This is a genomic window from Actinokineospora enzanensis DSM 44649 (genome assembly GCF_000374445.1).
In the GTDB taxonomy this organism is placed as follows: Bacteria; Actinomycetota; Actinomycetes; order Mycobacteriales; family Pseudonocardiaceae; genus Actinokineospora; species Actinokineospora enzanensis.
This window is the reverse complement of sequence record NZ_KB894404.1, coordinates 519,043-572,116: the sequence shown is the minus strand read 5'-3', so window position 1 is coordinate 572,116 and position 53,074 is coordinate 519,043. Positions and strand designations below refer to the sequence as shown.

Below are 53,074 nucleotides of genomic sequence, written 5' to 3'. Positions count from 1 at the left end.
AGGCCGGCCTCGCCGAAGCGGCGATGGCGGTTGACCCACTTGGAGGCGCACTGGCGCGAGATGCCCATCTCGGCCGCGACGTGGGCGATCGGACGGGTGCGGCAACGTTGGACGAGGCGGTGGCGGCCTTCGACGGACAGCGGGGCGTTACGGTGGAGCACGGACGGGTCTTTCTGTTCGGCGGATGCGTTGGTCGCACTTCCATCCTGCCGCCGAAAGACCCGTCCCCTCGTCTCAGCCCCTGCCGGCTGTCACCAACGTCATGACCCGCAACAGCTAGTGGTGCGACTCAGAACGTCGGCCGTGTATCGGCGGGTCCACGGCGTGGCCGGCGGTGCCGCCGGGACGGCCTCGTACTGGATGTACTCGGTCGTTTCGGCGGTGCCGTCAGGCACGTCGTGGGCGGGTCGAGACATGGTCGACGTTCTGGGTCGCACCACTAATGGTGGATGTCGACGAGGAGTTTCTCCGTGGCCTTGATGGCCGCGTCCTGATGCGGCTGAAGCTCCTGCTGCCCCAACCGATCAAAGTGGAACGGATCAGGGAACGGCTTCTCCACCCCCACCAACTCCTCCACCACCGCATGCAGACAGAACGGCACGTAAGCCTCCGCGTACCCGCCCTCCTGCACAGCCACGATCCGCCCACCGCACAACGTGTTCGCGGCGTCCACAAGGGCCTTCGTGATGTCCCGATACCCACCAGGCGTCAACATCATGCGCCCCAACGGGTCCAGCGCGCTGGCATCATACCCCGCCGCGACCACGATCAGATCCGGACGGAAGCGCCGCAGGGCGGGGAGTACGACCCGGCGGATGGATTCCTGGTAGCCGCCCTTGCCGGTGCCCGGCGGCAGCGGGAGGTTGAGGGTGTAACCGAATCCCGGACCCGCGCCGCGTTCGGTGACGTGGCCGGAGTCGGGCGGGAACATGCGGTCCTGGTGCAGGGAGATCGCCAGGACGGTCGGGTCTTCCCAGAACACCGTCTGGGTGCCGTTGCCGTGGTGCACGTCGATGTCCACCACCGCGACGCGCTTGCAGTCGTGGGTGCGGCGGACCGAGCGGATGGCGATGGCGATGTTGGCGAGCAGGCAGAAGCCCATGCCGGAGTCCGGGATGGCGTGGTGCCCGGGTGGTCGGACCAGCGCGTACGCGTTGCGCACGGAGCCGTCCAGGACGGCATCGAAGGCGCGGATCACGCCGCCCGCGGCGAGGCGGGCGATGTCCAGGCCGCCCGGCCCGAACTTGGTTCCGCCGTCGCCCGCGTCGCCGCCGGTGGGGTTGGCGGTGACCAGGCGGTCGAGGTGGTGGGGGGTGTGGACGAGCAGGATCTCCTCGTCGGTGGCCGGGCGCGGGGCGATCCGGGTGAGGTGGTCGACCAGGCCGGTCACCACGACCAGCTCGTGCGCGCGGCGCTTGGGTTCGGCGTACTCGTAATGGTGGAAGGGTTGCAGGCCCTGCGCCACGTTGGCGGGCAGCAGCTGCGCCTGCGTTCCGGTGTCATGCCAGCCGAACAGCTCGTGGTAGACGTAACCGGTGGCCATGTCGTCGATCCTGGCCCGGTCCCGTCCCGGCTCACCAGGGTCGCAGGACCATCACGCCGCCCCGGCGACATATGGGACGAAATGGGACAGTCGGAACAGTGGCGCGCGGGTTGCGCGGGAACGAACAGTGGGAACGCCCCGGCGTCCACGTCGCCCGCGCCCGCACACCCGGTCACCAGGCAAAGCAGGCCGACCGCGGCCCCCGACGCATGTCGGGATTTCCGTTAACTGGCAACGGTTCCCAGATCTCCGCCGATCGTTAGCATGGGCGAACCGACAAATCGGAGGTGGCATGTCCCTCACGCGGGTTCGTCACAAACGTCCCCTGCTCCTGATCACCGCGCTGTTATCGGCCGCCGCGCTCGCCGCGGGCAACGGCAGCGCGCTCGCGGCTCCCCCCGACGAGCCCGAGAACCAATGGCAGTACGACCACTGGCCGCAGCGGCAGCCGTGGCAGGAAGGCCCGGACGGCGCGCGGGTCATGGCGGCGGCGGGTCTGCCCGGCCCCATCGACCCGCAGAACTGGGTCAACCCGGACCACATGACGTGGGAACGGGACTACCGGAAGGTGCCCGGGACCAACTGGTCGGATCCCGCGGTCAAGGGGTCGAAGCGCAACTTCAAGGGCGCGCTGGTCCTTCTGGACTACCCGAACCAGCCGTTCGTCGTGACGCAACCGGCGCACTCGACGGTGTTCGGCAACCCCAGCACCGAGGCGCACGACGTCCCGCGCCCCCAGGTCGCACAGTTCTATCAGGACTTGCTCAACAAGCCGAGCACCATCAACCACGGCCACACCGTCAACGAGTACTGGATGGAGGACTCCGGCGGCCGCTACGGCGTCGACCTCAAGGCGTTCGGGCCCTACACCATGCCGGGCAAGGACCACGAGTACGGCATGGAGTTCCAGGCGGGCACCGCGTGCCCGGCCGGTGACAACTGCGACCGCGACCTGCGCGTGGACGGCCGCGCCGCCTGGACCGCCGATGTCGGCACCCAGGTCCCGGCTGGCTACGACTTCGTCTACTTCCTGTCCGCGGGCCAGGACGAGTCCGGTACCTGGCAGGAGTTCGGGAAGATCAAGTTCGAGCAGAAGGAGGACGTCACCGACGCCTTCGGTCCGCCGGACGAAGCCCTGCCGAACTGGGCGCGCACCCGCTACGTGGACTGGACCTCCTGGGCGTCGGCGTCGGCCATGTGGCCCAACGCCGAGGAGGGGTCGTCCACCCAGGCGGAGAGCTCGGGCCAGGGCGTGTACGCGCACGAGCTGAGCCACCTGCTCGGCATCGGCGACAACTACAACAACCCGTTCTCCAACCCGCCGCGCCGCGACTACAACGGCATCTGGGACATGCTCTCCCGCGGCTCGTTCAACGGCCCCGGCGGCCCGCACTCGCGCTGGGTCATCCCGGCGACCGGCGGCGGCTCGATGGGCGCGCAGCACATGTTGCGGAACAAGATGAAACTCGGCATCGTCGACGAGCGCAATGTGCTGCGGCTGTCCCGGGAGGCGCTGGCCGACTCCGGCGTGGTGATCGCCCAGATCACCGCGCGCGAGGTGCAGCCGGGATCGCGCGGGCTGACCGGGATCAACCTCCAGCTCGGCACCGGCGACCTCGACCCCAAGTGCGACGTCGCGACCGACCCGTACTGCGACGGCGGCGGCTACCAGAACTACACCGTCGAGGTCGTCGACCGGATGGGCTCGGACTCGTTCACCCCGGACGCAGGCGTGCTGCTCGCCAAGACGAAGGACGAGGACGACGCGCCGTTCGCCTGGGTGATCGACGCCAACCCGCAGGACATCGGCATGACCGACTACGTCCTGCCCGACGGCCGCAAGATCCCCATCACCATCGGCGACTACCGCCAACTGTCGGACGCCCTGTTCCACGCGGGCACGAACTCCGGCAGCGAGTACGAGTACGTGGACCAGGCCAACCGCCTGCACTTCTACGTACTCGACATCAAACGCGACAACAAGGGCGTCCTGTCCTACAAGGTCGCGATCAGCTCCCTGGACGGCGCAGGCCCGCAGAAGCGCGGCGTCCGGGTGCTGCCCACCACCGGCCACCTCGGCCACGACGGCGTCGCGACCTGCCGCTTCCCGCTGTTCAACACCGGCCACGGCGCCCGCCCGACCGGCAAGCAGCACCCGGAGGACGTCAGCCAGTACGTCGACGGCGACGTCTACCGCGTCTCGGCCAAGGCCGACCGCGGCTGGACGGCCCAGGTCCCGAACGCGCTGGCCACGGCCGAGTTCGGCCACCAGGTCAGCGTGCCGGTCCACGTCAAGCAGGACGGCCGCGGCGGCCCGTTCGGCAAGGTGACCTTGACGGCCACCTCGGAGAGCAACCCCACCGCGACCGCGACCGCCACCTGCGTGGTCGGCCGCTGAAAGCCGGGGCGGGCACGGTTAACCCGTGCCCGCCCCTTTCCGCGTCGCGAGCCCGCCCTCCACAAAAGGAAATGCCCACGGCGCAGACTGTCCAGTCCGGACCTCCGAGGCCCGGGGTGCCCGGCTTGCGAACGGCGTCGGATCGAAAACTCGGATCGAAAACGACGTCCTGGCGCGTCGGTGTAGCGGTCGCGCGGGTCGGGACGATCTCCCCGGCAGCCGCTGGCTGGGCGTCGAGCGCACGCCCCCCGGTCGTTTGGGAGGTTGTCGCGCATGGGTGGTCATTCGGCCGACGGGCATCGCCGGGCGGCGGTGTTCGTGGACTTCGAGAATGTGCACATCGGGCTGTCGAATTCGAGCAAGGACGCCGGGAACCGGTTCGCCACGCAGCCGGGGCGGTGGATCGAGTGGATGGAGCAGACGCTCGGGCCGTTCGTGGTGGACGCGGAGGAGAAGCCCCGGAAAGTGTTGCGGCGCATCTGCTATCTCGATCCGGCGCAGTCCGGGAGGTTCCGGCCCTACTTCACGCGTGCCGGTTTCCGCGTGGTGGACTGTCCCGCGCTCACCACCAGGGGCAAGAACAGCGCGGACATCCACATGGTGCTGGACATCCTCGACACGCTCGCGCATCCCGAACGCTATGACGAGTTCATCGTGCTGTCCGTCGACGCCGATTTCACCCCGGTGCTGTTGCGGCTGCGCGAGCACGACCGCCGCACCGCGATGTTGGTGAGCGGTCCCGCCGCCGCCGCGCTCCAGGCCGCCTGCGACTTCCCGATCCCGGACTCCCTGTTCTTCGACGAGGCCCTCGGCCTGGACGAGGACGCCCTCGCGCCACCCGCGCCCGCGGACAACGGACTACGCGAGCGGATGGCCGTCGTGGTGCGCCGTTTGGTGGCCGAGGCCGATGAGCCGCTGACGATGGCCCGGGTCGCGCAGGAGGTCCGCCGCCAGCTCGGGACCAGGGTGGACACCACCTCGTGGGGCGGTACCGGCGGTTTCGGCAAGTTCGCGCAGAGCCTGGTCGACGACCGCCTGCACATCGAGACCAGCAAGTCGCCTGGTTGGCTCTACGACCCGACCAGGCACGACGCCCCGGTCAACGGGATGCCCTCGACGCCGGTCGTGCCGGAGGTGGCCGAGCGGGTGCACCAGGTGGTCGGGGTGCCGTTGCTCTCGTCCGCCGCGTACTCCGTCCTGTTCGAGGTGCTCACCACCGAGGCCCGCGGCGCGGCGGCGCACGGGCAGGCCATCGCCGAGCGGGCGGCGCGGGACGCCTGCACCGAGCGGGGCCAGCCGGTCGCCCGGAACGCGGTGCATTTCGTGCTCCTGGGGTATCACTACAGCGGTTTCGACTGGACGGACATCGAGGCGCACGCCCACCAGCTCGCCACCGCGTTCACCGACAACGTCCTCAAGCTGGCGAGCGACGCCCAGATGGCGCTCACCCCGGACGAGCAGGCGCAGATCCGCGCCTGGATCGAGTACCGACCGTGCACCGAGACCGCGCACGCGACGCCGTACCTCGACTCGGTCGTGCCCTGACAGTCACGCCTTTCAGCGGACCGCCGAGGAGTCGCCGCGGTCCGGTTTGCCGAAACCGGCGAAGCTGCCGCGGCGGCGGAGTTCCTCGATGTCCTGCCGGTCGACCGGCCTGCCGGGCAGCGGGACACCGGAGGTGGCGCGGAGGCCGTCCATCATCAGCGCGAAGAGGCGCCGGGAGACCATCTCGCCCAGGTCGTCGGTGCTCGGTGGGACGAAACGGGACATCAGCAACAGGGCCATCAGCGTGTCGCCGATGTCGATGTCCGGGCGGATGGCGCCGCTTTCCTGGGCGCGGCCCAGCAGACGGCGGGCCACCGCGATCACCAGGTCGCGTTGTTCGACGACGGCGATCGCGTCCGTCACCGCCTCCCGGGCGCGCGCGGAGACGGCGTTCATGGTGGTACCGAGCCGGAGTTCGAAGGCCGAGCGCAACAGGCTGACCAACGCGGCCGCCGCGTCGGGCTCGGACTCCTCGGCGTGCCGCGCGAGGTCGGCCAGGCGGGTGAAGTTGTCCAGGCTGACGGCCATGATCAGTTCGTCGCGGTCGGGGAAGCGCCGGTAGAGCGTGCCGACCCCGACACCCGCGGCGCGCGCGATCTCGTCCATCGGGACGTCCGGCCCGACCTGGGCGAACAGCCTGCGCGCGGCGTCGATGATCTGTTCGCGGTTGCGCCGCGCGTCGGCGCGGAGTGGCTCGTGGCTGCCAGGCACCCTGACCGTCCTCCTCAGCAGTGTCGGCTGGCGGGGATTGTCGCATTCCACCGCCCGGTGCGCCGTCACCCACACGGCAGATGTGGAAGAAAAGCTTCCGGTTGGCTACGCTGGGTTCAAGCGGAAGCTTTTCCTCCAGATACACCCGGGGTGATGTGCCATGACGAAAGCTGTCGCCGAGGTCGAGTTCCCGGTCGAGCGCGGATGCCCGTTCGCCGCGCCCGACGAGTACGGCGAGCTGCGGGAACAGGCGCCGATCAGCAGGGTCCGCCTGCTCGGGGGCGCCGAGGTGTGGTGGGTGTCCGGTCACGAGCAGGGCCGGGCGATCCTGGCCGACCGCCGGTTCTCCTCCGACCGCAGGCACGAGAACTTCCCGGTCGCCACCGCCGACCTGGCGACCCTGAGCAGGCTGCGCGCCCAGCCGCCGTCCATGATCAGCATGGACGGCCCCAAGCACGCCGCTGCCCGCCGCGCCCTGATCAGCGAGTTCACCGTGAAGCGGCTGGGCGCGCTGCGCCCGCGGATCCAGGAGATCGTCGACCACTTCATCGACGCGATGCTGGCCGCCGACGAGCACCCGGTCGACCTGGTCCAGGCCCTGTCCCTGCCGGTCCCCTCACTGGTGATCTGCGAGCTGCTCGGCGTCCCCTACGCGGACCACGACTTCTTCCAGGAACGCACCTCCGCCCTGATCGCACGAAGCGCGGCGTCGGAGATCCGGCAACGCTCCTTCGACGAGCTGCGCGGTTACCTCGCCGACCTGATCGACCGCAAGGCGGCCGACCCGGGCGACGACCTGTTCAGCCGCCAGATCGCCAAGCAGCGCGCGGAGGGCAGCTACGACCGGGCCACTATGGTCAGCACAGCGTTCCTGCTGCTGGTCGCGGGGCACGAGACGACCGCGAACATGATCTCCCTCGGGGTGGTCGCGCTGCTCGAACACCCGGACCAGCTGGCGGTGATCAAGGCCGACCCGGACAAGACCCCGGCGGCGGTGGAGGAGCTGCTGCGCTACTTCACCATCGTCGAGGTCGCCACCAGCCGCGTCGCCACCGCGGACGTGGAGATCGGCGGAGTCACCATCCGCGCCGGGGACGGCGTGGTCGTGTCCGGCATGTCCGCCGACCGGGACCCGGCGGTATTCGAGGACCCGGACCGGCTCGATGTCCAACGAGGGGCGCGCCACCACATCGCGTTCGGGTTCGGGCCGCATCAGTGCCTGGGACAGAACCTGGCTCGGCTGGAGCTGCAGATCGTGTTCGACACGTTGTTCCGCCGCATCCCGACGCTCCGGCTGGCCGCGCCCCTGGACGAGATCCCGTTCAAGACCGACGCAGGCATCTTCGGCGCCTATCGACTGCCGGTGACGTGGTGACCGGTTGGGCGGGTCTTGGGCCTGGCCTGCGGACCGATCGTCCTTAATGGACCACTCGCGCCCGGTCGCCGGTTCCGGCGGCTGGGCGCGGGTCAGGTTTCGCTGATCACGCTCGCCCCCAGCGTCCGTTACGTCTGTCCGTCGAAGCGGGCCAACGGTGCGCCCGGTCGTGCTCGCCAAGAGTGGCGACTAGCCTGGTGATGCCTCCTCGCCGAGGTACGACGTCCTTGGCCGACGGGCCAAGGGCCCTGGCGAAGAGCACTGGGCGAAGGCAGGGCGACATGGCGAACGAGAGCGTCGGCGCGCGTATTCGGCAACTTCGCGGCCGCCACATCACACAACGCGAACTGGCAGACGCGGCGGAAGTCAGCATCGACTTGATCCGCAAGCTTGAGCAAGGTCAGCGGCACACCGCATCCGTGCCCTACCTGCACCGGATCGCCCGCGCACTGGGGACCGATCTCGGCGGCCTGCTCGGACAACCGCAGTCCGTGGCAGAAGACGACGTCGACACCGTGGGTGCGATTCGGGAAGCCCTGACATCGATCGATGACCTTCTTGACGAGGTCGACGACGTGGACGCTCCCTCGCTGCCCGACATCCAACGTGGCGCGGAGTACGCGTGGGGCGCGTTCAGCGGTGGCCGCTACGACCTCCTTGGACAGGTACTGCCCAGGCTGCTCGCGGAGACCCGGGCGGCAGCACACGGCAGCCCAGCCGAAGAGGCAGGCATCGCAGCCGACCTCGCGGCGCAGATGCGACAGATCGCCATTGGCACCCTCATGCAACACGGCGCCCTCGACCTCGCGCACATCGCCGCGCGCGAGGCCATCACAGACGCCGAGCGAGGCCACGACCCGCTTCGCGCCATCGCGGTCCGACACGCCTTCTCCCACGTGCTCGTGCGGCAGGGACGGCAGGACAAGGCGCGGCAACTCGTGCTCGGCGCGGTGCGCGCGGTGGACCGCCTCGACGGAGTCTCCGCCGAAGCAGTGCGCGGCGCCCTGCTGCTGCGAGCTGCCGGAGCAGCCAGCCGGGCCGGAGACGGCAACCTCGCCCTGAATCTGGTCGGTGAGGCCGACGACATCGCACAACGAATCGGTGACGCGCGCACCGACCACGGCAGCCACTACGGTCTCAGCTTCGGCCAGTCGCAAGTGGTCGTGATCGGCACCGACATCGCCGTCGTCGCCGGAGACTTCGACACCGCGTTCACCAGATCACGCGAGATGCCCGCCCGCGGCGAGCACCTACCGCTGATGTCGCGCACGCGGCACCTCGCCGACGTCGCCCTCACCCACGCCCAACTCGGCGACGATGCGCGAGCGACCAGCGCCCTGCTCGCCATGGAGGCAATGGCACCCCACTTGCTCCCGTTCCATCGGCTTGCCAAGTCGGTCGCTCGCGAACTTCTCGGCCGACGTCCCACCAAGCCCCTGCGGGAGTTCGCCAAGCGCGCCAAGATCGCGGCTTGACCCATCCCGGTAGTAGGACAGAGCGTCCTACCTCATGTTCCGCTCGCCGTCATACGGTCTGATCATCGGTCAAGCCGGTACCCCTTAACCAGCGGCGCAGCACCACGGTCCGGCAAAGTTCACTGGTCAGGGGCAGACTCCTGGAGGTTGTGAGTGTGTTCGCCCAGCCAGTGGTGCGACGACGCGCACCCGGAACCATCGCCTGACCGCCATGGAGTGCACCGGTCGGCGGTCCGCCAACGCGCGCGCCGACGACGGCGACATGGGCTGACACCGGCGCCTTCGTCCGGCCCTCGAATGACGGTGTCGTCGCGTCGTGGTCTGGACTGCCGTCCCCGATACATGATCCCTGTGCCGCACAGGACATCGCTCACTCAGCCTCATCCGCCGAACTCACCGCGATATCAAGGGAAACGCATGTCTTCCACGCCCCGCGCCGTCGCGCTCGGTCGCACCCTCCGGCAACTCCGCCAGAGCAGTGGCATCTCCCCTGCGCGGGCTCGCCGAGCAGATCGAACGAGACTGCCCAACCCTGTCCCGCTGGGAGACCGGCGAGCGCACCCCCAAGCCCCAGCACGTCGCCCAGATCCTCGCCCTGCTCGACATCCACGGCATCCGCTTCCGCCAGGTGATGCGGTTGGGCGAGGACCTCGACCACCTGCACTGGGTCGCCTCCACGGGCGAGGAGCAGCACATCCAGCGTGAGGCCTACCTCGCGCTCACCACCGCCGCCACCCACATCACCAAGACGGCGACTCACGTCATCCCGCCTCTACTGCGCACCCGCGAGATGGCCACTGCCATCGCCACAGCCGGGGAAGTCCCCGCCGATCAGGTCGACGCCCACGTCACCGCACTACTGGAACGCCAGCGGCTCGTCCTCGCCCAGACCGATACCCGGCTGACCGCCTTCGTCGGGACCGCTGCACTCACTCCGCCGGCCGACCACGCCGGCATGTTCGTCACCCAGCTCGAACGGCTCCTGCGACTCACCCGACATCCCCGCGTCGAGCTGCGCGTGACATCCACAACGCCCGGCTGGGGTCCCAACCAGCCCTTCACTCTGACCCACACCCCGCAGGCAACCCTCGCCGTCCTGTCCGCCCGAAACACCACCATCTGGCTGCACCGGACCGAAGAACTCAACCGTTACGCCCACGACATCCACCACGCGCACACGAACGCGCTCAGCCCCACGGATTCCGCCGCCCACATCACGACAGCCCTGCAACGACTCCACATACACAGCGACCTCACCCGGGCAAGCTGAGCATCGGCCATGAACCCACCCGAGACACTCGCACTCCCCGCGTTCCCGACCTGCGACGCCTGATCGACCTTCGCGACGCGGGCTGGACATTCCACGCCACGTCTGACGACAGGCAAGTGATCCAGGTGCACGACTACCGGATCTAGTGGTGCGACTCAGGACGTTGGCCGTGTATCGGCGGGGCCACGGTGTGGCTGGTGGTGCCGCCGGGACAGCCTCGTACTGGACGTACTCGGTCGTTTCGGCGGGCGGTGGCTGCCCGGGAGTATCGGCCGTCGGAAAGATCTTGGAAGAAAGTTCGGGAAGGATGTCGGATCGGGGTGGTGGTGTTCGTAGCCGGGGTGAGGTCACCCGAAGGGGGTGGCGCAGAGGTGAGGATCCGCGATGAGGCTGACGACCATGACCCAGGTCACCGTTGACGGAGTGATGCAGGGCAATGGGGGCGCGTCGGAGGAGGACCGTCGCAACGGGTTCGATCGGGGTGGGTGGGCGCTCGGGCGGGCCGATGACGAGACGCATGCGTTGATCAACGAGACCTATCATCGCGCGGACGGGTTCCTGTTCGGCAGGCGGACCTACGAGCTGTTCGCGGGCGCGTGGGGGTCCTGGGCGGTTGCGGATGTCCCCGGTTGGGAGCCGGTCCTGCGGGCGTTGAACTCCCGACCCAAGTACGTCGCGTCGACCACGCTCACGGATCCGGCGTGGTCGGGCACCACCGTGCTGTCCGATGACCTCGCGGCCGCGATCGCGGACTTGAAGGCCAAGCCGGGCGGCGAGTTGCAGGTGCACGGCAGCGGCACCCTGACCCGCTGGCTGCTGGAGCACGGCCTGGTCGACGAGATGACCCTGCTCGTGATCCCGGTGATCCTCGGCCAGGGCGCCCGTCTGTTCCCCGAGAACGGCCCCGACCTCGCGCTGGACCTGGTCGAGTCGCGAACCGACTCCAAGGGCGTCACGGTCCAGGTCTACCGACCGGCTGGACGTCCGCAGTACCCGACCGCGGTACCGCAGCCGACCAGCACATCGTCCTGACACGGCGGGAAGCCCCGGGCCCACCCCGAAGAGTGGGCCCGGGTGACGGATCCTCGCCGCTCTCGACAGCACGGACGACACGTCGGTGCGATGCGCCTGCGGGGTTGTCCACAGGCAAGATCGAATCACCGCCGCGATGTCAGTCCAGGTCGATAGGATCGGACCGGGCCGGAGGCAAGCCTCGGGCAGCCTTGCCGTCGGCGAGTACCAGTTCGGCGCCGTCCCAGGTTCGACGTAGCCAGCGGTCGTGGGTGGCCACGACCACCGCGCCAGGGGCCGACTGCAGTGCCTGTTCGAGTTCCTCCGCCAACGCGAGCGAGAGATGGTTCGTCGGCTCGTCGAGCAGCAGCACCTCCGGTGGCCGCCCGATCAGCATCGCCAGCGCCAACCGGCGGCGCTGTCCTACCGACAGTCGGCCCACCGGCTTGTCCAGGTCACGGCCCGACAACAGGCCCAACTCCACCAACGGGACCTCTCCCGCGTACAACTGCCGAGCGGTCTTCTCCGGCGAGGCGAACACGACGTCCTGTTCCAGCAGGGCGACCCGGACGCCGTGGGCGCGTCGGACCGTGCCCGTGTCCGGCGTCAGGATCCCCGCGAGCACCTTCAACAGCGTCGACTTGCCCGCGCCGTTCTCACCCTGAACCATCAGCCGAGACGACGTGCTCACATCCAGTTCGTCGAGGTCGAGACGGCCGCACAGGCGCACCTGCCGCAACGACACGACGAGCTTGTCCGGCGGCGGGTTTCCGGTCAGCACTCCGTAGAACCGCAACGGCGCGGGTGGTCTGCGGACCTGGGTGCGGGTCAGCTCGTCGAGCCGTAGCTGGGCGTTGCGGACCCGGCGCGAGATCTGTCTCTGCACGCGGCCGCCGTGTCGGTCGTAGGCGATCTTGTTGTTGTCCTTCATCACCCGGTTGTGGCTGATCTCCCGAGCGGTGACATCAACCGACACCCGCAACCCGGCCAACTCGTCCTGTTCCCGCGCCCATTGCTGCTCCCACCGAGCACGTTCGGCACGTTTCGCGGCCAGGTAGGCCGTGTACGTGCCGCCGAATCGGGTGAGGCCGCCGCGTGTGGGGTCAAGGTCGACGATGTCGGTGCATACCTCGTCCAGGAAGACGCGGTCGTGTGAGGCCACGACAACGGTCCCGGGCAGCCTGCCGAGTTGCCGCTCCAAGAACGCCACCGCGGCGTCGTCGAGGTGGTTTGTGGGTTCGTCGAGCAGCATCGTCATCGGTTGGCGGATCAGCAAAGCGGCCAGGCCCAGGCGGGACCGTTGACCGCCGGAGAACGTCGACAGTGGACGGTCTCTGTCCACAAAGGCCAGGCCGAGGCCGGTCAGCACCAACTCGGCGCGGCGGTCCGCGTCCCAGAGGTCGTGGTCCTGGGCCCAGTCCAACACCTCCCCATAGGCCGCGAGCAGGTCCGGGTTGTCCGGATCCCGCGCCAAACAGCTGCCGAGTTCATCGAGTCGACGGCGGGCCGCCCGGATCTCGGACAGTGCGTCGTCGATGACGTCGCCGACCACGGCGTCCTCGCCGAAAGGCAGTTCCTGCAACAGGAATCCGCAGTCCGCGGGCCGGACTACGAACCCCGAGTCGGGTTCCTCGACACCCGCGAGCAAGCGCAGCAGCGTCGACTTGCCGACGCCGTTCTCGCCGACCAGGCCCAGGCGTTGGCCGGGGCCCGCCGTGATCGAGACGCCGTGGAGCACGCGGCGGTCACCATAGGCTTTGCCCAGGTCACGGGCGTGAATAGAGATATCTGACATGCGACACGGTCCCCTGCGGAGAAAGGGCCCGCCGGGCATGGCTCACCGACTCATCGGGCGGGAGCTCGCCTCGGACGCGGGCGGGGCGCGGTGTCAGGAGATCATAGTGCGGTCGATTATGCGGACGCCCCGCACACCCGTCAAGCGCTTAAAGCCCGGCCGTGCCGGAGGGCGGCAGGGCCGGGCCTTGGGTGATCAGGCGGGCAGACAGCGGGTTTCGGCGGTGGTCTTGAGCGCGGTCAACCACGCCTCCAAGCCCTGCCCGAGGAACTCGGTGGCCAACGGCACGTCGGTCTCGATCTGCTTGCCCGCGTGGGTTTCCTCGGTGCGCACGAGCACACCGCCCGGTACCTTGGTGAATGTCCACACGTGCACTCCGCGGTCGATGCGCAGACCATCACCGATCGCCGGGCCGGTCCACCGAATGCACTTGTCCCGCTGCAACTGCTGGACCGTGGACGTGATCACCAGCGTGGTCGCCGGGGTCACGGGGGTCTCCGGCACCGGCGTGGTCCACCGGAACCGCGACCCCGCCCGCAGCGGACCATGGTCCAGGCGCCTCGCCGAGCTGACCGGCTCCTGCCACGCGGGCCACCGCGCGACATCGGTCTGCACTCTCCAGACGACATCCAGCGGTGCCTTGATCAGCCTCTCGGTGCGGTAGCGGATCTTGGCCGTGCTGTCGACGCTCTGGCCCCCGCAGGTCAGGGACGCCGTCGTGGTCACGGAAGTCGCGGCCCGCGCGGGCGCGGCGGTGCCAAGGAGACCGGCGATCAGCGGGACCGCGAGAAGGGCGACGCGACGGGCAGTGCGAGCGAACATTGTTGTCTCTCCTTGTATTGATTGATTGATCTCAGGCGCCGAGCTGGGCGAGCAGGACGTGCACGTCGGAGTTGATCCAGCACTCCGCGAGCTTGCCGCCCGCCACGCGCAGCACGTCCGTGCCGGTGAAGCGGACCGCCGTGCCCGCCGGTGCGGTGGCGCCCGGGAAACCGCCCGCGTAGGTGCCGGTGGCGACCCAGCGCAGGGCGATGAAGTCGGCGTCGGAGATCGGGCCGACCTCCACCTCGAACACCAGCTCGGTGAACACCGCGCGGGTCTGCGTGATCCACCCGACCAGGGCATCCGGGCCGCGCACCGCGCTGCCGTCGCCGCCGTCGAGCAGCGCGGCGTGCACGGTGAAGTCGGCGGCGACATCGCGGTAGGCGAGGATGTAGTCGCCGTTCCAGATGGCGATCCAGTCGGCGGCGAGTCGGCGGTGGGTGGTGCCGATGTCGGTCGTCATGGCGGCTCCTCGGTGTTTTCGTCGGTGCACTCACGATGCCGGTGCGCGAACACCGCTCGCGTCGGTGAAAATCGCCTATCCTCGGGTCGCGGGAGTGCGTAGGCAATGGGGAAAGACGCAGGTGGGGGGCTTGTTGCGGGACGGGTTGCTTGGACGGCGGGACGAGACGACGCGGCTGCGGGAGTTGCTGGACGAGGCACGGGAGTCCCGGGGCGGGGCCGTGGTGGTGCGCGGCGAGGCAGGCATCGGCAAGAGCGCGCTGCTGGGGCAGGTGGCCGAGGCCGCGACGGGGTTCGAGGTCATGCGGGCCTCGGGTGTGGAGTTCGAGACCGAGCTGCCGTATTCGGCGCTGCACCAGTTGTGCATCCCGGTGCTGGGGCATCTGGCAGACCTACCCGCGCCCCATCGCGCGGCGTTGCGGATCGCGTTCGGCATGGCGACCGGCACGCCCGATCCGTTCCTGGCGGGCGCGGCGACGCTGGGGCTGTTGACCGAGCACGACCGGCCGTTGCTGTGTGTGATCGACGATGCCCAGTGGTTGGATCACGCGTCGGCACGGGCGCTGGCGTTCGTGTCGCGCAGGGTCACGGCGGAGCGGGTGGCGATGGTGTTCGCCGCGCGGTCGGCGCCGGACGTGCTGGGGCATCTGCCGGTGGTGGACGTGCGGCCGTTGAGCGAGCAGGAGGCGCGGGCGTTGCTGGCGCGCGAGATCCCGGCGCCGTTGGACGAACGAGTGCGTGACCGCGTGTTGGCCGAGGCTCGGGGCAATCCGCTGGCTCTGCTGGAATTGACCCGGACCGCCGGGCTGACCGGTCTGGCCGGTGGCTTCGACCTGCCTGCGGCCGAGCGGAGCTTCCTGGCCCGGTTGGACGAGCTGTCGTCGCAGGTCAGGATGTTGCTGACGGTCGCGGCCGCGGAGCCGGTGGGTGACCCGGACCTGCTGTGGCGTGCCGCGGAGGTGCTGGGCATCGACGTGTCGGCGGCGCACGACGTGCCGCTGGTCGAGTTCGGGTCCCGGGTGCGGTTCGTACACCCGCTGGCGCGCTCGGCGGTCTACCACTCGGCGACCGATCCGCAGCGGCGCCGCGCACATCGGGCGTTGGCGCAGGTCAGCGACCCGCTCGCGGACCCGGACCGGGTCGCGTGGCACCGCGCGCAGGCCTGTTCCGGGCCGGACGAGGACGTGGCCACCGCACTGACCGACTCGGCCGCCCGCGCGCGGGCCCGGGGCGGGGTGGCGGCCGCGGCGGCGTTCCTGGAACGCGCGGCCGCGCTGACGCTGGAGCCGGACCTGCGGGCGACGCGGGTGCTGGCGGCGGTCGAGGCCAAGCTGTCGGCCGGGGACTTCGACGTGGCCGCCGACCTGCTGTCCACGCTCCAACCCGACGACGCCCGCGTCGACCTGCTGCGCGGCCGGATCTCGTTCGCCCGGTTCCGCGGCGAGGACATACCGACCGCGCACCTGCTGCGCGCCGCCGCCAAGCTGTCCGAGAAGGAGCCCGAGGACGCGCGGACGATCTACGTGGACGCCATCGAGATGGGCATCCTGACCGGCGGCCTGGCCACGGTGATCGACGCCGCGCGCACCGCGCCGCCGGTCCCGGGTCTCCCCCGTGGCGTGGACGTCCTGCTCGACGGCATGATCGTCAAGTCCGACCACGGCCACCAGGCCGCGGCCGAGATGCTGCGCCCGGTGCTGACGGACAGCGAGGTCCGGGACCGGTGGCCCACGCTGGCGTTCCTGCTCGGTCTGGAACTCATGCACGGCGACGCCGCGCGGGACATCGCCGACCGCACGACGACGTCCGGCCGCTCGTCCGGCTCGTTCCACCTGCTGCCGATCGGTTTGGCCATGCGCGCCACCGTCACCGCCCAGACCGGCGACTTCGGCACCGCCAAGGAACTGATCTCCGAGGCCGAGGCGATCGCCGAGGCCACCGGCGCGGCCCCGCTGGTCTATCCGCGCCTGCACCTGGCCGCCCTGCAAGGTCGTCGGGAGCAGGCGCTGGAGCTGTTCGCCCAGGTCGGACCGCATATGACCTTGAGCGTGCAGTACGCGACGGCGGTGCTGAACAACGGGCTGGCGGACTATCCGGCGGCTTTGCCTGCGGCCGAGCGGACGGTGGCCACCGGGGATCTCGGACTGACCAGCCTCGCCCTGCCCGAACTGATCGAGGCCGCTGCGCGCTGCGGTCGCCGGGACGCGGCCTTGCCCGCGCTGGCCGCCTTGACCGAACGGGCGATCGGCGGCGGACAACCCTGGGGCCTGGGCATGGCGGCTTACGCCCGTGGTCTGGTCCATGACGACGAAACCGCCTACCTCCAGGCGATCACCATCCTGGACGCCTCGCCCATGGCCGTCTACGCGGCGCGCGCCCATCTCGTCTATGGGGAATGGCTCCGGCGTGCGGGGCGCCGTAAGGAAGCGCGAATCGAACTCCGCCACGCGCATTCGGCTTTGTCGGCCCTGGGTGCCGAAGCGTTTGCCGGACGAGCCGCGCAGGAACTCCGGGCCACCGGGGAGCAGGCCCGTCGTCGGTCTTCGTCGGCTGCGGACAGCCTTACCGTGCAGGAAGTGCACATCGCTCGGCTGGTGGCGGACGGGGCTACGTCGAAGGAGGTTGCGGCGAAGCTGTTCCTGAGCCCACGGACGGTGGATGCCCACTTACGCAACATCTTCCGGAAACTCTCGATCACCTCCCGCCGCCAACTCCGCGACCTCCCTGCCATCCGTTGATGTCTCCCTCTTCTGCCCGCTCAAAGGAGTCCTGCTCGGGTGGCGGTCGGCTTCCTCGACAACGGTGACGAGTCGTTACGAAGGATGGCCGCCGAGGTGGCGGTATTGCACGTCAAGACGGTGGTGTTGGCAGGTCGGCGACCTGCTCTCGACACACTCTTCCGGGCCTGGACCGAGCGGACTCCTGACCACCGGACGTTCGTCGGAAATCGAAGGTGGGATGCGACCACGGCGTGGTCGGCGCCTACGATGTCCGGCGTGATCGACATCGCGGGGTTGGCGGCCGACGGTTCTTGGCAGTTCGGGTGGGTCGGGGATCGGTTGGAGAAGGCCGTGTTCCGGTTGGTCCCGGGAACGGCCGTCGAGCGTGGGGCGCTGGTGGCCCGGCTGGGTGGGAACGCGAGTGATCCGGAGCAGTGGGAGGGTGCGCTGATCGAGGCGGTGCTTGGCGACCCGGTCTCGGCGGATCTGCGCACACTGGAGTTGCACCTCACCGACTTCCACCACTCCGCGCGCCGGGCCGCTCGTGCGTTGGCCGCTCATCGACGTGGGCAGTTGGCCGAGCTGTACTTCGGGCATGACTTCCGGTTGCTGTTCGAGCACGCCACCAGCTCGACCGGTGGTCGGATCGACCCGACGTCGTGGTTGAACGAAGGTGTCGTGGATGACGGCGCGTGCGGGCTGTGGAACGCGTTGCCCGCACTGCGTGAACTCACCATCGAGGGCGGGCTGCTGTTCGACGACATCGACAGCGACGCGCTGCCCGCGCTGACCGAGCTGCGTCTGCGCGGCGCGGTGCTCTCCGACGGCGCCGTCTTCCCGCGCAAGGCGCCCGGTGTCGTCACCCTGGCGCTGGAGATCGGGACTGACGTCTTCGGCACCGTCTGTCCCGTCGAGCAGCTGGAACAACTCGACCCGGCGGGCTACCCCGCGTTGCGGCACCTCGATCTGGGTGACGCGGAGTTCGACGGCGGCGACTACGCCACCCTCGTCACGCTGGCCGAGTCCCCGATCCTGCGCCAACTGGAGACCCTCACACTGCGCAGCCTCTACATCGAAGACCACGAGATCGAGGACGACCGACAGGCCGCACTCGCCGCGCTGGCCCCGGCCTTCGCCCATCTCACCCTCGACGTCACCGACGGGGCCGATGAGGACGTGGCCGCCGTCCTCGACATCACCGACTAGGGCGGCCTGCACCAAGGAGCCGCATCGTCATCAACACGTCACCCAGAGCGACCAGGACTGCCGCCTCAGGACGGGAGCCGTCGGGACTGGTCAGGAATGGAGAAGCGCTGGCGGCGGGGGCGCGCTTAGCGTTATCGGCATGACGAAGATTGAGAACATCACCCTTGAGGTCGCCGATGTCGCGGCCGCCGCGCGCTTCTACTCCGCCGCCTTCGGGCTGGGCCCCGAGCTGCGGTTGCGGGCCACGCAGGACGCGACTTCGGGCTTCCGTGGGTTCACGCTGTCGCTGACGGTGTCGCAGCCTGCCAATGTGCACGCGCTGGTGGAGGCCGCCGTCGAGGCCGGGGCGACGGTGATCAAGCCGGTGACGAAGTCGATGTGGGGCTACGGCGGTGTGGTGCAGGCGCCGGACGGGACGATCTGGAAGGTGGCCACGTCGTCCAAGAAGGACACCAAGCCTGCCAGTCGGGAGATCGACAGCATCGTGTTGCTGTTCGGTGTGGCCGATATCCCGGCCAGCAAGCGGTTCTATGTGGAGCGTGGGCTGCCGGTGGGCAAGAGTTTCGCCCGCATGTACGTGGAGTTCGACACCGGGTCCAGCCCGATCAAGCTGGGGCTGTACCGGCGGCGGGCGCTCGCGAAGGACGCGGGGGTGGCGCCGGAGGGTAGTGGCTCGCACCGGATCGCGGTCGGCGGGGCGGATGAGGCGTTCTCGGACCCGGACGGGTTCGCGTGGGAGACGGCGGCGATGGCGGCGCAGTCCTGATGTGCCTCTACCACTCCCCCGGGCTCGCCGCCGCTGCTGTGGACAGCGACGGTGATGGCGAGTGTCAGTGTGGTGCGCACGCGCGGAGCCCGGAGGTCGTGGCGCCTCGGGTACCGGGCGAACCTGGGCAGCCCGAATCGGACATGGCCGCGTCGCGATCGCTGGGGACGCCTGCCGACTAGTGGTGCGGCCGGGACAGTGTCAGTGGCGTTCCTTGGCGAGGTAGCGGCCGGTCAGGCTGTCCTCATGGGTGGCCAGCTCGGCGGGCGTGCCCTCGAAGATGACCCGGCCGCCCTCGGTGCCCGCGCCGGGCCCCAGGTCGATGACCCAGTCGGCGACCTGCACGACATCCAGGTCATGTTCGATGACGATCACCGTGTTGCCCGCCTCGATGATCCGGTCGAACAGGTCGACCAGGTGGCGGACGTCGGCCATGTGCAGCCCGGACGTGGGCTCGTCGAACACGAACACCCGGCCGTGGTCGGTGAGCCTGCTGGCCAGCTTCACGCGTTGACGCTCTCCGCCGGAGAGTTCCGACAACGAACGGCCGAGGGTGAGATAGCCGAGGCCGACATCGAGGAATGCCTTCAACCGGTCCGTGACGGTCTCGTCGGAGAACGTGTCGACGGCCTCCTCGATGGTGGTCTCCAGGACGTCCGCTATCGACTGACCGTTCACCAGGTACTTCAACACCTCGGGGTCGTAGCGGCGGCCCGCGCAGGTCTCGCAGGTGACCGTGACCGGGTCCAGGTAGGCCATGTCGTTGGTGATCGTGCCCCGCCCCTTGCAGGTGGGGCAGGCACCCTCGGCGTTGAAGCTGAACAGGCCGGGTTTGACGTCGTGTGCACGGGCGAAGCGCTGGCGGATGTGGTCCCAGATCTTGGCGTAGGTCGCCGGGGTGGAACGCGGGTTGAGGCCCACGGCGCTCTGGTCAATGACGACCGTGCCCGGATGCTGGCGCGGCAGGACCCGGGTGGCCAGCGAGCTCTTGCCCGAGCCCGCCACGCCCGTGACCACCGTCAGCACACCCACCGGGAAGTCGACGTTCACGTTGCGCAGGTTGTGCAGGTTGGCCTTGCGCACCACCAGATGTTCGGTGAACGAGCGCGGTGTGCGTTCCGGGATCGGCCGACGCAGCTCCGTACCGGTGGCCGTGTCGCTCTTGGTCAGCGCGGCCGGGGTGCCCTCGAACGTGACCCGGCCGCCGCGCGCACCCGCGCCAGGGCCGATGTCGATGACGTGGTCGGCCGCCTCGATGACAGCACGGTTGTGCTCCACCACGAGGACGATGTTTCCCTTGTCCCGCAACTGATACAGCAGGGTGATCAGCCGTTCCACATCGCGCGGGTGCAGGCCGACGCTGGGCTCGTCGAACACATAGGTCATACCGGTGAGGCTGGACCCGAGGTGCCGCACGGTCTTGAGCCGCTGCCCCTCGCCGCCGGAGAGGCTCACCGACGTACGGTCGAGCGACAGGTAGCCCAACCCGACCTCGTCCATTCGTCGCAGCGCGGCCAGCGGCGGTTGGAGCACCGAGGTCTCGCCGATCGTCTTCTCCAGACCGGTGAGCGTGTCGATCAGGTCGGTGACCTGCAGCGCGGACAGGTCGGCGATGTTGCGACCGTCTATCTTGGACTTCAGTACCGCCTTCGCCAGCCGGGTGCCACCGCACGCGCGGCACGGGCGCTGGTCCACCAGTCGCTCGACGTGCTTGCGCTCGTTGGGTTTCAGCGACTCCAGGCCGGGCTTGAGGAAGCGTCGGGTGAAGCGGTCGGCCACGCCCTCGTAGTCGTTCACCGCGATGTTGCCCATGTCGCCGGGCCGGTCGGTCTGGAAACCACCGCCGTACAGCAGGAGGTCGAGCTCGTCCTTCGTGTACTCGCCGACAGGCCGATCCGCGTCGAACAACGGCTCGCCGAGCTTCTTGTCCGGTCGCTCGACGTGGTAGTGCGCGGTCGCGTACCGCTTCCAGTAGTTCGTGCCCACCGCGAAGTTCGGATGCTGGATCGCGCCCTCGTTGAGCGACTTCGACCGGTCCAGCAACCGCTCGACGTCCACGCTGAGCACCTCGCCCAGGCCCTCGCAGTCCGGGCACATGCCGTCCGGGGCGTTGAACGAGTACGCGGTCGACTCCCCCGCGCTGGGCTTTCCGTGCCGGGAGAACAACACGCGCAGCATCGGCTGTACCTCGGTGAGCGTGCCCACCGTGGATCGGGCACTGCGGCCGAGGTTGCGCTGGTCGACCACGATCGCCGGGGCGAGGTTCTCCATCCGCTCGAAGTCGGGGCGCTCGAACTTGGGCAGCCGGTTGCGGATGAACAGCGGGAACACCTCGTTGAGCTGCCGCTGCGACTCCTTGGCGATGGTCTCGAACACCAGTGAGGACTTGCCCGAACCGGACACCCCGGTCACCACGGTCAACGCGGGCGACGGGATGCGTACCGTCACACCGGTCAGGTTGTTGGTGCGCGCGTCGTGCACGACCAGCGGCGGTCGGGCGCTGCTCACGAATGTTCCTTCCTGCCGACGGAGGACGGACCATCCCGATCATACGATCGCCTCGCGCGGGTCGCCGATCCACGGCCCCCGACCTGCTGACGTACGACATCACGGCCCGATGGCCCGAATTTCGGAGTTCCCACTCTGCACGGCGATAAACCTCTGTCAACAAGTTGCTCCGAACGAGTGACTTCACGGTTGACACGACCGGGCGACGGGCACGAAGATCACAGAAAAGCTCGGGTATTCCACGCCCAGTCCGCATGCCGGGCGGGAAGGGTGGCGCACGGGCACACCGGTGATCGACTCCGGCATCCGACCAGGCGGAGGGAGCGCGGCGATGGGCCTACCCGGCAGGACATCCGACGCGAACGCGACAGCGCACACCCTCCCGGACGAGGCGGTCAACCATCCGATCCAGCCTCGTTCTCCCGAAAACGCACGATCCTGGAAATGCGCCGCGATCAATCAGGATTCGCCCCGACAATGGCTCGATATACGGTCCACGCGCGCATTTCGCCGCCCAAGCGAAATGCCGTGCGATCACCGGTGAAAACGATACCCCGCCCGCGCCTCTCGACCTGTCCGACCGACCTACGAACAAGCAAGAAACGGAAGAGCAGGCACCGGAAGGGGACGACAGTGCTCAGCTTACGGCCCAACCTCTTAGTCGTGGCGGACTGCGAGGGGCTCGACGACACGGTCAAGGACCTGCGCAGGCACGGGTTCGCGTCCGACTCGGTGTCGACGGGGTCCGCGACCATGGCCGCCTACCGCGATTTCGACGTGGTGCTCATCGACCTCGACCTCACCGACTACGACGGTCTGACGCTGTGCCGGGAGATCCGCCTGGCCAGCGACATCCCGATGATCGGCTTCGCCTCGCTGCACGAGCTGGACCGGGTGCTGGCCCTGGAGGCGGGCTGCGACGACTGCGTGGTCAAGCCGTACCACAGCCGGGAGCTGATGGCCCGGCTCGGCGCCCTGCTGCGCCGCACGCACATGATGTCCCCGCCCGCGCTCGTGCTCGGCGCGCTGGGCATCCACCCGTCGCTGCGCGAGGTCCGGATCGGCGACCGGCCGGTGGACGTGACCCGCAAGGAGTTCGAGCTGCTGCACCTGCTGGCCAGCGAGCCCGCCAAGGTCTTCTCCCGGGCCGAGCTGCTGCGCCGGGTGTGGGAGTACGACCACGTGGACGCCGACGTGACCGCGCTGGCCAGCCGCACGATCGACACGCACGTGAGCAGCCTGCGCAAGAAGCTCGGCAGTCCGCATTGGATCGTCACGGTCCGCAGCGTCGGCTTCCGCCTGGACGACGAGGCCGTGCGCGCCGAGTCGGCGTAGCGGCCGACAACCGTCAACCCGCCCAGCGGCCGGACGCGCGGTGGCCGTGCCGGGCCGCGAACTCGGTGATGATGGCGTCCTGCTCCCGCCGGATGTCCCGCCCCCGGCACAGCGCGTCCAGCTCCGCGCCCAGCTCCCGGTGTCGATCCTGCGCCGCGTCGTACGGCGTGTCGGTGAACGCGACCATCTGGTACAGCGGCGTGTACAGCTCCGGGTGCAGCTCGTGCAGCCGCCGTTCCATGGCCCGACGCGCCAGGAAGGCGGTGCTGTTCACCTTGTCCGACAACTCCTCCAGGTTCCGCAGCGACAGGTCCGCCAGGGCGTGTCCTGATCGGACCCGCGCCTCGCTGTAGGCGGCGGCTGCCTCGATCGGCGACCCGGACCGTTCCAACAGGCCCGCGAGCGCGGCGGTGTCCTCGAAGCTGCAGTTGATGCCCTGGCCGAAGAACGGCACGACGGCGTGCGCGGCATCGCCTACCAGCACCGCGCGGCGGTGGTGGTAGGGGGCGCAGGTGACGATCCGCAGCCTGCCGGGGCAGCGGGTGGTGAGATCCGGCCCGACCCCGGCCATCCGGTCGTAGACGTCCGGGAACTCGGTGGCGCAGTAGTCGCGGGCAGCGGTGGCGGAGGGCAACTCGGAGAAGTGCCGGTCGTCCCCGGCCAGCGGTTTGAACAGGCTGGTGGTGAAGGTCCGGTCGCGGTTGGGCTGGGCCTGGAGGAAGTGGTCGCCGCGCGGCCACAGGTGCATGCCTGCCGGGTCGGCGTCGCCGTAGTCCATGGTGATCTCGGCGTGGCCGTGCTCGATCACGTCCCGGGCGACCCACAGGTCCGACGGGTGCGCCGCCGCGATGGCGCCGCGCACCGCGCTGTTCGCGCCGTCGCAGCCGACCACCAGGTCCCCGTCCACCCAGCGCGTCTCGCCCCGATCGTCGCGCAGCATGGCGGCGGGCCGAGCGGTGTCCACATCCACGCACGCGAGTCCGTAGTGGATCCGGGCGCCCGCGCGCATGGCTTGGTCACGCAGGATGTCCTGCAGGACCCGACGCGGGATGGACAGCAGGTGGTGGGCGTCCGCCGTGCCGTACGGCTGGGTGGAGATGGCACCGTCGCGGTGGTGGATGATCCGCTTCACCAGCACCGATCCCTGCAGGTAAAGGCGGCGTTTGACGGACCTGGGCAGGCAGTCCAGGCCACGCGAGGTGAGCGTGAGGTTGAACGACAGGCCGGACCCCGTGGTGCCGGACTCCGCGCCCCGCTCGAACAGGTCGACCGTCCGCCCCTGCCGCCGCAGCAGCGTGGCCAGGGCGCAGCCGACCGGGCCTGCGCCGATGATCACCACCGAGCGGACCGCCGTGCCCGGTTCAGCCATCGTGACCTCCCTGTGTCGCCCGGCCCGGCGGGACGCTGCCGAGCGCGGTGAAGTACGCGAACACGCGCCTGATCCAGTCGGTGTCCGCGTGTGGGTGCGGGCAGCCGACATCGGCCAGCGCGCGCCTGGTCTTCTCGTTGTCGAAGGTGTACGTGCCCAGCCGCAGCACGCCCTCACGCATCAGCGGCACCAGCGAGCCGAGCCCCTGACCTCGGTCTTCGGTCTCGACGCGGGCCTCAAGCGCGGCCATCCACTCGGCCTGGTCGACCGCGTGCACGTCGTGGCCGACGGACTGGATCGTGTCGATGATCGTGGGCCAGTCGAGACCGGTCGCGTGGTGCAGGTGCCAGGTCTCGTCGTCCGGTCCGCCCCGGGACAGCGCGACGATGGCGCGGGCCACGTAGTCGACCGGCAGCAGGTCGACGGCCTGGGCGTGCGCGATGTCCCTCGGGTAGCTGCCGAGCAGGGCGAAACCCTTGAGCTGGAGCCAGAAGAAGTCGTCGTGCCTGCACGCACCGGTACGGCTGTGGCCGCCGATCCGGCCGACGCGGTGCACGGTGACCGGCAGCCCGGCCCGGCGCGCGCGGGCGGCGAGCTGTTCGGCGACCCACTTGCTCTGCGAGTAGCCGATTCCCAGGGATTCCGGGTCGCCGAGGACGGTGTGCTCGGACACCAGGTCCGGTGTGGAGTCCGGCGGGAAGACGCCCAGGGTGGAGATCAGGCGCAGCGGGGTGCGGTTGACGCCGCAGAAGTCGAGCACGCGCCGCAGTCCGTCCACATTGGTGCGTTTGACTGTGTGGTAGGGAACGACGAAGTTGATGTGCGCGGCGGCGTGGTAGACCTCGCGCACGTCCCGCGCCCAGGTGTCGAACGCGTCGCCCAGGCCCAGTCGCGGGCGGGCGAGGTCGCCGAGGCAGATCTCCACCTCATCGAGCCGGTCGGGGTCGATCGCGAACTTCTCGAACGCCGCGCGGAGCCTGCCACGCGCGTCCTCGACGCTGTCGGCCCGCACCAGGCAGGCGACGCGGCTTCCGCCTGCCAGCAGTTCATCGAGGAGGTGGCTGCCGAGGAACCCGGTGGCGCCGGTCAGCAGTACCTTGTCGCCGGTCGGTTCCCGGTGTTCGGCCACGGTCAGGTCGTGCAGGTGGGCTTCGGCATAGAGGTCGGGAGCGGTGGGGTCGCGGTCGGCGAGGCTGTCGGCCATGCCGCGCACGGTGGGGGTGTTCAGCAGCGCGGACAGCGGGATGTCGGTGTCCAGGCGCTGTCTGACCAGGCGGTGCAGGCGGGCGGCCAGCAGGGAATGCCCGCCCACCAGGAAGAAGTCGTCCTCGGGGGTGGCGGGTGCCGCGCCGAGCACCTCGGTCCACAGGTCGGCGATCCGGCGTTCCGCGTCGGTCCAGTCGGCGGCCTCGATCTCCGGCTCGTCGTCGGTGAGCAGGGACTCCAACGCGCGGCGGTCGGTCTTGCCGTTCGGGGTCACCGGGAAGGTGTCGACGCGGGTGATCCGGCGCGGGATCATATAGCCGGGCAGCACACCGCCGAGTCGGGAGCACCAGTCCGCCGGAGGCTCCACATCAGACTGGACAAGGGCGTGCAAAGCCGGGTCCGTCCCGGCGGACACGACGATCACGGCGGCCGCGTCCACGCCGAGTTCCCGTTCCAGCGCGGACTCGACCTCGCCCGGCTCGACCCGGTAGCCACGGATCTTGACCTGGTCGTCCTCCCGACCCCGGTAGTGCAGCCGACCGTCCGGGGCCAGCACGACCACGTCGCCGGTCCGGTACATCAGCTGACCGGGGACGAACGGGTCGGGCAGCATGGCCTGGGCGGTCTTGTCCGGCAGGCCGAGGTATCCGGGGGACACGACCGGGCCCGCGACGCACAGCTCCCCTTCGACACCGAACGGCATCCGCCGGGCCGCTCCCCCGGCGTCGCGCAGCACGTAGGCGTCGACCCCGGCGACCACGCGGCCGATGGACGGCATGGCCTGCCAGGTGTCCGGGTCGGCCGGGAGGCGGTCCTCGCTGCACAGGTGCGCCTCGGACGGGCCGTAGGCGTTGATCAGCCGGGCCGGGCAGCGGCGGAACATGGCGCGGAGATCCTCGGTGACGACCAGCCGCTCGCCGGTCACGTAGACCTCGCGCAGGTCCGGGAGCTCCAGATCGGCCGACCGCACGACGGCGGCGAGTTCGCGGAGCGCGACATACGGGAGAAATACCCGCTCGACCCGCTGGTCTGCCAGCAGCGCGGCCAGCTCCTCGAAGTCGGTGCGGGCGGAGGCGGGCGGGATGACGAGGGTGCCGCCGGTGCACAGGGCGCCGAAGACCTCGATGGCGAAGACGTCGAAGGCGGGCGGCATGTACTGCAGCGTCCGCATCCGGCGGCCTGCGGACATCATGGCCTGGTTGTGCACCAGGTTGGCCAGCGTGGCCTCGGGCAGCACGACGCCTTTCGGGCGGCCGGTCGAACCCGAGGTGTACACGATGTACGCGGCGTCCTCGGGCGTCTTCCGTTGCCCTGCCGGAAGACCTGCCCCAGCGTCGGACGGTTCGACGATGTCCTCGGGCACGGCCATGTCCATCCCGGACCCGCGAAGGAGGATCTTCGCGCCGCAGTCCCGGAGGGTGAAGGCCAGGCGGTCCGGTGGTTGGTCGGCATCGAGGGTGACGTAGGCGCCGCCCGCGCGCAGGATGCCGAGGACCGCCACCGTCACATCGAGGCCCGGCCGCATGAGCACGGCAACCGACTGTCCATCACGGACTCCCCGGGCCACCAGGCTCGCGGCCAGTGCGTCGACTCGGTGCGACAGCTCGGCATAGGTTGTGACCGTGCCGTCGACCTCCACTGCGGAGTCCGTGCTCGACGCGTCCACAGTGGCGGCGAACAGGTCGGATGTCAGCTCGGTGCCCAGTTCGGGGGCGTCGGCGCGGCGGGCGCAGAACGTGTCGATCGCCCGCTGCTCCTCCGCACCGACCCAGGCGAGACCGTCCACCACAGTGTCCGGCCCGGTCAGGACGCTCTCCACGAGCGTGGCGAGGCGCTGGGCCAGGTAGGCCGTGAAGTCCTCGCCTGCGGGCGCTGCCGTCGCGTGCTCGATGATCAGCGCGTAGTGGTCGGGCAGCTCGTCGACGATGATCGCCAGCTCGTACTTCGCGCCGCCGGACACGTGTTCCCAGGTCCGCACACCCCAGTCGGGCAGGTCCAGGCGACGCGCGTCGGACGGCATCACGGTGATCATCGTGTTGAACACCTCGCCGGTCCCATCCGGCGCTCCCCCGGCCGCGCGGAGATCACCGACCACGGCCTCCAGCGGGGCGTGCCGATGCCGCAGCGAGTCGAGCACATCCTGCTTGACCGTGCGCAGGACGTGCCGGGCGGTGGTGTCGCGGGTCAGGCGGTGACGGAGGACGACGGAGTTGGTGAGGTGGGCGAGGACGTCGGCGTCGATGCCGTCCCGGACGGTCATGGGGACGCCGAGGAGGATGTCGTCCTGGCCGGTCTGCCGGTGCAGCAGCATGAAACACAGGGCGACGAAGAACATGCTGCTGGTGACGCCCTCCTCCCGGCAGAACTCACGCAGCCGCGCGGACACATGTTCATCGAGGACGGCCCGCTGAATCACCTGGCGCGTGGGCCCCTCACCGGGCATCCCGGCAGACGTGGCCACCGGGGCGTCGGCCAGCCGCTGCTGCCAGAAGCGGCGCGTGTCGGGATCGTCCACACGCGTCGACCAGCGCGCATAGGCCGCAGTGGCCTGGCGGGGAGCCAGGATCGGGACATCGTCGCCGTTGCGCAGCGCCGTGTACACGGCTTCCACCTGGGTCAGGTACGGCTTCCACGACATGCCGTCGAACACGCTGTGGTGGATGTCGAACACCAGCACGCTCGCGCTCTCGTCCACCAGTCGGAGGTGTCGCACGCGCGCGAGTGGACCGTCGTGCAGGTCGAACGCGGTCCCGGTGAACGCGGCCACCTGTTCGGCCACCCACGCACCCGACTCACCCACGTGATCGCACACGTCGACCATCGGTTCCAACTCGGTATGCACGACCTGCCGCAGGTCACCGTCGGCGTCCATCTCGAAGGTGGTGCGCAGCGCGACATGGGCGCGGTGCACGACGCGCAGCGCCTCGACGAGGACGTCGTGGTCGAGCAGGACTCGCGTGCGCAGCAGCAACGGCTGGTTATAGGCCGTCGGGTCCACGCCATAGGTGCTGGCGAACCACATACCCGGCTGGACAGGCGAGGCGGGCGCATATTCCCTGGTCACGGATCGTTGTCCGGTGGCGGTCATGTCAGTTCCGGGTCCGCTTGGCACGGATCAGGTCCGCGATACCGCGCGCGGTGCCCGCCCCGACGATCTCGTCCGGTCCCAACGCGACACCGACGACATCCTCCAGCCGCGCACCCAGGTCGATCAGGTGCAACGAGGTGGCGCCGGACTCGATCAGCCCGTCGTCCGCGCCGATCCCCGGCTCGCCGAGCAGCTCGGCCAGCGTGGCACGGACGGTCTCGGCGAGCCGGTCGTCGTCCTCGGTCCGGTTCGGACGGGAGGTGGTGAGCCGGTTCGCCAGCTCACGACGGTCGATCTTGCCGTTGGCGTTGAGCGGGAAGGCGTCCAGGATGGACACCAGCGACGGGACCATGTAGTCGGGCAGGTGTCCACGCAGGTGGTCGGTCAGCTCGGCCTCGGTGAGGTCGTGGTCGGGCGCCGCGACGCACCAGAGCGCGAGCCGATCGGCGGCGCCACCGCTCGACACGGCCTGGGCCACCGCGCGCCGCACCCCGGGAAGCGCCTCGGCGGTCAGCTCGACGTGTCGGGGTTCGACTCGGAAGCCGCGGACCTTGAGCAGCTGGTCGGTGCGCCCGGCGAGCACGATCTCCCCGTCCTCGGTCAGTTTGGCCAGGTCGCCGGTGCGCAGCAGCCGCGTGCCCCGGTGCCGGACGAACTTGCGGTCGGTGGTGTCCGGGTCGCCCAGGTACCCGAGCGCGACGCCGTCGCCCGCGATGCACAGCTCGCCGATCCGGCCGGGCGGGCACTCGGCGAGGGACTCGTCGCGCACGGACATCTCGACGGTCGGCACCGGCCTGCCCACCGGGATCTCGGCGTCCAGGTCCGCGGGCGTGATCTTGTGCAGCGCGGTCAGTGCGGAGTTCTCCGTGCAGCCGAAGGCGTTGAACAGGTCACCGCCCACGGCGGCGAGGGCGCGGGAGAGGTGTTCGGGCGAGGGGAAGTCGCCGCTGACGATCACCGAGCGGGTCCGGGCGAGGACGTCCGGGTGGTGCTCGACCAGCAGGTTGAACAGGCCGACGGACAGGTTGAGCACGGTGATCCGCTCGCGGTCGATCAACCGCGCGAGGTCGCCGAGCGGCGGCACCTGCTGGGGCGCGATGGTGAGCCTGCCGCCGCGCAGCAGGCACGTCCAGATGTCCGTGGTGGACGCGGCGAAGGAGGGCTGGGCCAGCTGGACGAACCGGTCGTCCGGGCCGGGGGTGTAGCCGGTGAGCGAGGCGGACACGCGGGAGATGCCTCGGTGCGCGATCACGACGCCCTTGGGCAGGCCGGTCGAGCCGGAGGTGAACAGCACGAACGCGGGCGCCTCGGGTGTGGCCCAGGACTCGACCGGGTCACCGGACCGCGAGTGCGCGGCGGCCAGCAACTCGTCGATGTCCAGGCAGGTCTCGGCCGGGATGCCGCCCACGGGCTCGGCGGAGTCGGTCACCGTCAGGACCGGTTCGGCCACGCGGAACATGCGGGCCTTGTGCTCGGCCGGGTGGCCCGGGTGGAACGGGACCACCACGAGTCCGGCCTTGAGCACGCCGAGGAACACCTGGTAGAGCGGGTGGCCGCGATCGAGGTGGACGCCGATCCGCTCCCCGGGCCGCAGCGCGCGATCCCGCAGGGCGTGGGCGATCCGGTTGGTCAGCTCGTCGAGTTCGGCGTAGGTCAGGGTCGTCACGCCGTCGGTGATGGCCTCGCGGGCGGCGTGCTCGCGCGCGGTCCGGACGAACGCGTCGGCGATCGTCTCGGTGGTGACGGCCCGGGTGGGTGCGTCCCCGAGGCGCGTGGCAGTGGCAAGGTGTTTCATCGCGCGGGTGTCACCGTCCCTTCCGGTATGTGCTGGACCCTCGGGTGTGGCACCTGGCCCAGGTGCGCCAGGCAGGCGCGGCCGAGCGGGGTTTCCGGGTCGGCCAGGTCCAGCGGCAGGTCGAAGTGGTCACGGTCGGGCACGGTCAGCGCGGTGACCGGGGACCCGGCGTCGGCCAGGTGCGCCGCGTAGGTCTCGTGTTGACGCAGGTAGGTCGGTGTCTCGTGCTGTCCGACGGCCAGCAGCACCGAGTCGCACCGGGGCGGTTCCATCCACAGTGGACTGCACGTCCTGGCGAGCACGGGGGTCAGGCCGACGGCGTCGTTGACGTAGGTGCGCGGGATCTCGGTGAGGTCGTACAGCCCGCTGAGCAGGCAGGCCCCGCGCACCCGGGGCGTGTCCGGGTCGGCGAGCGCGGCGGCGAGCAGGTGCGCGCCCGCGCTGCTGCCCGCGACGTGCAGCCGGTCCGGGTCGATGCCGAACAGCGGACCGACCTCGGCGAGCCAGGTCAGCGCCCGCCCGACCGAGGCGATCATGCCGGGCACCGTGCGCGTCGGGGCCAGCCCGTAACCCACGGCCACGAACGCGCACCCGACCGCGACCACGGGCTCCGCGGCGAAACAGGCATCGTCGATACCGGACTCCTGCCAGTGGCCGCCGTGCACGAAGACCACCGCAGGCGTCTCCGGCCCGCGCGTGCCGGGCTCGACGGCCGGGAACACGTGGCACCACTCGCCGCGCTCCATGCCGTAGCGGACGGCGAGGTGCGCGTCCAGCCGCGACCGGGCCGTGTCGCTGCGTTCCCGGTACCGGCGCAGCGTCCCGTCCGGGTCGCGAGCGACGGTGCTGGGCGAGTACTCCCGATCGAGCGAGCTGGGCTCACACATCGGGCTTGCACCCCTGGATCACGCCGTGCGGTGTCCAGCCCGCGCCGCGCACGCGGGTGATGTCGACGAACCCGGCGGCGGTGAGCCAGTCCTCGTGCTCGCGCCACTGGTAGATCGTCGAGTCCTCGGACGGCAACGTCGTGAAGTAGACGTTGTCCAGCGCGGTGTAGAGCGGGCCGCGGCCGTCGTCGTCGGCGAAGGCGTTGAACACCGCGACCCGGCCGCCGGGGCCGAGCGCCTCGTACGCCTGCTTGAGCAGGGTCTGGTTCTGCTCCGGCGACCAGATCACGAACTGGTGGGCGAACAGCACGAGGTCGAACCCGTCCGGCATCGGGTCGCCGAACATGTCGCCGACCACGACGTCGATCCGGTCGTCGAGCCCGGCCGCGGCGATGTTGTCCCGGGCCACGTCGACCGCGCCTTCCAGGTCGAACACCGTGACCCGCAGGTGCGGGTGGGCCCGGACCAGCGCGATCGCGTTGACCGCGTCACCGCCGCCGACGTCGAGCAGACGGTGCACCGAGCTGTAGTCCACTTGGTCCAACAGCACCGAATTGGACAGTTCGGACCAGGAGTTCATGCCGCGGAAGAACAGGTTCTCCAGCTCCGGAGCCTGTTCGAGGCGGGCGTAGAGGTCGTTGCCGGTGCCGGGCAGGTGCTTGAGCCCCTCGTTCTTGCCGGTCCGCAGCGACTCCGCGTACTCCTTGGCGGGCAGATAGGACAGTCGCTGCTGGAAGTCGATGATGTTGCGGATCAGCGGCCAGGTGCCCGCCTCGATCGCCGCGCGCAGCGGCTCGCCGACGGTGTAGCAGCCGTCCTCGTGCTCGGTGAGGCCGAGCGCGGTGGTGCCGAGCAGCAGCTTGCGCGCGGACTTCGCCGGTAACCGCAGTCCGGCGGCGACCTGGTCGCCGGTGGCCGGGCCGTTGAGGGTGAGGTACTCGAACAGCTGCAGTTCCGAGGCCGCGCGCAGCTGCTGGAAGGCGGCGAACCCGAACAGCGCGGGCACCAGCGGGCCGAGGTCGACGGGCCGGTCGACGGACTTGGTCACGGCGTCGCTCCCCTCGGCACGGTCGGCAGGCGGTTGCGTTGTGTCATGCAGTCGAGTTGCGTCATCACGTCCTCCGTCTTCGGTGGGTCCAGTCGGGGCTTCCTCGCAGCCGCATCAGAGTCGGGTGCGGAACGTCCACAGTTCCGGGAAGAAGCGGTGTTCGTTGATCGCGCGCAGCCACGGGGCGCCGTCGCTGCCGCCGGTGCCGTTCTTGCCGCCGAGCATCCGTTCGACCACGAGCAGGTGCGTGGAGCGCCAGCACGAGAACTGGTACGCGACCTCCAGGAGGCTCTCGGCCAGCCGGTGCGCCTGCGGGTGGTGGTCCGGGTGCCGGTAGATCTCCAACCACACGTCCTCGACCCGCGCGTCCAGCTCGTGTTGCTCGGTCGGGGGCTTCTCCACGCACTCGACCGGGACCGCGAAACCCCACCGCGCGAGCAGTGCGAGCGCCGCGTCGTAGAGGGACGGTTTGCCGAGTTCGGTGCGCAGCAGCGGGTGGCCGTCCTCCTGCACGGACTCCACCATCTGTCGTGGTCGGTTGCCCATGACGAACTCCAGCGCGCGGTAGGCGAACGACTGCACGCCGGACGCGTCGTTCAGCACGTGCCGGAACGCCACGAACTCGTCGACGGACATGCCGTTCATCGACTCCCAGCAGGCCACCAGCACCCGCTGCGTGCGGGTCGCGCGGGACAGGGCCAGGCAGGCGCCCGGGACGTCGTCGCGGTGCAGGGCCTCGCGGGCGGTGTCGAGATCGTCGGTGACGGCCCGGAACAGCAACTCCTTGACGTGGCTGAGCAGGATGAAGTTCAGCTCGCCGCGGGCGTCGCTGCGCGGGTGCTGCAACTCGTGCAACTTGTCCATGTGGGCGTAGGAGACGTATTCGGGTGTCCGGGTCATCGCAGCCCCTCCACGGAATCGGACAGCGCGCCGGTCGCGCGCCAGACCTGCTCGTGCGTCACGTACAGCGGGGCGAAGGCGATCCGGACCAGGTCGGGCGGCCGCGCGTCGACCAGCACGCCCCGCTCCAGCAACGCCGACTCGACCGCTTCGGCATCGGGGACGCGCAGGGCGAGATGTCCGCCGCGCCGTTCCGGATCGCGCGGGGAAGCCAAGCCGCGCAGCAGCTCGGGGCGGCGGTAGGCGAGGCATTCCAGGAAGTACTCGCCAAGGTCCAGGCTGCGGCGGCGCAGCTCGTGGATGCCGACGTCGAGCAGCGGGTCCAGGGCGTGATCGAGGGCGATGAGGCTGAGTAGCGGCGGCGTGCCGGTGCGGCCGCGATCAATGCCGGTGGCCGGGTCGAAGGTGGGGCCCATCTCGAACGGGCGGGCGTGGCCGTGCCAGCCGGTCAGCGGGAAGTCCACTAAGGACTGAAGGCGGTCGGGGACATAGAGGAAGGCGGGGGCGCCGGGGCCGCCGCCGAGGTACTTGTAGCCGCAGCCGATCGCCAGGTCGACCCGGGCGGCGGCCAGGTCGAGCGGCAGCACGCCCGCCGCGTGGCTGAGGTCCCACACCGAGATGGCGCCCGCGGCGTGGCAGGCCGCGGTGGTGGCGGCGATGTCACGGCGCTCGCCGGTGCGGAAGTCCACGGGGGCGGTGAGGGCGGCGGCCACCTCGGGTCCGCGCTCGCGCAGGTCGTCGTCGAAGCCCTGGCTGATCAGGAGTTCGCGGTCGAGCAGTCGGGCGACCGAGTCCGCGATGTAGAGGTCGGTGGGGAACGCGCCCGCCTCGACGAGCAGCAAGGCCCGGTCCGGGCGCAGGCGGCAGGCGGCGACCAGCGCGTTGAACAGCGTGGTGCTGGTCGTCTCGCCCGCGACGACGACCTGGCCCGGGTGGGCGCCGAGCAGCGGGGAGAGCTTGTCGCCGATCGTGCGGGGCAGGTCGAGCCAGCCGTCCTCGAACCAGGCCCGCACGTGCTTGCGCGCCCACTGCCCGGACACCACGCGGTCGAGTTCGCCGGTGAGGCTTGCCCGTGGCGGGCCGAGGGAGTTGCCGTTGAGGTGGATGACGTCGGTGGCGTACTCGCGGGCGTACCGGGAGAGCGGGTCGGCCTCGGTGCGGCGTCGCGCCTCGGTGCCCGGGTCGACATGTGCGTCCGTGGTCATAGCCTGCTCACCTCCCGGTCGTCGGTTCCCCAGATCCGCCCGGTGATCCGCACCCTGGCGGTGCCGTCGCGGACCGCGCCCACGCAGTGGAACACCGATTCGGTGCCGCGCGTGGTCACCTGGCGGACGGTGACGTCGTCGCCGGGGGCCAGGTCCAGCGCGATGGCGCCCAGCGCGGCGGCGGCCGGGAGACAGCCCGCGTCCTGCGGGATGCCGAAACCGGGGGCGAACACGCGGGCCAGCACCTCGCGCCGGTCCGGGTCCCAGCGGTAGAGGGTGAGATCCGTCAGGCCCAGCCGGTCCAGGTGGTCGGGTGCGGGCAGGGTCCGGGGATCCTCGATGACGCGGATGAAGCCGAACGCCCGCCCGACGCCACCCGCGTGCGGGATGCCGGAGTAGTCGCCGAGGGCCTCGCCCGGGAGGTTCTCGCGCACCAGCGGGCCCTCGAACGGGACCCTGACCTCGCGTCCGTCGGTCCACAGCCACTGGCAGCCGCTCTCGGCCTCCCGGCCCACATCGCCCGGGTCGAGATGACCGCCGCCGACCAGGCAGGCGGCCGTGCCCGCCAGCGAGTGCGTGCCGAACGGGGTCTCCCCCGCCGCGTTGAAGATCCGGGAGCGGTAGGTGCGCTGGTCCCGGGAGCACTCGCCGACCAGGGCGATCTCGTCGGCGCACGTGCGCCGGGCGTGCGCGGCGGCACCCTCTGCGCCCTCTGCGCCCTCTGCGCCCTCTGCGCCCTCGACAGAGTCCGCCGGGTCGTCCGGGACGAGCACGTCCAGCGCGCTCCCCCGGCCCGGCGCGGTGCCGAACATGTCCACTGTGGTCACTCGCATGCGGTGCCTGCCAGGTGCTTCTCGGCGAAGTCCGCGATGACCTGCTCGTCGCCCGGGAAGGGCGGGTCCGGGCGGGGCCAGTGCACGACCAGGTCGGTGATGCCCGCCGCGCCCAGCTCGGCCGTCGCGTCCTCGTAGGCGGTCAGGGACGTGGTCACCCCGCCGACCGCGCCGTCGGCCAGCAGCAGCCGGTGCAGCGTGGCCGGGTCGCGGCCGACCCGCTCGCAGGCCGCGTCGACCGCGCGCATCTGCTCGCGCAGCAACGGGACGACCTCGCGGAACGGTCGGGGCTCGAAGTCGTTGGGCGGCCCGGAGGTGACCCAGTACTGCCCGAACCGGGCGGCCAACGCCATGCCGCGCGGCCCGGTGGCGGCGACCGCGAACGGCAGCCGCGGCCCGTCACCGGCGCGCGGGTGGAAGGTGACACCGGCTGCGGTGTACCACTCGGACGATCGGTCCACGTCGCCATGGGCGAGCAGCACGTCCAGCAGGGTCACGAACGCCTCGAACCGGTCGGTGCGCTGCCGAGGCTCCAGCTCCGGACCGCCCAGGATCCGCGCGTCGTGGCCGGGCGCGCCCGCGCCCAGACCGCAGATCAGCCTGCCGTCGGCGATGTCGTCCACGGTGGCCAGATCCTTGGCCAGCGCGACCGGGTGCCGGAAGTTCGGGGTGGCCACGAGCATGCCGAGGCCGATCGTGCCGGTCGCGCCCGCCGCCGCGGTGAGCGTGGGGATCGAGCCGTACCAGGGGCGGTCGGCGAACCAGCGCCACATCAGGTGGTCGTAGGTCCAGGCGTGGTGGTAGCCGAACCGCTCGGCGGCCCGCCACCGGTCGGCGGCCACCTTCCAGCGGTGTTCGGGCAGCAACACGATGCCGTGCCTCATGAGCGTGCTTCCTCCAACCGCATCTCCGACACCAGCCGGGTCGCCCGGCTCAACGTCCGCACCACGCCGTCGACCAGTGGTCTCATCGGGGTGCCGGACCATGCGGTGACGACCGGGTGATGGTGTCCGTCCACCTCGGGGTAAAGGCCGTTGTGCCGCAGGTCCGCGGCCAGCTCGACGATCCGCGAGTCCAGTTGGGCCACCAGCTCGGCCTGGCTCACCGGGCGTCGCACGGTCAGGAAGAAGTTGTCGTAGAGGTCTTCCTTCTCCCGCGACACGCTCACCCCGGGCGCGCCCGCGGACTGCTGGAGCAGGGAACGGCCGTCCGGCACCAGGTGGTCGGCGATGTGGCTGTGCGTCGTACCGTTGCGCGCGACCGCCTCGCCCAGGGCTCGGCAGGCCGGGGCGTCCAGCCAGGGGACCTTGCCCCGGAACAGGCGGCGGATCGGCCGGTAGTCCGGTGCCCACGCACCGCTGAAGGACGGGTGCTGCAACGCCATGAGCACGCGGATGTTGGTGTGGTAGTGGTCACGTGGGACGGTCGAGGAGTAGAGCAGCATGGCGCTGTAGCTGTCGACGCAGGCCGCCAGCATGTCCAGCTCGCGTTCGGACGGTACGTCGTCGGGGTGGTGCCAGACCACGTCGTGCATGGCCCGCCACAGCATGAAAGAGATCTGGTGCCCGGCGATCCAGCGGTACCAGAACAGCGGCTGCGGGTCGACGGGCGTCGTGCCGAACACGTCGTACTCCTGGCACGTCCGCTCGCCGGTGGTGTGGTCGTCGGTGTGGTCCGTCGAGGACTCGAAGGGGGCGCCGGTCGGCGGCAGGAACAGCAGCCGCGCCTGCAACACCGGCCGACATCCGGGTTCCGCGCTCACGCTCCTCCTCCCGGGAAGTAGACGAACTCCAGCTCCAGGCCGTTGGGATCGAGCACGTACAGGCTCTGCATGCCGTCGGCGTCGGTGACGATGTCCGATGGCGGCTCCTCGCGAGCCCAGCGGACCTCGGTGCGCTCGTGGGCGCGCAGCCACTGCTCGCGCAGCTCGACCAGGTCCTCGGGGCGTTCCACGGTGATGCCCACGTGCTGGTACTGGTAGCCGAGCGGGTCCGGGTCGCGCCTGCTGTGGCCGTCCCGGTCGAACACGTGCAGCCGGACGTCCCCGCGCCGCAGCTCGACCAGCCGCCGGATACCGGGCAGCCGGGCGCGGGTGAGCGGCGAGAACTCCTCCAGTGTCCATTCCACCGTGGTGCCCAGGAATTCCCGGTACCACCGGACGGTGGCGTCCACGTCGTCCGTCTGAATCGCGAGGTGGTTGAAATTCGGTGCGATGTCCAGCATCGGATGCCCTTCCGTCGCGAGCGCGTTCGGCCTGGTTTCGCTTTCCCAGCCGCGCTCTCGGTGCGGAGTGGGAGCTGTCGGCCCGGCCATTTCATGATCTCCGGTCAGACGCTCCCTGGACAATCAGACAATGCACAAGGAACTCTTAAATTGTCGTCAGAGGACCCTCGCCATAATTTCGCGTCACGATTTCGGCGATATGGTTTCGGATCGGCGGAGATCGGGTACCAGGGTGGCCAGACCGACCAGGGCCATGCCCGCCCCGATCCACAGTGGCGCGGCCAGGCCGAGGCCTGCGCCGATCCCGAGGCCGCCCAGCCAGGGACCGACGACGACGCCGACGTTGATGGCGGACCCGTTGACCGTGTTGACCAGCGCGCCCGCGTTGGACACCGACATCACCCTGGCGGCCAGGGCCGGGTTGAGCGGCAGGCCGATCAGGCCGAGCAGGACGGTCGCGATGACCGTCGGCGGCTGGTGGGCGACGGTGAGCGCGAACCCGGCGAGGATGAGCGTCACGGCGGTCAGGCCGCCGACGAGGATGGGACGCGGGTATCTGTCCGCGAACCGGCCGACGATCGTGTTGCCCACGACGGTGGCGATGCCGTAGACGGCGAACAGGACCGGCACGGTGGCGGGCGTGAAGTGGGCGGCGTCGGTGTAGATGAGGGACAGGTAGGTGAATCCGGCGACGACCGCGCCGATGACCAGGGCGTTGGTCGCGTACGCGCCCCACAGCCGTGGCGAGCGGAAAACCCGCAGTTCCGCCCGCAGGTCCAGAGTCTCGGTGTCGCCGCCTGCCGGGACGAGCGCTGCCACGGCGACCACGCAGACGACCGCCAGCGCGTCGACCACCCAGAAGCTGGTCCGCCAGTCGGCGTGCTGCTCGATGAACGTCGCCACCGGCAGGCCCACGACCTGCGCCACCATGATCCCGCCGTACAGCACGGACATCGCCCGCCCGCGCCGCTCCACGCCGACCAGCCGCACGCACACCGCCGCGCCGACGCCGAAGAACGCCGACGCGGCCAGCGCGGTGATCACCCGCGCCACGACCAGCACCCAGTAGCCCGGGGCCAGCGCGCCGAGCGTCTGACCGGCGACGAACACCACCAACAGCCACAGCAGGGCCGTCTTCTGCGGTGTCCGGGACAGGGCGATGGTCAGCAGCGGGCCGCCGACGACCATGCCCACGGCGTAGACCGAGACGAGGAAGCCGACGGCCGACACGGACACCCCGAGGTCGGCGGAGATGCCCGGGATCAGCCCGGCGACCATGATCTCGGCGGTATTGAGGCAGAACACCCCCACGCCGAGCACGTACACGGCCACCGGCATGGGCATGGCCGTCCGGCCCGGGGTCACGCGGTCCCGGCGGTCGCGAAGGCGCTCCACCGGTTGCCGACCGGGTCGGTGAACTGGCCGATCACCAGTCCGTTGCCGTCCGGGAACGGGTCAAGCACGCGCTTGCCGCCCGCCGCTTCGCAGCGTTCCAGCAGCGTGGACACGTCGGGCACGCGCAGGCCGGGGATGGCGTAGTCGGTGCTGCCGGGCATGGTGGACAGGTCGAGCAGACCACCGATGGGTTCGTCCGAGGCGGCGGGGAGGATGTTGTAGTACGTGACCCCCTCGGCCGCCTCGTCGCGTTCGTAGGTCCAACCGAAGGACTCGGTGTAGAACGTCCGCGTGGCCGCGACATCGGTCGTGCCGATCTCGAACCAGGCCAGCGCGTTCTGCGCGGCCGTGGTGGTCCAGCGGGTGAGATCCGGGTGGTCGGCGGCGGGTTCGAGCAGGCCGACGCGGTTGCCCCGCACGTCGGTGAGCACCGCGTGCCGGTCGCCCGCAGGGGTGCGGCGGGCCGGTTCCACGACGGCGGCACCGGCCGACTCCAGCCTCGGAATCGCCGCGTCCAGGTCCGCGCAGACCACGCTGAACGCCAACGCGTCCCGGTCTCCCGCGCGGAGAACTCCCATGCCCCAGCCCGCGTCCGGCGCGGTGACCAGCTGGTAGTCGTCGGTGCCATCGACCGGGCCGAAAGCCCAGTGCAGGAGGTGCTCGTAGAAGTCCTTACCGCGCACCGGATCGGTGGCGACCAGGTCGAACCAGCCCACGACCGGCGCGCGTGCGCCCGTGTTGCCCATGATTGCTCCTTCCCAGACGACAGGGACCTCAACCATGGTCATCGTGGCGCTCGACCGCCGCAACTCCACCGTCTTCAGGGACTTCTGACACTGATTTGCGATTCCTCTGAGTGCGTTGGGCCGCCCTCGCCGGTTATGTTCGGGTGGCGAACCGATCATTCCGTTGCACGGTAGTGGATTTCCCTGCTGCCGAACGAGACACGGACGACGGGAGAATAGATGACCAACCGCCCGGATTCCGCAGGCAGCACCGCGACCGTGGCGTTCGACCCCACCGAGCGCACCTGGGTCACCGACACCGCGAACGACACCTCGTTCGCCGCCGCTCCCCCACTGGACGGCGAGCTCCTGGTGGACGAGGCCGCACGGCACGCGGTCGCCACCGATCTCGGCAACATCACCACGCGGGTCCCGTGCGCGGTGCTCCGGCCGCGTTCCGCGCAGGACATCGCCGCCATGGTCCGGTTCTGCGCCACCCACGGCATCCCCGTGTCGACCAGAGGCGCCGCGCACACCACGCTCGGCCAGGGCCTGTCCGCCGGTCTGCTCATCGAGAACCGGTCGCTGAACCGCATCCACTCGCTAGGCCCGGACACCGCCGAGGTCGACGCCGGGATCCTGTGGCAGGACCTGGTCGACACGGCGTTCGCCCACTCGCCCCGGCTCACCCCGCCCGCGATCACCGGCTACACCTCGCTGACCGTCGGCGGCACGCTCTCCGTGGGCGGTCTCGGCGGCCTGGTCGGCGCCCTGCGCACCGGCCTGCAGGTCGACCACGTGCGCGAGCTGGAGGTGGTCACCGGCACCGGCACCATCGAGCGCTGCTCGCCCGAGCGCAAGCCCGACCTGTTCGAGGCCGTGCTGGGCGGGCTCGGCCAGTGCGGCATCATCACCAAGGCGGTGATCGACCTCGTCCCCGCGAAGGAACGCGCCCGCACGTATGTGTTGGGCTATACCGACAACGCCGCGTTCTTCCAGGACATGAACACGCTCATCGAGCGCCCCGAGATCGACCACGTCTACGCCGAGCTGTATCCACAAGGGACAGAACCGTCCCACAAGCTCTACGCCACGACCTTTTACGATCCCGCCACCCCACCCCGCAATTACGATCCCACCACCCCACCCGGCGAATACGATCCCACCACCCCACCCGAGGACACCGTGGCGACGGCGGGTCTGACCACGGAACCGGTCGTCGACGACACCGGCTATCTCGACTACGTGCACTCGATCGACCGACTCGTGGACGGCATGCGCGAGACCGTGGAGTGGGACCGCCTCCGCAAGCCCTGGTACGACGTCTGGCTGTCCGGCGCGGTCATGCAGGACTACGTCGCCGAGGTCCACGACACGCTGACGCCGCGCGACATCGGCCCCTACGGCATCAGCCTGATCTACCCGCAGCGGCGTGACCGCATCACCCGGCCGCTGCCCCCGCTGCCGGAGGCGAACGGGTCGCCGTGGGTGTACGTGCTGGACATCAACACCGTGTCCGAGACCCCGGAGGCCGACCCGGCGTTCGTCGACGAGATGCTCGACCGCAACGACCGCCTGTTCGCCCGCGCCCGCGACGAGTACGGAGCCGTGCTCTACCCCATCGGCTCGCTCCGCTTCACCCCGGCGGACTGGCGCGCGCACTACGGCGACAGGTGGGAAGCCTTCCAGGCCGCGAAGAACCGCTACGACCCGGGCGCCGTGCTCACCCCCGGCCCCGGCATCTTCCAGGACGGGTAAGCCCGTTCCCGATCACGCCGACCCGGGAGTAGCCACATGCTGCCATCCAAACCCGAACTCACCGGAACCACCGGCGGCGTCGCCACCACCCACTGGCTGGCCTCCGCCGCAGGCATGCGAATCCTCGCCGACGGCGGCAACGCCTTCGACGCCGCCGTCGCCGCCGGATTCGTCCTCCAGGTGGTCGAACCCCACTTCAACGGCCCCGGCGGCGACGTCTCCATCGTCGCCCACCGCGCGGGCCGCGACGACGTCCAAGCCATCTGCGGCCAAGGCCCCATGCCCCGGGCCGCGAGCATCCAGGCGTTCCACGCCCTGGACCTGACCGCCATCCCGGGCTCCGGCCTCCTCCCGGCCCCAGTCCCCGGCGCCTTCGGCGGTTGGCTACGCCTCCTCGCCGAGTTCGGCACCATGCGCCTGGCCGACGTGCTGGAACCCGCGATCGGCTACGCGGAACACGGTTTCCCCTTGCTGCCCGAGTCCGCCCGCGCCATCGAGGTGCTGGCCCCGCTCTTCCGCGAGGAATGGCACGGCTCCGCCCAGACCTATCTCCACGGCGGAACCGCCCCCACCACAGGCAGCCGCTTCCGCAACCCCACTCTCGCCCACACCTACCAACAGCTCATCAAGACCGCCGAGTCCGCGTCGTCCGACCGCGAAACCCAGATCCAGGCCGCCCACGACGCCTTCTACCGGGGCTTCGTGGCCGACGAGATCGCCGACTTCCTCGCCTCCGGCCCGATGCTCGACGCCACCGGAAGGCGCCACCACGCCTTCCTGACCGCCGACGACCTGGCGGCCTGGGAGCCCACGGTGGCGACGGCACCGAGCCACGCCTACGGCCCTTACCAGGCGTTCAAGCCCGGCCCGTGGTCCCAGGGCCCGGTCTTCCTCCAGCAGATTGCGCTACTGGACGGCTTCGACGTGGCAGGCATGGGCGCGGGCACCGCCGACTACCTGCACACCGTGGCCGAGTGCACCAAACTCGCCATGGCCGACCGCGAGGCCTGGTACGGCGACCCGGACTTCACCGAGGTCCCCTTGGCCACCCTCCTCGACGAGACGTACACCCGCGAACGCCGCGACCTCGTCGGCCCCCGCGCCGACCTGAGCCTGCGACCCGGCAAGCCCAACGGGCGCACCCCATTCCTGCCCGCCCTGTCCGAACCGGCCTACGAGGAACCCGACACGGAGTGGATGGCCCAACTCCGCAGCGGCCTACCCACCATCCTGCCCACGCTCCTCAAGGCCACCACGGCAAAGACGGACACGTGCACGGTCACGGCCGTCGACCGCCACGGCAACCTGGTGGCCGCAACCCCCAGCGGCGGTTGGCTGAAGAGTTCACCGGCGATCGGCGCCCTCGGTTTCCCGCTGGGCACCCGGGGCCAGTCGATGTTTCTCGTGGACGGTCACCCCAACTCCCTGGCCCCCGGCAAGCGCCCCCGCACCACCCTCAGCCCCACCGTGGTCCTGCGGGACGGAAACCCGTTCATCGCCTTCGGCACCCCCGGCGGCGACCGCCAGGACCAGTGGACCCTCCAGTTCTTCCTCAACGTCGCCGACTTCGGCATGGACCTGCAGAGCGCCACCGAGACCACGATCTTCCACACCGACCAGGTCCCCGCCTCCTTCACCCCGCACGCCTTCCGCCCTGGCGTCCTGGTAGCGGAGGAGACGATCGACCCGGCAGTGGCGGCGGAGCTGGAACGGCGCGGCCACCAGGTCGAACTGGTCCCCGAATACACCCTGAGCCGAGTCTGCGCCACCGGCTTCACCCCGGACGGGGATTTCGTCCGCGCGGCCGCCAGCCCACGCGGCAAGCACGCCTACGCCATCTGTTCCTAGTGGTGCCCACTCCCCCTGAGCCGCGAACACAGCAAGGAGATCCATGACAGCCGTCACCGAATCCCCGGAGCTCATCGAACTACGAGACGAACCCCAACGCCGGGAATGGGAAGCCTTCACCCTCTCCGGCCTCCCCGAGATGATCACCTCGGCCCACGCCTGTCACGCCGTGCAGGCCCTGGCCGAAACCCCGCTCCTGGACCGTCTCCGCTCCGGCCCGCACAGCCCGGACGCCCTCCTGGCAGGCATGAACCAGGACATCGGAACCGGCTTCCTCCACTACCTCGCCAACCGAGGCATAGTCGAACACCGAGACAACGAATACTTCCTGACCAGGCGCGGCGACTTCCTCACCACCGATGTGTCCCTAGCCCGCCTCGGTGTCTACTTCGACGCCTACCCCACGATCACCAGCCACATCGGCGACCTACTCACCAACAAGGCCGTGTACGGCAAGGACATCACCCGCAACGGCGCGGCTCTAGGCGCCCACTGCGCCACCCTCTTCTCCTTCTTCCACACCCCCGTGGTCCTCAAGGCCATGCAGGGCCGGAACGTGACCCGCATGCTCGACATCGGCTGCGGCGGCGGCCAACTCATCGTCGACGCCTGCGTCCAGGACCCCACCCTCACCGGCATCGGCCTGGACATCGCCCCCGACGCCATCGAGGTGGCGAACGACCTCGCCAAACGCCACGGTGTGGAAGACCGGGCCAAGTTCGTCGTCGGCGACGCCTTCGCCCCGAGCACCTGGCCCGACGTCTGTTTCCAAGCCGACGGCCTCTGCATCATGAGCGCCCTGCACGAACACTTCCGCAACGGCGAACAGGCGGTCATCGACCTGCTGAACGACATCGACGCCCGCTTCCCCGACCAGAGGATCCTCCTCGTCGGCGAACCCGAGATCCGCTTCGACAGCCGCGAGAACGACGACGACTTCTTCCTCGTCCACGTCCTCACCGGCCAGGGCCTCCCCCGCGACCGCTCGGCCTGGTTGCCGGTGTTCGAGAAGTCCAACCTGCGCTGCCGCCGGGTGTACACGCGTCCGGAGGCCGGGCCCCGGATGTGCTTCTACGACCTGGTGGCCCGATAGCGCCCGAGAGGAACCACCCGTGACGACCACGCACACCGCCTACGAGACCGACCTGGACCTGTTCGCGACCGAGGTCCTGCTGGACCCGTTCCCGCACTATCGGACGCTGCGGGACCTGGGCCCGGTGGTCTACCTGACCGAGCACGACCTCTACGGCCTGTTCCGCTACGACCACGTGCGGTCGGCGCTGGTGGACTGGGAGACGTTCAGCTCGGCGCAGGGCATCGCGATGAACCCGACCGCCAACGAGCTGTCGGCGGACTCGATCCTGTCCATGGACCCGCCCCGGCAGCGCACGCTGCGGAAGGTGTTCGACGACGCGCTGCGCCCGAGGTACGTGCGGCGGGTGGCCGGGGACATCGAGCGGCTGGCCGACGAGCTGGTGGCCGACCTGCTGCGGCGCGGCGAGTTCGACGGGGTCGCGGACTTCGCGTGCAAGCTGCCGGTGGACATCGTCATGGACCTCATCGGCTTCCCGCGTGACGAGCAGCGGGACAACATCCTGAAATGGGCGCTGGGCGCGTTCGACTTCATGGGTCCTGCGGGCGAGCGCCAGTCCTCGACGTTCCCGGACGTGCAGGCGCTGATGCAGTACCTGGTCGCCGAGGCGAAGCCGGACGCACTGCTGCCGGACAGCTTCGGCCGGATCGTGTACGCGGCGGCCGACGCGGGCGAGATCACCGAGGGCGAGGCGCTGATGACGATGAGCGCCTACGCCTGTGCCGGGCTGGACACCACCATCGCCGGGGTCGCCAGCACGTTGTGGCTGCTGGCGAGCCATCCGGAGCAGTGGCGCGCCGTGCGCGAGGACCCGGAGCTGGTGCCGAGCGCGTTCCTGGAGGGCGTCCGGATGGAGTCGCCGTTGCAGTTCTTCTCCCGAGTGACCACAAGGGACATCGATGTGGCCGGTGTGATCATCCCGGCGGGCGCGCGAGTCGTGCACTCCTACGGCTCCGCGAACCGCGACGAGCGCCACTACACCGATCCCGACCGGTTCGACGTGCGGCGCAACCCGGCGGACACCGTCGGGTTCGGCTTCGGCGTGCACACCTGTCCCGGTCGGACACTCGCCACCATGGAGGCACACGCCCTGTTCGGCGCGCTGGCCAGGCAGGCGGGCGCGATCGACCTCACCGGCGAGCCAACCAGGACCCCGAACAACATCACGCGCGGCCTGGACAGCCTGCCGGTCCGCGTTTCCTGACCGGGAAGGAGGCGAGGTGCGCGCGGCACAGATCGTCGAACACGGCAAACCCCTGGCGGTACGCGAGGTCCCCGATCCCACGCCGGAACCGGACGGCGTGGTGCTCGCCGTGCTGGCCACCGGCATCTGCCGCAGCGACTGGCACGGTTGGATGGGCGACTGGACCTGGCTGGGCGGGCACATCGACCTGCCCCGCACCCTCGGGCACGAGATCGCGGGCGAGGTGGTGGCGGTCGGTCCGGAGGTCCGGGAGGTGCGGGTCGGCGACCGCGTCACCACGCCGTTCCACCTGGCGTGCGGCTCGTGTGAGCGCTGCCGCCTGGGGCAGGCGAACCTGTGCGACAACATGCAGGTGCTCGGGATGTGGCGCGATGGCGGCTATGCCGAGTACGTAAGTATTCCGAACGCCGACTTCAACTGCGTGCGAGTGCCGGACAACGTCACCTCACTGGCGGCCAGTGCTATCGGGTGCCGGTTCATGACGGCGTTCCACGCTGTCACCGGCCGAGGGCAGGTGCAGCCGGGTGAGTGGGTGGCCGTGCACGGGGCGGGCGGTGTCGGGTTGTCGGCGGTGCAGATCGCCAACGCTGTCGGGGCTTCCGTGGTCGCGGTGGATATCGATCCGGCAAAGCTGTCGCTCGCGAAGCAACAGGGCGCGGTGTGCACTGTGGACGCGAGTGTGGCGCAGGATGTGCCCGGCGCGGTGCAGGAGGCCACCGGCGGTGGCGCGCATGTGTCGATCGACGCGTTGGGTGTTCGGGCGACGGTGGTGAACTCGGTGCGGTCGCTGCGCAAGCGCGGTCGACATGTCCAGGTGGGACTGACGAGTGCCGAGGACGCGGGCGAGATCGCGCTGCCGATCGACCTGATCACCATCGCCGAGCTGACCGTGGTCGGCTCGCACGGCAACCCGCACACGAGCTATCCCCGGCTGTTGTCCCTGGTCGCGTCCGGTCGGCTCGCCCCGGAGCGCCTGGTGACCCGGACCGTGTCACTGGACCAGGCAGGCGATGTCCTGGCTGCGATGAGCGACTTCACCACGACCGGGCTGACCGTCATCGACCGCTTCCGGGGTGCGCCGTGACCACATCGGACCTGTTCATCGACGGTCGGTTCGTCCCGGCCGCGACCGGCAGGACGTTCACCACGATCGACCCGTCCACCGGTGACCCGATCGCCGACGTCGCCCACGCGGGACCGCACGACGTCGCGGCAGCCGTCTCCGCCGCTCGCGCCGCACTGGACGGACCGTGGAGCCGGATGCCCGCCGCCGAGCGCGGACGGCTGATCACCCGCCTCGCCGACCTCGTCGAGGCCAACGCGGACGAACTCGCCGAGCTGGAGTCACTCGACGGCGGCAAGCCGATCCGCAACACAAGGGCGATGGACGTCCCGGCCGCCGCAGCCCAGTTCCGGTACTTCGGTGGTTGGCCGACGAAGATCGAGGGCGAGACGATCCCCGTCGCCGTCCCGGACACCCTGTGCTACACGCGCAAGGAGCCGGTCGGGGTGTGCGCGCAGATCATCCCGTGGAACTTCCCGCTGCTCATGGCCGCCTGGAAGCTCGGGCCCGCGCTGGCCGCAGGCTGCACGGTGGTGGTCAAGCCCGCCGAGCAGACCCCGCTGACGACCCTGCGGCTGGCCGGGCTGATCGCCGAGGCCGGGTTCCCGGCGGGCACGGTCAACATGCTGACCGGCGACGGCGGGACCGGGGCCGCGCTGGCCGACCACCCGGGCGTGGACAAGATCGCCTTCACCGGGTCGACGGCGGTGGGGCGGGAGATCGGCGCGAAGGCGGGCGCCCGACTCACGCGGGTCACGCTGGAACTGGGCGGGAAGAGCCCGAACATCATCCTGCCGGACGCCGACTTGGACGCCGCGATCGCCGGTTCCTACCAGGGCGTCTACTTCAACAGCGGCCAGGCGTGCAACGCCGCCTCCCGGCTGTACGCGCACCGGAGCGTGTTCGACCAGGTCATCGAGGGTCTGCTGGTGCGGATCAAGGAGGCGCGTGTCGGGCAGGCGCTGGACCCGTCCACCGAACTCGGGCCGCTGGTGTCGGCCGGGCAGTACCAGCGCGTGCGCGGCTACATCCGGGACGGCATCGCCGAGGGGGCGCGGCTGCGGGCGGGCGAGGTGCCCGGGGAACCGGACGGCGGGTTCTTCGTGCAGCCCACGCTGTTCACCGATGTCGCGCCGGACATGCGGATCCACCGCGAGGAGATCTTCGGGCCGGTGCTCGTGGCGACGCCGTTCGACACCGTCGACGAGGTCGTGCGCCAGGCCAACGGCTCCGAATACGGTCTCGCGGCCGGGGTCTGGACGCGGAACCTCGGCGATGCCCACACCCTCGCCGCCCGGCTGTCCGCAGGCTCGATCTACCTCAACACCTGGGCGCCGGGTGATCCCGCCGCGCCGTTCGGCGGGATCAGGGCGTCCGGGATCGGCCGGGAGATGGGCCGCGCCGGTCTCGACGCCTACCTCGAACCGAAGACCGTGTGGACGAACCTCACGTCCCGCTAGACCAGGAAGGGCACGCGATGTGCGGAATCGTCGGCTGGGTGGACTTCGACCGCGACCTCACCGCCGAGACCCGGGTTCTCCGGTCCATGGTGGACACGATGGCCCTGCGCGGCCCCGACGACGAGGGCCGGTGGTCGAGCCGTCGGGTGGCGCTGGGGCACCGGCGGCTGTCGGTCATCGACCTGGACGGCGGCGGGCAGCCCATGCTCACCCCGGAGACGCTGCCGGACGGCACCCCGGTGGCCGCGATCAGCTACAGCGGCGAGGTCTACAACTTCACCGAGCTGCGCGCGGAACTCATCGGCCATGGTCATCGGTTCCGGACGCGGAGTGACACGGAGGTCGTGCTGCGCGCGTACCTGGAGTGGGGTCCGGGGTTCGTGAGCCGGTTGAACGGGATGTTCGCGTTCGCCATCTGGGACAGTCGCGCCGAGGAGCTGCTGCTCTACCGCGACCGGCTGGGGATCAAGCCGCTGTTCTACTACCCGACCGCGTCCGGCGTGCTGTTCGGGTCCGAGCCGAAGGCGATCCTCGCACATCCGGACAGTTCCGCTGTGTTCACATTGGACGGTCTGCGGGACGTGTTGTCCTTTGTGCGCGTTCCCGGACAGACACCGATGAAGAACCTGTACGAGCTGCGCCCCGGACACATCCTGCGCGTCCGCGACGGTCGTCGGTTCGAAGAGAAGTACTGGGAGCTGACGGCGTCACCGCACACCGACGACATCCCGACCACGGTCGGCAAGGTCCGGGAGCTGCTCACCGACATCGTCACCCGGCAGATGATCTCCGATGTGCCGTTGTGCAGCCTGCTCTCCGGCGGCCTGGACTCCAGCGCGTTGACCGCGCTCGCCCAGCGCACGCTGTCGACCGGCCGGATCCGCAGCTTCTCGGTGGACTTCGTGGGGCAGGTGGAGAACTTCGCGCCGGAGCCGATGCGACCGGCCCCGGACGCGCCGTTCGCGGCGGAGCTGGTGCGGCACGTGGGCACCGACCACGAGGTGATCCTGCTGGACAACGCGGACCTGGCCGACCCGGCGACCCGGACGGCGGTCATGCGGGCCTGGGACCTGCCCTATGGCGAAGGTGATCTCGGCCCGTCGCTGTACCTGCTGTTCCGGGCGTTGCGGGAGCAGTCGACGGTGGCCCTGTCCGGTGAGTGCGCGGACGAGGTCTTCGGCGGCTACCTGTGGTTCCACGACCCGCGCGCCACGAACGCCGACACCTTCCCCTGGCACGCGCTCGGCTCGCGGCCGGTGTCCGAGCTGTCCACGGCGTTCCTGCACCCCGACCTGAAAGCCCGGCTCGACCTGTCGGAGTACATCGACGACCAGTACCGGACAGCGCTCCGGGAATGCCCCGAGCTGCCCGGCGAGACCGACCGGGAGCGGCGGATGCGCCAGGCAGGCTACCTGAACCTGACCCGGTTCATGCCGATGATGCTCGACCGCAAGGACCGGCTGAGCATGGCCGCCGGGGTCGAGGTCCGCGTCCCGTTCTGCGACCACCGCCTGGTCGAGTACGCCTTCAACACGCCGTGGTCGCTCAAGACCTTCGACGGCCGGGAGAAGAGCCTGCTGCGCGCGGCCACCGCCGACCTGCTGCCCCGGTCGATCGTGGAGCGCAAGAAGGCGCCGTACCCGTCGACCCAGGACGCGGGCTACGACCGGGCCATCAAGCAGGAGCTCGGCAAGATCATCGCCGAGCCGGACTCCCCCGCGCTGCCCCTGCTCGACCTGGACGCCGTGCACGCCCACCTGGACGAACCCGTGGTCACCGCGTCCTCGATGCTCGAACGCGGTCTCCGCAACGAGACGCCCGCCCGGCTCGACACCTGGTTGGGGGCGTATGGCGTGACGCTCGACCGGTGAAGCTCAGATGTGCGTATCATCTGGATTGTGACAACATTCAAAACCGCCCGATGATGGCCCGGCTGACTCGCGCCGAGCAGCAGGCCCGCACGCGCGCGTCGGTGCTGGACGCGGCCCGTGCCGAGTTCGTCGAGCACGGCTACGCGGCGGCGAAGGTCGACCGGATCGCCGAGCGGGCCGACCTGACCCGGGGCGGGGTGTACTCGAACTTCCCCGGCAAACGAGCCCTCTACCTGGCGGTTCTCGTCGATTTGGTCGAGCGCCCCGAGCCCGCACGGCGCCTGTCCGCGCCCGACTCGGTGGCGTCGGCCCTGAGTGCCTTCGCTCGCCGGTGGCTGGAGCGGTTGCCGCTGGTCGAGGAGCCCGCTGCGGGTGGGCGGCTCCAGTTGCGCTCCTTGGTCGGCGTGGTCGACGACGAGCATGGCCGGGCCGTGCTGGCGAAGCTGGCCCAGGTCGAGGCGCTGCTGCTGGCCATTGGCCTGGAGTCCGGCGAGCCTGCCGCTCCCCGGCGGGTCCGGCTGGCCGAGCTCGTGTTGACCTTGCTGGCCGGGTCGGGCTTCCAGGCCGAGCTCGCCCCGGGCACCGGTGATCCGTTCGACCGGGCCCGCGCCTGCGCGCATCTGGCCGACCTCGATCTCGCGGACACCTGGGCCCCGCCCTATCTGGCCTTCGTACGGCCCGCGCACCCGTGCCGGGACGCCTGGGACCCACCTACCGGCCTGGTGGACCGGATCAGTGGAGCACCGGCCGACCTCGGCGCCGACGGGTCGATCACCGTGCTGGGCGCGCTCCGCCTGGGTGCCGCAGAGGAAGCGGTCCGCGCCGCCTGGCCCAGTGACCGGGTGACGATCGTCCTGGTCACGGCCGACGCCGCCGAGACCGGCGCGCTGGTGGATCTTCGCCTGGGCGACCTCATCGCCTGTCTGCGTGCCGTGTTCCCGCTGTCGGTGTGGCAGCACATCCGCCTGGTCACCAGCGGCGGCGCCCTGGTCGCCGCAGCCCTCGGTCTTTCCGAGTGCGATGACGAGACCGAGGCCGCCGTGCGGATCCAGGACGGGATGGTCGTGGCGCGGGGGCGTGGTCGGGGTGCCGCGCACGCGGTGGCCGGTTCGCGGCGGGCCGAGGCGTGATGTCCAAGGACGATCTGTTGGTGTTGCACGCCCTGCGCTGCGGCGGGTGGTCGAGCGTGGCCCGGGTGGCCGAGGCGACCGGGCTGGCCGAGGCCGACGTGGAGTCGGAGCTGATCGACCTCGGGATCGACGGGCTGGTCACGTATGACTCGGGCGCGTTCGGTGCGTGGGGCCTGACGGCTGCGGGCAAGGTGGCGGACGCCGATCGGATCAATGACGAGCTGGAGTCGGCGGGTGCTCGCCCTGCGGTGGCCGCCGCGTTCGAGCGGTTCCTGGTGCTCAATCCAGAACTGCTCGACCTGTGCACCGCGTGGCAACTCCGGGCCGTCGACGGCGTCATGACCGTCAACGACCACCATGATGCCGCATATGACGCGCGTGTTCTCGATCGCTTCGCCGACTTGGACCGACGGGTCGCGCCGGTGCACACCGAGCTGTCCACGGCATTGCACCGATTCGGCCGCTACGAGACCCGGCTGACCGGTGCCCTCGCCCGCGCGGCGGCGGGCGAGTCGGACTACCTGGCCGACCGCATCGGCTCCTATCACGCTGTCTGGGCCGAACTCCACGAGGATCTGCTGGCCACCCTCGGGACTCCCCGGTGAGGTGGATCCGCCCGCTCTCGGGTGACACCGATGAACCGGTCGAGATCCTGGGGGCCAAGGCGCAGGGCCTCCTTGTGTTGCGGCGCCTGGGTTTGCCGGTGCCGTCGGGGTTCGTCATCACGACCGACGCCTGTCGGGAGTTCCTGCGCGCGGGGCGGTTTCCCGAGGGGCTCGCCGATGAGCTGGTCGGCGCCATGGCCTGGTTGGCGGCCGGGACCGGTCGCCGGTTCGGCGGGGCGCGGGATCCGCTGTTGGTCTCGGTGCGGTCCGGGGCGAGTGTGTCGATGCCCGGGATGATGGACACGATCCTCAACCTGGGACTCACCAGCGAGGCGGCCGCCGGGTTCGCGGCCGAGGACTCGCGGTTCGCGGCGGACCTGCTGTCGTCCGCTGCCGAGCTTCCTGATGACGCGAACGCGCAGTTGACGTCGGCGGTCGAGACGGTGTTCGAGTCGTGGAACTCGTCCCGGGCGCGGACCTATCGTGAACTGAACGACATCCCGCATGATCTCGGCACGGCGGTGATCGTCCAGGCCATGGTGTTCGGCAACCGGGACGAACACAGCGGGACCGGGGTGGCGTTCAGCCGCGACCCCGACACCGGCGAGAACGTGCCGTACGGCGATGTCCTTTTCGGACACCAAGGCGAGGATGTCGTGTCCGGTCGAACCGCGACGCATCCCTTGTGTGAACTGGCTTCCAGGGAACCGACCGTGTGGACCGGCCTTGTCTCCGCGCTGGCCACAGTGGAATCGCACTACCGGGATGCGTGCTATGTCGAGTTCACGTTCCAGTCGGGCGAGTTGTGGCTGTTGCAGGTCCGACCTGGCCGGTTCGTCGGCGGCGCGGCCGTTCGCGTCGCGGTGGAACTCGCCGACGCCGAGGTGATCACCCGGGAGGAGGCGTTGCTCCGCGTCTCGCCGCAACACCTCAGCCAGGTCCGGACACCTCACATGACCAGCGCCGATGTCATCGCCCGGGGTATCGGCGCTGGTCCAGGCGTGACCGTCGGCAGGATCGCGACCACGACCGAGGCCGCCGTGCGTCTGTCCGCAGACGGCCCGGTCATCCTCGTACGCCCGGAGACCTCCCCGCACGACATGCGCGGCCTGGCCGCCGCCACCGGCATCATCACCGCACGCGGCGGCCCGGCCAGCCATGCCGCCGTCGTCGCCCGGTCGATGGGCAAGCCTGCCGTCGTGGGCGTCGCCGAGCTTGTTGTCGATTCCGGTTCGGTGCGGTTCGGCGCGCAGGTGATCGAGGCAGGATCCGTTGTCACCATCGACGGAACCAGCGGCGAGGTCGCCCGGGGCGCGGCCCGGGCGACCACGAACTCGACCGATGCCCACCTGCACCGACTGCTCGCCTGGGCCGACGACGTGACAGGTGATCACTCCGATCGCGAGGAATCCCGACGCCTCATCGC

General features: G+C 70.2%; 40 protein-coding genes (1 of these 40 cut by a window edge). 20 read left to right on the top strand and 20 right to left on the bottom strand.

Going from position 1 to position 53,074, the window contains the following annotated elements; translation table 11 throughout:
- On the bottom strand, positions 1–161 hold a 161-nt coding region (locus C503_RS44300), incomplete at its 3' end, for a helix-turn-helix domain-containing protein (RefSeq protein ID WP_156892957.1).
- Positions 162–439: 278 nt separating this feature from the next.
- Positions 440–1,543 carry a class II histone deacetylase gene (locus tag C503_RS0104780; protein ID WP_018681067.1) on the bottom strand — a complete coding sequence of 368 codons (1,104 nt, stop codon included), beginning with the start codon at positions 1,541–1,543 and terminating at the stop codon, positions 440–442.
- 292 nt (positions 1,544–1,835) lie between these two features.
- On the opposite strand from C503_RS0104780, the gene C503_RS0104775 reads away from it, so the two are divergent.
- On the top strand, positions 1,836–3,941 hold the full coding sequence (locus C503_RS0104775) for a M6 family metalloprotease domain-containing protein (protein ID WP_020608204.1): 2,106 nt from the start codon (positions 1,836–1,838) through the stop codon (positions 3,939–3,941).
- A gap of 273 nt (positions 3,942–4,214) precedes the next feature.
- Entirely contained in the window at positions 4,215–5,486 is a 1,272-nt protein-coding gene (locus C503_RS43005; RefSeq protein WP_018681066.1) for an NYN domain-containing protein, read from the top strand.
- Positions 5,487–5,498: 12 nt separating this feature from the next.
- Here the strand turns inward: C503_RS43005 and C503_RS0104765 are convergent, their stop codons facing one another.
- Positions 5,499–6,197 carry a TetR/AcrR family transcriptional regulator gene (locus tag C503_RS0104765; RefSeq protein WP_018681065.1) on the bottom strand — a complete coding sequence of 233 codons (699 nt, stop codon included), beginning with the start codon at positions 6,195–6,197 and terminating at the stop codon, positions 5,499–5,501.
- Between the two features lie 160 nt (positions 6,198–6,357).
- Between C503_RS0104765 and C503_RS0104760 the strand changes: the two genes are divergently transcribed.
- The 4 genes from C503_RS0104760 (at position 6,358) to C503_RS0104745 (ending at position 11,349) form a co-directional block, all read left to right on the top strand.
- The gene (locus C503_RS0104760) at positions 6,358–7,572 is read left to right on the top strand and encodes a cytochrome P450 (RefSeq protein WP_018681064.1); all 1,215 of its coding nucleotides are present in this window, start codon (positions 6,358–6,360) and stop codon (positions 7,570–7,572) included.
- A 281-nt stretch (positions 7,573–7,853) separates the two neighbouring features.
- Positions 7,854–9,047 (top strand): helix-turn-helix domain-containing protein, encoded by a 1,194-nt coding sequence (locus C503_RS0104755; protein ID WP_018681063.1) that lies wholly within the window; start codon positions 7,854–7,856, stop codon positions 9,045–9,047.
- Between the two features lie 478 nt (positions 9,048–9,525).
- Positions 9,526–10,317, top strand: a complete 792-nt coding sequence (locus C503_RS0104750) for a Scr1 family TA system antitoxin-like transcriptional regulator (RefSeq protein ID WP_018681062.1) — start codon at positions 9,526–9,528, stop codon at positions 10,315–10,317.
- Between the two features lie 384 nt (positions 10,318–10,701).
- Positions 10,702–11,349, top strand: coding sequence for a dihydrofolate reductase family protein (locus C503_RS0104745; RefSeq protein ID WP_018681061.1), 648 nt, complete (start codon positions 10,702–10,704; stop codon positions 11,347–11,349).
- Positions 11,350–11,488: 139 nt separating this feature from the next.
- Here the strand turns inward: C503_RS0104745 and C503_RS37875 are convergent, their stop codons facing one another.
- The 3 genes from C503_RS37875 to C503_RS0104730 form a co-directional block, all read right to left on the bottom strand.
- Entirely contained in the window at positions 11,489–13,123 is a 1,635-nt protein-coding gene (locus tag C503_RS37875; RefSeq protein WP_051114744.1) for an ABC-F family ATP-binding cassette domain-containing protein, read from the bottom strand.
- A gap of 195 nt (positions 13,124–13,318) precedes the next feature.
- Positions 13,319–13,945 (bottom strand): SRPBCC family protein, encoded by a 627-nt coding sequence (locus C503_RS0104735; RefSeq protein ID WP_018681059.1) that lies wholly within the window; start codon positions 13,943–13,945, stop codon positions 13,319–13,321.
- Positions 13,946–13,976: 31 nt separating this feature from the next.
- Positions 13,977–14,408: an ester cyclase gene (locus C503_RS0104730; protein WP_018681058.1), complete on the bottom strand. Its 432-nt coding sequence runs from the start codon at positions 14,406–14,408 to the stop codon at positions 13,977–13,979.
- 121 nt (positions 14,409–14,529) lie between these two features.
- On the opposite strand from C503_RS0104730, the gene C503_RS0104725 reads away from it, so the two are divergent.
- From C503_RS0104725 to C503_RS0104715, 3 genes are all read left to right on the top strand, one after another.
- Positions 14,530–17,145, top strand: coding sequence for an AAA family ATPase (locus C503_RS0104725; protein WP_018681057.1), 2,616 nt, complete (start codon positions 14,530–14,532; stop codon positions 17,143–17,145).
- Positions 17,146–17,394: 249 nt separating this feature from the next.
- The gene (locus tag C503_RS0104720; protein ID WP_018681056.1) at positions 17,395–18,333 is read left to right on the top strand and encodes a hypothetical protein; all 939 of its coding nucleotides are present in this window, start codon (positions 17,395–17,397) and stop codon (positions 18,331–18,333) included.
- A gap of 139 nt (positions 18,334–18,472) precedes the next feature.
- A complete protein-coding gene (locus C503_RS0104715) occupies positions 18,473–19,099 on the top strand; it encodes a VOC family protein (protein ID WP_018681055.1) in 627 nt (208 codons plus the stop codon).
- Between the two features lie 201 nt (positions 19,100–19,300).
- Here the strand turns inward: C503_RS0104715 and C503_RS0104710 are convergent, their stop codons facing one another.
- The gene (locus C503_RS0104710; protein WP_018681054.1) at positions 19,301–21,607 is read right to left on the bottom strand and encodes an ATP-binding cassette domain-containing protein; all 2,307 of its coding nucleotides are present in this window, start codon (positions 21,605–21,607) and stop codon (positions 19,301–19,303) included.
- A gap of 663 nt (positions 21,608–22,270) precedes the next feature.
- Between C503_RS0104710 and C503_RS37870 the strand changes: the two genes are divergently transcribed.
- Positions 22,271–22,942 carry a response regulator transcription factor gene (locus C503_RS37870; RefSeq protein ID WP_018681053.1) on the top strand — a complete coding sequence of 224 codons (672 nt, stop codon included), beginning with the start codon at positions 22,271–22,273 and terminating at the stop codon, positions 22,940–22,942.
- Positions 22,943–22,955: 13 nt separating this feature from the next.
- On the opposite strand, the gene C503_RS0104700 is transcribed toward C503_RS37870, so the two are convergent.
- The 13 genes from C503_RS0104700 to C503_RS0104640 all read right to left on the bottom strand — a co-directional run bounded on the left by C503_RS0104700 (position 22,956) and on the right by C503_RS0104640 (position 39,637).
- Complete coding sequence (locus C503_RS0104700) at positions 22,956–24,311, bottom strand: FAD-dependent oxidoreductase (RefSeq protein WP_018681052.1); 1,356 nt, start codon at positions 24,309–24,311, stop codon at positions 22,956–22,958.
- Complete coding sequence (locus C503_RS0104695; protein WP_211222310.1) at positions 24,304–28,581, bottom strand: non-ribosomal peptide synthetase family protein; 4,278 nt, start codon at positions 28,579–28,581, stop codon at positions 24,304–24,306. The genes C503_RS0104700 and C503_RS0104695 overlap by 8 nt, the downstream gene beginning before the upstream one ends.
- Before the next feature lie 25 nt (positions 28,582–28,606).
- Entirely contained in the window at positions 28,607–30,400 is a 1,794-nt protein-coding gene (locus C503_RS0104690; RefSeq protein ID WP_018681050.1) for a non-ribosomal peptide synthetase, read from the bottom strand.
- Positions 30,397–31,287 carry an alpha/beta hydrolase gene (locus C503_RS0104685; RefSeq protein ID WP_018681049.1) on the bottom strand — a complete coding sequence of 297 codons (891 nt, stop codon included), beginning with the start codon at positions 31,285–31,287 and terminating at the stop codon, positions 30,397–30,399. Before C503_RS0104685 ends, C503_RS0104690 begins: the two co-directional genes overlap by 4 nt.
- On the bottom strand, positions 31,280–32,335 hold the full coding sequence (locus C503_RS0104680) for a methyltransferase (protein ID WP_018681048.1): 1,056 nt from the start codon (positions 32,333–32,335) through the stop codon (positions 31,280–31,282). Before C503_RS0104680 ends, C503_RS0104685 begins: the two co-directional genes overlap by 8 nt.
- A 114-nt stretch (positions 32,336–32,449) precedes the next feature.
- A complete protein-coding gene (locus C503_RS0104675) occupies positions 32,450–33,235 on the bottom strand; it encodes a tryptophan 2,3-dioxygenase (protein ID WP_018681047.1) in 786 nt (261 codons plus the stop codon).
- Complete coding sequence (locus C503_RS0104670; RefSeq protein ID WP_018681046.1) at positions 33,232–34,440, bottom strand: aminotransferase class V-fold PLP-dependent enzyme; 1,209 nt, start codon at positions 34,438–34,440, stop codon at positions 33,232–33,234. The genes C503_RS0104675 and C503_RS0104670 overlap by 4 nt, the downstream gene beginning before the upstream one ends.
- Complete coding sequence (locus tag C503_RS0104665; protein ID WP_156892954.1) at positions 34,437–35,273, bottom strand: phenazine biosynthesis protein PhzF; 837 nt, start codon at positions 35,271–35,273, stop codon at positions 34,437–34,439. Before C503_RS0104665 ends, C503_RS0104670 begins: the two co-directional genes overlap by 4 nt.
- Positions 35,264–36,157, bottom strand: a complete 894-nt coding sequence (locus tag C503_RS0104660; protein WP_018681044.1) for an LLM class flavin-dependent oxidoreductase — start codon at positions 36,155–36,157, stop codon at positions 35,264–35,266. The genes C503_RS0104665 and C503_RS0104660 overlap by 10 nt, the downstream gene beginning before the upstream one ends.
- Complete coding sequence (locus C503_RS0104655; RefSeq protein WP_211222309.1) at positions 36,154–37,035, bottom strand: L-tyrosine 3-hydroxylase; 882 nt, start codon at positions 37,033–37,035, stop codon at positions 36,154–36,156. Before C503_RS0104655 ends, C503_RS0104660 begins: the two co-directional genes overlap by 4 nt.
- Complete coding sequence (locus tag C503_RS0104650; protein ID WP_018681042.1) at positions 37,032–37,496, bottom strand: VOC family protein; 465 nt, start codon at positions 37,494–37,496, stop codon at positions 37,032–37,034. The genes C503_RS0104655 and C503_RS0104650 overlap by 4 nt, the downstream gene beginning before the upstream one ends.
- Positions 37,497–37,679: 183 nt before the next feature.
- Complete coding sequence (locus tag C503_RS0104645) at positions 37,680–38,834, bottom strand: MFS transporter (RefSeq protein ID WP_033400240.1); 1,155 nt, start codon at positions 38,832–38,834, stop codon at positions 37,680–37,682.
- 23 nt (positions 38,835–38,857) lie between these two features.
- Positions 38,858–39,637 carry a VOC family protein gene (locus C503_RS0104640; RefSeq protein ID WP_018681040.1) on the bottom strand — a complete coding sequence of 260 codons (780 nt, stop codon included), beginning with the start codon at positions 39,635–39,637 and terminating at the stop codon, positions 38,858–38,860.
- Between the two features lie 219 nt (positions 39,638–39,856).
- On the opposite strand from C503_RS0104640, the gene C503_RS0104635 reads away from it, so the two are divergent.
- The 10 genes in view from C503_RS0104635 to C503_RS0104590 are tightly spaced (at most 53 nt apart) and all read left to right on the top strand, a layout consistent with a single transcriptional unit that may run on beyond the window.
- Positions 39,857–41,374, top strand: a complete 1,518-nt coding sequence (locus tag C503_RS0104635; RefSeq protein WP_018681038.1) for an FAD-binding protein — start codon at positions 39,857–39,859, stop codon at positions 41,372–41,374.
- A gap of 36 nt (positions 41,375–41,410) precedes the next feature.
- Positions 41,411–43,222 carry a gamma-glutamyltransferase family protein gene (locus C503_RS0104630; RefSeq protein ID WP_018681037.1) on the top strand — a complete coding sequence of 604 codons (1,812 nt, stop codon included), beginning with the start codon at positions 41,411–41,413 and terminating at the stop codon, positions 43,220–43,222.
- Between the two features lie 43 nt (positions 43,223–43,265).
- On the top strand, positions 43,266–44,315 hold the full coding sequence (locus tag C503_RS0104625) for a methyltransferase domain-containing protein (protein WP_018681036.1): 1,050 nt from the start codon (positions 43,266–43,268) through the stop codon (positions 44,313–44,315).
- A gap of 19 nt (positions 44,316–44,334) precedes the next feature.
- Positions 44,335–45,519, top strand: a complete 1,185-nt coding sequence (locus C503_RS0104620) for a cytochrome P450 (RefSeq protein WP_018681035.1) — start codon at positions 44,335–44,337, stop codon at positions 45,517–45,519.
- A gap of 16 nt (positions 45,520–45,535) precedes the next feature.
- Positions 45,536–46,603, top strand: a complete 1,068-nt coding sequence (locus C503_RS0104615) for a zinc-dependent alcohol dehydrogenase family protein (protein WP_018681034.1) — start codon at positions 45,536–45,538, stop codon at positions 46,601–46,603.
- On the top strand, positions 46,600–48,042 hold the full coding sequence (locus tag C503_RS0104610; protein WP_018681033.1) for an aldehyde dehydrogenase family protein: 1,443 nt from the start codon (positions 46,600–46,602) through the stop codon (positions 48,040–48,042). The genes C503_RS0104615 and C503_RS0104610 overlap by 4 nt, the downstream gene beginning before the upstream one ends.
- Positions 48,043–48,059: 17 nt before the next feature.
- Positions 48,060–49,913, top strand: coding sequence for an asparagine synthase (glutamine-hydrolyzing) (gene asnB / locus C503_RS0104605; RefSeq protein ID WP_018681032.1), 1,854 nt, complete (start codon positions 48,060–48,062; stop codon positions 49,911–49,913).
- A gap of 53 nt (positions 49,914–49,966) precedes the next feature.
- The gene (locus C503_RS0104600; protein WP_033400239.1) at positions 49,967–51,043 is read left to right on the top strand and encodes a TetR/AcrR family transcriptional regulator; all 1,077 of its coding nucleotides are present in this window, start codon (positions 49,967–49,969) and stop codon (positions 51,041–51,043) included.
- Complete coding sequence (locus C503_RS0104595; RefSeq protein ID WP_018681030.1) at positions 51,043–51,648, top strand: hypothetical protein; 606 nt, start codon at positions 51,043–51,045, stop codon at positions 51,646–51,648. Before C503_RS0104600 ends, C503_RS0104595 begins: the two co-directional genes overlap by 1 nt.
- Positions 51,645–53,074, top strand: partial view of a pyruvate, phosphate dikinase gene (locus C503_RS0104590; RefSeq protein WP_018681029.1) — the 5' portion only. 28 nt of this gene lie beyond the right edge of the window; the window shows 1,430 of its 1,458 coding nt (coding positions 1–1,430); the start codon lies at positions 51,645–51,647; its stop codon lies beyond the right edge, outside the window. The genes C503_RS0104595 and C503_RS0104590 overlap by 4 nt, the downstream gene beginning before the upstream one ends.

What these genes read in the sequence shown, in the direction of transcription:
- C503_RS0104780 (WP_018681067.1), bottom strand. Translation starts at nt 1,543, where the DNA reads ATGGCCACCGGTTACGTCTACCACGAGCTGTTCGGCTGGCATGACACC.
- C503_RS0104775 (WP_020608204.1), top strand. Translation starts at nt 1,836, where the DNA reads ATGTCCCTCACGCGGGTTCGTCACAAACGTCCCCTGCTCCTGATCACC.
- C503_RS43005 (WP_018681066.1), top strand. Translation starts at nt 4,215, where the DNA reads ATGGGTGGTCATTCGGCCGACGGGCATCGCCGGGCGGCGGTGTTCGTG.
- C503_RS0104760 (WP_018681064.1), top strand. Translation starts at nt 6,358, where the DNA reads ATGACGAAAGCTGTCGCCGAGGTCGAGTTCCCGGTCGAGCGCGGATGC.
- C503_RS0104755 (WP_018681063.1), top strand. Translation starts at nt 7,854, where the DNA reads ATGGCGAACGAGAGCGTCGGCGCGCGTATTCGGCAACTTCGCGGCCGC.
- C503_RS0104745 (WP_018681061.1), top strand. Translation starts at nt 10,702, where the DNA reads ATGAGGCTGACGACCATGACCCAGGTCACCGTTGACGGAGTGATGCAG.
- C503_RS37875 (WP_051114744.1), bottom strand. Translation starts at nt 13,123, where the DNA reads ATGTCAGATATCTCTATTCACGCCCGTGACCTGGGCAAAGCCTATGGT.
- C503_RS0104735 (WP_018681059.1), bottom strand. Translation starts at nt 13,945, where the DNA reads ATGTTCGCTCGCACTGCCCGTCGCGTCGCCCTTCTCGCGGTCCCGCTG.
- C503_RS0104730 (WP_018681058.1), bottom strand. Translation starts at nt 14,408, where the DNA reads ATGACGACCGACATCGGCACCACCCACCGCCGACTCGCCGCCGACTGG.
- C503_RS0104720 (WP_018681056.1), top strand. Translation starts at nt 17,395, where the DNA reads ATGTCCGGCGTGATCGACATCGCGGGGTTGGCGGCCGACGGTTCTTGG.
- C503_RS0104715 (WP_018681055.1), top strand. Translation starts at nt 18,473, where the DNA reads ATGACGAAGATTGAGAACATCACCCTTGAGGTCGCCGATGTCGCGGCC.
- C503_RS0104700 (WP_018681052.1), bottom strand. Translation starts at nt 24,311, where the DNA reads ATGGCTGAACCGGGCACGGCGGTCCGCTCGGTGGTGATCATCGGCGCA.
- C503_RS0104690 (WP_018681050.1), bottom strand. Translation starts at nt 30,400, where the DNA reads ATGAAACACCTTGCCACTGCCACGCGCCTCGGGGACGCACCCACCCGG.
- C503_RS0104685 (WP_018681049.1), bottom strand. Translation starts at nt 31,287, where the DNA reads ATGTGTGAGCCCAGCTCGCTCGATCGGGAGTACTCGCCCAGCACCGTC.
- C503_RS0104675 (WP_018681047.1), bottom strand. Translation starts at nt 33,235, where the DNA reads ATGACCCGGACACCCGAATACGTCTCCTACGCCCACATGGACAAGTTG.
- C503_RS0104670 (WP_018681046.1), bottom strand. Translation starts at nt 34,440, where the DNA reads ATGACCACGGACGCACATGTCGACCCGGGCACCGAGGCGCGACGCCGC.
- C503_RS0104665 (WP_156892954.1), bottom strand. Translation starts at nt 35,273, where the DNA reads ATGCGAGTGACCACAGTGGACATGTTCGGCACCGCGCCGGGCCGGGGG.
- C503_RS0104660 (WP_018681044.1), bottom strand. Translation starts at nt 36,157, where the DNA reads ATGAGGCACGGCATCGTGTTGCTGCCCGAACACCGCTGGAAGGTGGCC.
- C503_RS0104650 (WP_018681042.1), bottom strand. Translation starts at nt 37,496, where the DNA reads ATGCTGGACATCGCACCGAATTTCAACCACCTCGCGATTCAGACGGAC.
- C503_RS0104645 (WP_033400240.1), bottom strand. Translation starts at nt 38,834, where the DNA reads ATGCCGGTGGCCGTGTACGTGCTCGGCGTGGGGGTGTTCTGCCTCAAT.
- C503_RS0104640 (WP_018681040.1), bottom strand. Translation starts at nt 39,637, where the DNA reads ATGGGCAACACGGGCGCACGCGCGCCGGTCGTGGGCTGGTTCGACCTG.
- C503_RS0104635 (WP_018681038.1), top strand. Translation starts at nt 39,857, where the DNA reads ATGACCAACCGCCCGGATTCCGCAGGCAGCACCGCGACCGTGGCGTTC.
- C503_RS0104630 (WP_018681037.1), top strand. Translation starts at nt 41,411, where the DNA reads ATGCTGCCATCCAAACCCGAACTCACCGGAACCACCGGCGGCGTCGCC.
- C503_RS0104625 (WP_018681036.1), top strand. Translation starts at nt 43,266, where the DNA reads ATGACAGCCGTCACCGAATCCCCGGAGCTCATCGAACTACGAGACGAA.
- asnB (WP_018681032.1), top strand. Translation starts at nt 48,060, where the DNA reads ATGTGCGGAATCGTCGGCTGGGTGGACTTCGACCGCGACCTCACCGCC.
- C503_RS0104600 (WP_033400239.1), top strand. Translation starts at nt 49,967, where the DNA reads ATGGCCCGGCTGACTCGCGCCGAGCAGCAGGCCCGCACGCGCGCGTCG.
- C503_RS0104595 (WP_018681030.1), top strand. Translation starts at nt 51,043, where the DNA reads ATGTCCAAGGACGATCTGTTGGTGTTGCACGCCCTGCGCTGCGGCGGG.